The organism is Citrobacter sp. Cpo037 (assembly GCF_030332945.1).
GTDB classification, from domain to species: domain Bacteria; phylum Pseudomonadota; class Gammaproteobacteria; order Enterobacterales; family Enterobacteriaceae; genus Citrobacter; species Citrobacter portucalensis.
This window is the reverse complement of the sequence record NZ_JAOWGW010000021.1, coordinates 1-57,671: the sequence shown is the minus strand read 5'-3', so window position 1 is coordinate 57,671 and position 57,671 is coordinate 1. Positions and strand designations below refer to the sequence as shown.

General features: G+C 52.6%; 48 protein-coding genes, 1 pseudogene and 1 riboswitch (1 of these 50 running past the window's edge). Of the genes and pseudogenes, 25 read left to right on the top strand and 24 right to left on the bottom strand.

Features of this window, described 5'->3' with window-relative positions; translation table 11 throughout:
- From fieF to OGX94_RS01275, 6 genes are all read left to right on the top strand, one after another.
- Positions 1-584, top strand: the 3' portion of a protein-coding gene (gene fieF / locus OGX94_RS01300; RefSeq protein ID WP_003825216.1) for a CDF family cation-efflux transporter FieF. Its footprint begins 319 nt before the window's first position; the window shows 584 of its 903 coding nt (coding positions 320-903); its start codon lies beyond the left edge, outside the window; the stop codon is at positions 582-584.
- A 185-nt stretch (positions 585-769) separates the two neighbouring features.
- The gene (gene pfkA, locus OGX94_RS01295) at positions 770-1,732 is read left to right on the top strand and encodes a 6-phosphofructokinase (protein WP_003825214.1); all 963 of its coding nucleotides are present in this window, start codon (positions 770-772) and stop codon (positions 1,730-1,732) included.
- Between the two features lie 200 nt (positions 1,733-1,932).
- Complete coding sequence (gene sbp, locus OGX94_RS01290) at positions 1,933-2,922, top strand: sulfate/thiosulfate ABC transporter substrate-binding protein Sbp (RefSeq protein ID WP_063941738.1); 990 nt, start codon at positions 1,933-1,935, stop codon at positions 2,920-2,922.
- Between the two features lie 104 nt (positions 2,923-3,026).
- Positions 3,027-3,776, top strand: a complete 750-nt coding sequence (locus tag OGX94_RS01285; RefSeq protein WP_257662351.1) for a CDP-diacylglycerol diphosphatase — start codon at positions 3,027-3,029, stop codon at positions 3,774-3,776.
- A gap of 73 nt (positions 3,777-3,849) precedes the next feature.
- The gene (locus OGX94_RS01280; protein WP_126957433.1) at positions 3,850-5,154 is read left to right on the top strand and encodes an SLC13 family permease; all 1,305 of its coding nucleotides are present in this window, start codon (positions 3,850-3,852) and stop codon (positions 5,152-5,154) included.
- A 113-nt stretch (positions 5,155-5,267) separates the two neighbouring features.
- Complete coding sequence (locus tag OGX94_RS01275) at positions 5,268-6,740, top strand: DASS family sodium-coupled anion symporter (RefSeq protein ID WP_003825206.1); 1,473 nt, start codon at positions 5,268-5,270, stop codon at positions 6,738-6,740.
- A gap of 39 nt (positions 6,741-6,779) precedes the next feature.
- On the opposite strand, the gene tpiA is transcribed toward OGX94_RS01275, so the two are convergent.
- On the bottom strand, positions 6,780-7,547 hold the full coding sequence (gene tpiA / locus OGX94_RS01270) for a triose-phosphate isomerase (RefSeq protein ID WP_003028783.1): 768 nt from the start codon (positions 7,545-7,547) through the stop codon (positions 6,780-6,782).
- A 108-nt stretch (positions 7,548-7,655) separates the two neighbouring features.
- On the bottom strand, positions 7,656-8,255 hold the full coding sequence (locus OGX94_RS01265; protein WP_257662350.1) for a YiiQ family protein: 600 nt from the start codon (positions 8,253-8,255) through the stop codon (positions 7,656-7,658).
- Positions 8,256-8,355: 100 nt separating this feature from the next.
- Here OGX94_RS01265 and OGX94_RS01260 point away from each other — a divergent pair, with 100 nt between their 5' ends.
- On the top strand, positions 8,356-8,784 hold the full coding sequence (locus tag OGX94_RS01260) for a DUF805 domain-containing protein (protein ID WP_003825201.1): 429 nt from the start codon (positions 8,356-8,358) through the stop codon (positions 8,782-8,784).
- Positions 8,785-8,847: 63 nt separating this feature from the next.
- On the opposite strand, the gene fpr is transcribed toward OGX94_RS01260, so the two are convergent.
- From fpr to OGX94_RS01240, 4 genes are all read right to left on the bottom strand, one after another.
- The gene (gene fpr / locus OGX94_RS01255; RefSeq protein WP_063941742.1) at positions 8,848-9,594 is read right to left on the bottom strand and encodes a ferredoxin--NADP(+) reductase; all 747 of its coding nucleotides are present in this window, start codon (positions 9,592-9,594) and stop codon (positions 8,848-8,850) included.
- 95 nt (positions 9,595-9,689) lie between these two features.
- On the bottom strand, positions 9,690-10,700 hold the full coding sequence (gene glpX, locus OGX94_RS01250) for a class II fructose-bisphosphatase (protein WP_206160258.1): 1,011 nt from the start codon (positions 10,698-10,700) through the stop codon (positions 9,690-9,692).
- 135 nt (positions 10,701-10,835) lie between these two features.
- Entirely contained in the window at positions 10,836-12,344 is a 1,509-nt protein-coding gene (gene glpK / locus OGX94_RS01245) for a glycerol kinase GlpK (protein ID WP_003028792.1), read from the bottom strand.
- A gap of 22 nt (positions 12,345-12,366) precedes the next feature.
- Positions 12,367-13,212, bottom strand: coding sequence for an MIP/aquaporin family protein (locus tag OGX94_RS01240; RefSeq protein ID WP_003825195.1), 846 nt, complete (start codon positions 13,210-13,212; stop codon positions 12,367-12,369).
- 428 nt (positions 13,213-13,640) lie between these two features.
- On the opposite strand from OGX94_RS01240, the gene zapB reads away from it, so the two are divergent.
- Positions 13,641-13,886 carry a septal ring assembly protein ZapB gene (gene zapB, locus OGX94_RS01235; RefSeq protein ID WP_095533156.1) on the top strand — a complete coding sequence of 82 codons (246 nt, stop codon included), beginning with the start codon at positions 13,641-13,643 and terminating at the stop codon, positions 13,884-13,886.
- Between the two features lie 219 nt (positions 13,887-14,105).
- On the opposite strand, the gene rraA is transcribed toward zapB, so the two are convergent.
- The 7 genes from rraA to priA form a co-directional block, all read right to left on the bottom strand.
- The gene (gene rraA / locus OGX94_RS01230) at positions 14,106-14,591 is read right to left on the bottom strand and encodes a ribonuclease E activity regulator RraA (protein ID WP_003825188.1); all 486 of its coding nucleotides are present in this window, start codon (positions 14,589-14,591) and stop codon (positions 14,106-14,108) included.
- Positions 14,592-14,683: 92 nt separating this feature from the next.
- Positions 14,684-15,613, bottom strand: a complete 930-nt coding sequence (gene menA, locus OGX94_RS01225; RefSeq protein ID WP_003825185.1) for a 1,4-dihydroxy-2-naphthoate polyprenyltransferase — start codon at positions 15,611-15,613, stop codon at positions 14,684-14,686.
- 67 nt (positions 15,614-15,680) lie between these two features.
- On the bottom strand, positions 15,681-17,012 hold the full coding sequence (gene hslU, locus OGX94_RS01220; protein WP_003028803.1) for an ATP-dependent protease ATPase subunit HslU: 1,332 nt from the start codon (positions 17,010-17,012) through the stop codon (positions 15,681-15,683).
- Between the two features lie 9 nt (positions 17,013-17,021).
- A complete protein-coding gene (gene hslV, locus OGX94_RS01215; protein WP_003028805.1) occupies positions 17,022-17,552 on the bottom strand; it encodes an ATP-dependent protease subunit HslV in 531 nt (176 codons plus the stop codon).
- Positions 17,553-17,643: 91 nt separating this feature from the next.
- Positions 17,644-18,618 (bottom strand): cell division protein FtsN, encoded by a 975-nt coding sequence (gene ftsN, locus OGX94_RS01210; RefSeq protein ID WP_072025521.1) that lies wholly within the window; start codon positions 18,616-18,618, stop codon positions 17,644-17,646.
- Positions 18,619-18,711: 93 nt separating this feature from the next.
- Positions 18,712-19,737, bottom strand: a complete 1,026-nt coding sequence (cytR, locus tag OGX94_RS01205) for a DNA-binding transcriptional regulator CytR (protein WP_003825179.1) — start codon at positions 19,735-19,737, stop codon at positions 18,712-18,714.
- A gap of 156 nt (positions 19,738-19,893) precedes the next feature.
- A complete protein-coding gene (priA, locus tag OGX94_RS01200; RefSeq protein ID WP_048215183.1) occupies positions 19,894-22,092 on the bottom strand; it encodes a primosomal protein N' in 2,199 nt (732 codons plus the stop codon).
- Positions 22,093-22,296: 204 nt separating this feature from the next.
- Between priA and rpmE the strand changes: the two genes are divergently transcribed.
- The 3 genes from rpmE (at position 22,297) to OGX94_RS01185 (ending at position 25,032) form a co-directional block, all read left to right on the top strand.
- Positions 22,297-22,509 (top strand): 50S ribosomal protein L31, encoded by a 213-nt coding sequence (rpmE, locus tag OGX94_RS01195; protein WP_008787040.1) that lies wholly within the window; start codon positions 22,297-22,299, stop codon positions 22,507-22,509.
- A 339-nt stretch (positions 22,510-22,848) separates the two neighbouring features.
- Positions 22,849-23,529, top strand: coding sequence for an oligogalacturonate-specific porin KdgM family protein (locus OGX94_RS01190; RefSeq protein WP_003825173.1), 681 nt, complete (start codon positions 22,849-22,851; stop codon positions 23,527-23,529).
- A 78-nt stretch (positions 23,530-23,607) separates the two neighbouring features.
- A complete protein-coding gene (locus tag OGX94_RS01185) occupies positions 23,608-25,032 on the top strand; it encodes an MFS transporter (protein WP_003825170.1) in 1,425 nt (474 codons plus the stop codon).
- Positions 25,033-25,090: 58 nt separating this feature from the next.
- Here OGX94_RS01185 and metJ read toward each other — a convergent pair whose 3' ends face one another.
- A complete protein-coding gene (gene metJ / locus OGX94_RS01180) occupies positions 25,091-25,408 on the bottom strand; it encodes a met regulon transcriptional regulator MetJ (RefSeq protein WP_191221965.1) in 318 nt (105 codons plus the stop codon).
- Between the two features lie 265 nt (positions 25,409-25,673).
- On the opposite strand from metJ, the gene metB reads away from it, so the two are divergent.
- Complete coding sequence (metB, locus tag OGX94_RS01175; protein WP_003028818.1) at positions 25,674-26,834, top strand: cystathionine gamma-synthase; 1,161 nt, start codon at positions 25,674-25,676, stop codon at positions 26,832-26,834.
- 2 nt (positions 26,835-26,836) lie between these two features.
- Positions 26,837-29,269 (top strand): bifunctional aspartate kinase/homoserine dehydrogenase II, encoded by a 2,433-nt coding sequence (locus tag OGX94_RS01170; RefSeq protein ID WP_257662349.1) that lies wholly within the window; start codon positions 26,837-26,839, stop codon positions 29,267-29,269.
- A 35-nt stretch (positions 29,270-29,304) separates the two neighbouring features.
- On the opposite strand, the gene OGX94_RS01165 is transcribed toward OGX94_RS01170, so the two are convergent.
- Positions 29,305-30,480: a cytoplasmic protein gene (locus OGX94_RS01165; RefSeq protein ID WP_257662348.1), complete on the bottom strand. Its 1,176-nt coding sequence runs from the start codon at positions 30,478-30,480 to the stop codon at positions 29,305-29,307.
- Positions 30,481-30,613: 133 nt separating this feature from the next.
- On the opposite strand from OGX94_RS01165, the pseudogene OGX94_RS01160 reads away from it, so the two are divergent.
- A pseudogene (locus OGX94_RS01160) lies at positions 30,614-32,171 on the top strand (bifunctional metallophosphatase/5'-nucleotidase).
- 38 nt (positions 32,172-32,209) lie between these two features.
- On the opposite strand, the gene OGX94_RS01155 reads toward OGX94_RS01160, so the two are convergent.
- Positions 32,210-32,587: a carboxymuconolactone decarboxylase family protein gene (locus OGX94_RS01155; protein ID WP_257662362.1), complete on the bottom strand. Its 378-nt coding sequence runs from the start codon at positions 32,585-32,587 to the stop codon at positions 32,210-32,212.
- An 89-nt stretch (positions 32,588-32,676) separates the two neighbouring features.
- Here OGX94_RS01155 and OGX94_RS01150 point away from each other — a divergent pair, with 89 nt between their 5' ends.
- The 3 genes from OGX94_RS01150 (at position 32,677) to katG (ending at position 36,979) form a co-directional block, all read left to right on the top strand.
- Positions 32,677-33,585 carry a LysR family transcriptional regulator gene (locus OGX94_RS01150; RefSeq protein ID WP_257662347.1) on the top strand — a complete coding sequence of 303 codons (909 nt, stop codon included), beginning with the start codon at positions 32,677-32,679 and terminating at the stop codon, positions 33,583-33,585.
- 157 nt (positions 33,586-33,742) lie between these two features.
- Positions 33,743-34,630 carry a methylenetetrahydrofolate reductase gene (metF, locus tag OGX94_RS01145; protein WP_003825161.1) on the top strand — a complete coding sequence of 296 codons (888 nt, stop codon included), beginning with the start codon at positions 33,743-33,745 and terminating at the stop codon, positions 34,628-34,630.
- A gap of 168 nt (positions 34,631-34,798) precedes the next feature.
- Entirely contained in the window at positions 34,799-36,979 is a 2,181-nt protein-coding gene (gene katG, locus OGX94_RS01140; protein WP_257662346.1) for a catalase/peroxidase HPI, read from the top strand.
- Between the two features lie 86 nt (positions 36,980-37,065).
- Here katG and gldA read toward each other — a convergent pair whose 3' ends face one another.
- The 6 genes from gldA to argE form a co-directional block, all read right to left on the bottom strand.
- The gene (gldA, locus tag OGX94_RS01135) at positions 37,066-38,169 is read right to left on the bottom strand and encodes a bifunctional L-1,2-propanediol dehydrogenase/glycerol dehydrogenase (RefSeq protein ID WP_060683063.1); all 1,104 of its coding nucleotides are present in this window, start codon (positions 38,167-38,169) and stop codon (positions 37,066-37,068) included.
- Between the two features lie 12 nt (positions 38,170-38,181).
- Entirely contained in the window at positions 38,182-38,844 is a 663-nt protein-coding gene (gene fsa / locus OGX94_RS01130; RefSeq protein ID WP_257662345.1) for a fructose-6-phosphate aldolase, read from the bottom strand.
- A 245-nt stretch (positions 38,845-39,089) separates the two neighbouring features.
- A complete protein-coding gene (locus OGX94_RS01125) occupies positions 39,090-39,950 on the bottom strand; it encodes a helix-turn-helix transcriptional regulator (RefSeq protein ID WP_063941749.1) in 861 nt (286 codons plus the stop codon).
- 151 nt (positions 39,951-40,101) lie between these two features.
- Complete coding sequence (locus tag OGX94_RS01120; protein WP_126957417.1) at positions 40,102-41,835, bottom strand: phosphoethanolamine transferase CptA; 1,734 nt, start codon at positions 41,833-41,835, stop codon at positions 40,102-40,104.
- Positions 41,836-42,045: 210 nt separating this feature from the next.
- The gene (gene ppc / locus OGX94_RS01115) at positions 42,046-44,697 is read right to left on the bottom strand and encodes a phosphoenolpyruvate carboxylase (RefSeq protein ID WP_003825139.1); all 2,652 of its coding nucleotides are present in this window, start codon (positions 44,695-44,697) and stop codon (positions 42,046-42,048) included.
- A 269-nt stretch (positions 44,698-44,966) separates the two neighbouring features.
- A complete protein-coding gene (gene argE / locus OGX94_RS01110; RefSeq protein ID WP_003028848.1) occupies positions 44,967-46,118 on the bottom strand; it encodes an acetylornithine deacetylase in 1,152 nt (383 codons plus the stop codon).
- 155 nt (positions 46,119-46,273) lie between these two features.
- On the opposite strand from argE, the gene argC reads away from it, so the two are divergent.
- The 4 genes from argC to oxyR all read left to right on the top strand — a co-directional run bounded on the left by argC (position 46,274) and on the right by oxyR (position 50,791).
- Positions 46,274-47,278, top strand: coding sequence for an N-acetyl-gamma-glutamyl-phosphate reductase (gene argC / locus OGX94_RS01105; protein ID WP_003825135.1), 1,005 nt, complete (start codon positions 46,274-46,276; stop codon positions 47,276-47,278).
- Positions 47,279-47,288: 10 nt separating this feature from the next.
- Complete coding sequence (gene argB, locus OGX94_RS01100) at positions 47,289-48,062, top strand: acetylglutamate kinase (protein WP_003028854.1); 774 nt, start codon at positions 47,289-47,291, stop codon at positions 48,060-48,062.
- 108 nt (positions 48,063-48,170) lie between these two features.
- A complete protein-coding gene (argH, locus tag OGX94_RS01095) occupies positions 48,171-49,541 on the top strand; it encodes an argininosuccinate lyase (protein ID WP_003825132.1) in 1,371 nt (456 codons plus the stop codon).
- A gap of 332 nt (positions 49,542-49,873) precedes the next feature.
- A complete protein-coding gene (gene oxyR / locus OGX94_RS01090) occupies positions 49,874-50,791 on the top strand; it encodes a DNA-binding transcriptional regulator OxyR (protein ID WP_003028858.1) in 918 nt (305 codons plus the stop codon).
- On the opposite strand, the gene sthA is transcribed toward oxyR, so the two are convergent.
- Positions 50,774-52,174 (bottom strand): Si-specific NAD(P)(+) transhydrogenase, encoded by a 1,401-nt coding sequence (gene sthA / locus OGX94_RS01085; protein ID WP_003028860.1) that lies wholly within the window; start codon positions 52,172-52,174, stop codon positions 50,774-50,776. The two genes, oxyR and sthA, sit on opposite strands and share 18 nt — an antisense overlap.
- Positions 52,175-52,365: 191 nt before the next feature.
- Between sthA and fabR the strand changes: the two genes are divergently transcribed.
- Both fabR and OGX94_RS01075 read left to right on the top strand, forming a co-directional pair.
- Positions 52,366-53,001 carry an HTH-type transcriptional repressor FabR gene (gene fabR, locus OGX94_RS01080; protein WP_003028862.1) on the top strand — a complete coding sequence of 212 codons (636 nt, stop codon included), beginning with the start codon at positions 52,366-52,368 and terminating at the stop codon, positions 52,999-53,001.
- A 15-nt stretch (positions 53,002-53,016) separates the two neighbouring features.
- Positions 53,017-53,376: a YijD family membrane protein gene (locus OGX94_RS01075; protein WP_003825114.1), complete on the top strand. Its 360-nt coding sequence runs from the start codon at positions 53,017-53,019 to the stop codon at positions 53,374-53,376.
- An 82-nt stretch (positions 53,377-53,458) separates the two neighbouring features.
- Here OGX94_RS01075 and trmA read toward each other — a convergent pair whose 3' ends face one another.
- Positions 53,459-54,559, bottom strand: coding sequence for a tRNA (uridine(54)-C5)-methyltransferase TrmA (trmA, locus tag OGX94_RS01070; protein WP_191221959.1), 1,101 nt, complete (start codon positions 54,557-54,559; stop codon positions 53,459-53,461).
- A 115-nt stretch (positions 54,560-54,674) separates the two neighbouring features.
- A riboswitch (cobalamin riboswitch) is annotated at positions 54,675-54,861 on the top strand.
- A 65-nt stretch (positions 54,862-54,926) separates the two neighbouring features.
- On the opposite strand from trmA, the gene btuB reads away from it, so the two are divergent.
- Both btuB and murI read left to right on the top strand, forming a co-directional pair.
- Positions 54,927-56,783 carry a TonB-dependent vitamin B12 receptor BtuB gene (gene btuB, locus OGX94_RS01065; RefSeq protein WP_003825100.1) on the top strand — a complete coding sequence of 619 codons (1,857 nt, stop codon included), beginning with the start codon at positions 54,927-54,929 and terminating at the stop codon, positions 56,781-56,783.
- A complete protein-coding gene (gene murI / locus OGX94_RS01060; protein WP_003847829.1) occupies positions 56,728-57,579 on the top strand; it encodes a glutamate racemase in 852 nt (283 codons plus the stop codon). Before btuB ends, murI begins: the two co-directional genes overlap by 56 nt.
- The last annotated feature ends 92 nt before the right edge of the window (positions 57,580-57,671 follow it).

The window sequence follows — 57,671 nt, the reverse complement described above, 5'->3', positions numbered from 1 at the left end:
AACCCACGCCGATGAAAGATCCCGGCGTTGGGGTGGTTGTCACCATTATTGCGTTAGTGTGTACAATCATTCTGGTCTCGTTTCAGCGCTGGGTAGTGAAGCGTACGCAAAGTCAGGCCGTTCGGGCAGATATGCTTCATTATCAGTCTGATGTTATGATGAACGGTGCGATTCTCATTGCGCTCGGGCTGGCATGGTACGGCTGGCATCGTGCGGATGCCTTGTTTGCGCTCGGGATTGGCATCTATATTTTATATAGCGCATTACGCATGGGGTATGAGGCAGTGCAATCTTTGCTGGATCGCGCTTTACCCGATGAGGAACGTCAGGAAATTATTGATATCGTGACGTCATGGCCTGGAGTCAGCGGCGCTCACGATCTTCGCACGCGGCAGTCAGGGCCGACCCGCTTTATTCAGATTCATTTGGAAATGGAAGATAATCTGCCGCTCGTTCAGGCGCATTTAGTGGCTGAACAGGTTGAGCAGGCAATTTTACGGCGTTTCCCGGGATCGGATGTCATCATTCATCAGGATCCCTGTTCAGTCGTACCCAAGGAAGGCAAGATGTTTGAGCTTTCATAATTCGTTGTAAAAAAAGTGAACCGGGCCAGCATTTTGTGTATAAATTACCACCATTTGGCCTGACCTGAATCAATTCAGCAGGAAGTGATTGTTATACTATCTGCATATTCGTTGGATCGTTTCGATATGCGGAATCGACTTCCGGCAGCAGATTTCATTTTGCATTCCAAAGTTCAGAGGTAGTCATGATTAAGAAAATCGGTGTGTTGACAAGCGGCGGTGATGCGCCGGGCATGAACGCAGCAATCCGTGGTGTTGTACGTGCAGCGTTGACGGAAGGGCTGGAAGTCATGGGGATCCATGATGGCTACCTGGGTTTGTATGAAGACCGTATGGTCCAGCTTGACCGCTACAGCGTGTCCGACATGATCAACCGTGGCGGTACTTTCCTCGGTTCTGCTCGCTTCCCGGAATTCCGTGATGAAAACGTACGTGCGGTGGCGATCGAAAACCTGAAGAAGCGTGGCATCGACGCCCTGGTTGTTATCGGGGGTGACGGTTCTTACATGGGTGCAAAACGCCTGACTGAAATGGGCTTCCCGTGCATCGGTCTGCCGGGCACTATCGACAACGATATCAAGGGCACTGACTACACCATCGGCTACTTCACCGCGCTGGGTACTGTCGTTGAAGCGATTGACCGCCTGCGTGATACCTCTTCTTCTCACCAGCGTATTTCTATCGTTGAAGTGATGGGCCGCTACTGTGGTGACCTGACCCTGGCAGCAGCGATTGCCGGTGGCTGTGAGTTCGTGGTGGTTCCGGAAGTGGAATTCAGCCGTGACGATTTGGTTACTGAAATCAAAGCAGGTATCGCGAAAGGTAAAAAACACGCAATCGTAGCGATCACTGAACACATGTGTGACGTTGACGAATTGGCGCATTACATTGAGAAAGAAACGGGTCGTGAAACGCGTGCAACCGTACTGGGTCACATCCAGCGTGGTGGTTCCCCGGTTCCTTACGACCGTATTCTGGCATCCCGTATGGGCGCCTATGCCATTGAACTTCTGCTGGAAGGTCACGGCGGTCGCTGCGTAGGTATTCAGAACGAGCAGCTGGTTCACCATGACATCATCGACGCTATCGAAAACATGAAGCGTCCGTTCAAAGGTGACTGGCTGGACTGCGCGAAGAAACTGTATTAATTGCAATTGCCGGATGGCGGCTTGCGCCTTATCCGGCCTACATGATGCAAATCGTAGGCCTGATAAGCGTAGCGCCATCAGGCAAAAACTCGACTCCATATATTCCCCCAAGTTATAGCAAATCTTTTTTTATTCTTTAATGTTTGGATGCCTTTCTGGCACGCTTTGCTCATCACAACACTACCTAAGAGAGCTGGGCGATGAACAAATGGGGCGTAGGGTTAACATTATTGCTGGCATCGACCAGCGTTCTGGCAAAGGATATTCAGTTACTTAACGTATCGTACGATCCAACGCGTGAACTGTACGAGCAGTACAATAAGGCCTTCAGCGCGCACTGGAAGCAGGAAACGGGCGACAACGTCGTGATTCGCCAGTCGCATGGTGGTTCGGGTAAACAGGCGACCTCCGTCATCAACGGCATTGAAGCCGATGTCGTGACGCTGGCACTGGCTTACGACGTGGATGCCATTGCTGAACGTGGCCGTATCGATAAAAACTGGATTAAACGCCTGCCGGATAACTCTGCGCCTTACACCTCCACCATCGTATTCCTGGTCCGCAAAGGCAATCCCAAACAAATTCATGACTGGAACGATTTAATCAAACCGGGCGTATCGGTCATTACGCCAAACCCGAAAAGCTCCGGCGGAGCTCGCTGGAACTATCTGGCGGCATGGGGCTATGCCCTGCACCACAACAACAACGATCAGGCCAAGGCACAAGACTTTGTGAAGGCCCTGTATAAAAACGTTGAGGTACTCGATTCTGGTGCACGTGGTTCAACCAATACCTTCGTTGAACGTGGTATCGGTGATGTGCTGATTGCCTGGGAAAACGAAGCGCTGTTGGCAACGAACGAGCTGGGCAAAGATAAATTCGAGATAGTGACCCCGAGTGAATCTATCCTCGCGGAGCCGACCGTGTCCGTGGTTGATAAAGTGGTGGAAAAGAAAGACACCAAAGCGGTGGCGGAAGCTTACCTGAAGTATCTCTACTCTCCGGAAGGTCAGGAAATTGCGGCGAAAAACTACTATCGTCCACGTGATGCAGACGTTGCGAAGAAATACGAAAACGCATTTCCGAAGCTGAAGCTGTTCACTATCGACGAAGAGTTTGGCGGCTGGACGAAAGCGCAGAAAGAGCACTTCTCTAACGGCGGTACGTTCGACCAAATCAGTAAACGATAAATAAGTCTCTGATTTACCGACCCGGTGGCCTAACGCGACCGGGTTTTTTATTTGTCATGGTTTTGCGTTACTCTTGCCCTTCAATGGGATACAGGAAACGCGTAATGAAAAAAGCAGGCTATCTTTTACTGGCGGTGATTGTGGTCGCCGCCGCTGCAGGTATCGGGTACTGGAAATTCACCGGCAACCCGGACGCATTACGCCAGATCGTTCTTCAGCAATGCCTGCCGCACCAGTTGCAGCAGCAGGACCCCGCACCATGCGCTGAAGTAAAGCCGGATGCTGGATATGTGGTGTTCAAAGACCGTAACGGCCCACTGCAATATCTGTTGATGCCTACCTGGCGGATCAACGGTACGGAAAGTCCGCTGTTGTTGAAATCAGGCACACCGAACTTTTTCTGGCTGGCCTGGCAGGCGCGTAGCTTTCTGAGCCAAAAATACGGCCAGGAAATCCCTGACAAAGCAGTCTCTCTGACCATTAACTCACGTAGCGGGCGTACGCAAAATCACCTGCATATTCATATCTCCTGCCTGCGAACCGATGTCAGAAAGCAGCTGGATGACAACCTGGCGAAAATCAGCACCCGCTGGCTACCATTACCGGGTGGGCTGCGCGGTCATGAATATCTGGCACGTCGCGTCACGGAAAATGAACTGGCACAACGCAGCCCGTTTATGATGCTGGCGGAAGAGGTGCCGGATGCGCGTGAGCATATGGGCAGCTATGCGTTGGCGATGGTGCGCCAGAGCGACGAATCCTTTGTCCTGCTGGCTACTCAGCGCAATCTGCTGGCACTGAATCTCGCCTCCGCTGAGGAAATTCAGGATCATCAATGTGATATTCTGCGTTAACCCCACCTAATCTGGCGTTTACTCCGCATGCCTGTCCCCGTATTCTTGTTGAAAAAAACAACAGGAGACAGGCATGTCGCTCTGGCTTACACACCCTCTGTTTATCCCCTCTCTGGTGGTTGGTATCACCATTCTGCTCTGGGCTACGTCGCTGCTGCCGGAGTTTATAACGGCGCTGCTGTTCTTTGCCGTGGCGATGGTCGCCAAAATCGCGCCACCGGATGTGATTTTTGGCGGCTTTGCGTCCTCCGCATTCTGGCTGGTGTTTAGCGGCTTTGTACTGGGTATTGCGATTCGTAAAACGGGGCTGGCGGACAGGGCGGCGAGGGCGCTGTCATCGAGGTTGACTGATTCCTGGCCGTTAATGGTGGCGAGCGTAGTGCTGCTGAGTTACGCGCTGGCATTTGTAATGCCATCCAACATGGGCCGCATTGCGCTGCTGATGCCGATTGTCGCGGCGATGGCGAAACGAGCCGGAATTAACGAAGGCACGCGCGCCTGGTATGGTCTGGCACTGGCCGTCGGGTTTGGGACGTTCCAGCTTTCTGCGACGATTTTACCCGCTAACGTACCGAATCTGGTGATGAGCGGCGCGGCGGAAGGCTCTTACGGCATCCACCTCAATTATCTTCCCTATTTGCTGCTGCATACGCCGGTTCTGGGTTGGCTTAAAGGCGCGGTGCTCATTGTGCTTATCTGCTGGTTGTTCCCTGGCAAGCCGCATGCGCCGCGCGATCTCACGCCGCCGGAGCCGATGAGCCGGGATGAAAAACGTCTGGCCTGGATGTTAGCGGTGGTGCTGTTCTTGTGGGTAAGCGAAAGCTGGCACGGTATTGGCCCCGCGTGGACCGGGCTGGCGGCGGCAGTTATCACATTGCTACCACGGGTTGGCTTTATCAATGGCGACGAGTTTTCCGCTGGGGTCAACATTCGTACCTGTATTTATGTGGCGGGTATTCTGGGGCTGGCGATCACCGTCACGCAGACCGGTATTGGTAGCGCCGTTGGCGAAGCGCTGTTACAGGTGATGCCGCTGGATGCGGAAAAGCCGTTTACCAGTTTCCTCGCGCTGACCGGTATTACCACTGCGCTTAATTTTATTATGACGGCGAACGGTGTTCCGGCGCTGTATACCACGTTGGCGCAAAGCTTTGCCGATGCGACGGGATTCCCACTGCTGTCGGTGATTATGATCCAGGTGCTGGGTTATTCCACACCACTGTTGCCGTATCAGGCTTCACCGATCGTGGTGGCGATGGCGCTCGGGAAAGTACCTGCAAGGGCGGGGATGCTGCTGTGTATCGCACTGGCGGCGGCAACATATCTGATTCTTCTGCCGCTGGATTACGCTTGGTTTACGGTGTTGGGAAAACTGTAGCTGTATCAAAATGTTAATTTTTTGTTTTGTGAGTGAGTGAATTGTATTATGCGCGGCAATATTGGTTAATGCCTGAGCGCAGATTTGCGCACTGGAAATTCAAGGATTGATTCATGGACAGTTTAACCCCCATCCGCTGTTGGCCTGCCATCATCTCGCTCGTGATTACGCTGACCATCTGGTTTGTTATCCCGTGTCCACCTGACGTAACCCCGCAAGCGTGGCACCTGCTGGCACTGTTTATTGGTACGATCGCTGCGATTATCGGTAAAGCCATGCCGATTGGCGCAATTGCGATTGTGGCGATTATGCTGGTGGCGATGACTGGCGTTACTAACCCCGGCAAACCCTCCGCGGCGTTGAACGATGCGTTGAGTGGTTTTTCTAACCAGCTAATCTGGCTGATCGGTTTATCCATTATGCTGTCGCAAAGTCTGTTAAAGACTGGCCTGGGAGCGCGTATTGGCTACGGGTTTATTGCGCTATTTGGTAAAAGAACGCTGGGCATTGCGTGGGCATTAACCCTTGCGGAAACGCTAATTGCACCCGTAACGCCAAGCAATACCGCGCGTGGCGGCGGCATTATCCACCCGGTAATGCGGGCGATTGCGGAGAGCCTCGGCTCGCAGCCAGGCCATGCCGAGAATGGCTCAACGGGCCGTTATCTCGCGCTGGTGAACTACAACATTAACCCGATCAGCTCGGCAATGTTCATCACTGCGACCGCACCTAACCCGTTAATCGTCAGCTTTTTGACGAAGGGGACGGATGGCGTGCTGAACATGACCTGGGGAATGTGGGCTATTGCGGCGCTTCTTCCTGCTCTGGTATCACTGGTTGTCATGCCGATTGTAATCTGGTGGCTCTATCCGCCAGCTATCACGCGCACGCCAAATGCGCCGCAGTTCGCGCGGCAAAAACTGGATGCGCTGGGTCCACTATCACTGGCAGAAAAAATCACCCTGGCAGTGTTCATTTTGCTGCTCTGCCTGTGGGCGGGTGTTCCAGCGATGCTGATGGGCAGTGCCTGGAGCGTAAACCCTACCAGCGCCGCGTTAATTGGATTGTCGATTCTATTGATGGCGGGCGTATTGAGCTGGGATGACATTCTTAAATGCCGCGGGGCATGGGATACGATAGTCTGGTTTGCCGCGCTGGTGATGATGGCAGATTTTCTCAGCAAACTGGGGTTGGTGGGATGGCTGGCAACCAGTGTTGGTAGTGCAATCGACCATCTTGGCGTGCACTGGAGTGTTGCAACGCTGCTGTTGATTCTGCTTTACGTCTACTCGCACTACTTTTTCGCCAGCACAACTGCGCATATTACGGCTATGTTCGCTGCGTTCTTCGCCGCAGGATTAGGCCTCGGCGCGCCACCAGCATTGCTTGGTTTAATGCTCGGTTTCTCCTCCTCTTTGATGATGTCGCTCACGCACTATGGCACGGGTACTGCGCCGATCATCTTTGGTTCGGGCTATGTCACGCTGGCGGAGTGGTGGAAAACGGGCCTGGTGATGAGTGTGGTCAACCTGACCATTTGGGGGGTGACCGGCGCCTTCTGGTGGCACTGGTTGGGATACTGGTAGTTAATACAGCGGGAGGAGTGTTCCTCCCGCCTTAACAACTTAAGCCTGTTTAGCGGCTTCTGCTGCTTTAACGATGACTGCGAAGGCGTCTGCTTTCAGAGAAGCACCACCAACCAGCGCACCGTCGATGTCCGGCTGAGCAAACAGTTCTGCCGCGTTAGCTGCGTTTACAGAACCGCCGTACTGGATGATAACTTGTTCAGCGATTTTCGCGTCCGCTTTAGCAATGTGGTCACGAATAAATTTGTGAACAGCCTGAGCCTGAGCAGGAGTTGCAGACTTACCGGTACCGATAGCCCATACTGGTTCGTAAGCGATAACGACGCCTTCGAATGCTGCTGCGCCCTGAGTTTTCAGAACCGCGTCGATCTGACGTGCGCAAACTTCTTCAGTTTTGCCTGCTTCGTTTTCTGCTTCGGTTTCACCGATGCACAGAACCGGAGTCAGACCTTGCTCTTTCAGCACAGCGAATTTTTTAGCGATCAGCTCGTCAGATTCTTTGTGGTAAGTACGACGCTCAGAGTGACCGATAATGATGTACTGCGCGCCGATATCTTTCAGCATTTCAGCACTTGTTTCACCGGTGAATGCGCCAGACAGGTTCAGATCAACGTTCTGCGCGCCCAGAATGATGTGGCTACCGGCAGCGGCGTGTTTCGCCAGGTCGATATACATTTCCGGCGGAGCAATTGCTACTGCACAGCCAGCAACGCCAGCCAGTTCTTTACGCAGATTAGCAACCAGTTCGTTTACCATGTGGCGGCTGCCGTTCAGTTTCCAGTTACCCATCACTAAAGGATGTCGCATTTCATTTCTCCACGCTTGTCAGCGAATTAAGGAATATGGCCGCCCCTCAGGGCAGCATGGTCTGTGAAACAGTATAGAGATTGATCATCCCGAAGGCTTTGCTTTTTGTCATTTATTCGACCCTTCGAGGTTTTCAGATAGTGCCAGCTTAATCGGTTCAACAGCGAAGGTCAGCCCCTTTTCACCGTTATCTGCCACGACATAGCGAATTGCGCCTTCTGTTTCGGCGTAATAGTGCTTACCTTTGCCTGCGGCGAGCAGTTTTTGCAGCTTTTTCTGGCTCTGTTCCTTCGTCAGTAGTGGTGCGACAGCGCGGATGACGGCGGTCATGTATTCCAGCGCTTTCGCTTTAGCTGCCTTTTGCTCTGGTCCTTGAATTGGTAACCAGGTTATCTGCATGCTTTTGATTTTCAGGGTGCCGCGCTCAAGGGCGGAAGACGCATACAGGTTTTCATTGATTTTACTGGCCGCGCGGGTGAGATTTGCCCGATCGCGACTGCTGTCGATAGCGCGGAACTCATTCAGGATCAGCTTCGGATTCTGTGTATTAAAGTTTTCGCGAAACTGGCTAATCGACAGGTCAAAGGTCGGCGCGCCCGCCAGTAAATAGGGGGCTGTGGTTGCCGTCGATGGCTCTTTCGCCAGTGCCGCAGTGCTCGCGGCTAAGGCTGAAAACAATAATAAAAACAGTGTAAATCCGTGCTTCATCAATCGTACCTTTCATTCTCACTGCTCACGATTAAAACGGTAACCGTCGAGCTTGTCAAAAGGGTAAACTGTTCTGGAAGGTAATAATAAAGGAACTTACATGACCATACAGCAGTGGTTATTCTCATTTAAAGGGCGCATCGGGCGCCGTGATTTCTGGATTTGGATTGGCCTATGGATCGTCGGCATGCTGGTTCTGTTTTCGCTGGCGAGCAAACAATTACTCGATATTCAGACCGCGGCTTTTTGTCTGGTGTGTCTGCTATGGCCAACGGCGGCAGTGACGGTAAAACGTCTGCATGACCGGGGGCGTTCCGGAGCGTGGGCGCTGTTGATGATTCTGGCGTGGATGCTGCTGGCCGGAAATTGGGCGATGTTACCCGGCGTCTGGCAATGGGCGGTAGGCCGCTTTGTTCCAACGTTGATTCTGGTCGGTATGCTTATCGATCTGGGTGCGTTCATTGGCACCCAGGACGCAAATAAATATGGTAAGGATACGCAGGACGTAAAGTACAGAGCTGGCTCGTAGGCCGGATAAGCGCAAGCGCCATCCGGCAAAATGCCCGGGTGTTTACCGGGCAGTAAAACGTTCTTACCAGTAGTGCTCTGCAGTCATATGGCCCGGTCGGCGGCGCAGGTGTTTGGTCATCTGCCGGGTCTCTTTCAGCAACTGCTGCGTGTCGCGTACCATCTGCGGGTTCCCACACAGCATCACATGGCAGGTTTCTTTATCCAATGGCAGCCCGACTGCTTTTTCCAGCTCACCGCTTTCAATCAGCGCCGGTACACGCCCGGTCAGCGAATCTGCCACGGTTTCACGGCTGACAACCGTCTGGATACGTAATTTACCTTCGTAGCGCTTTTCCAGCGCCTGCATCAACGGTAGATAGCTCAAATCGGCGGCATAACGCGCGGCGTGGACCAGCACCAGGTTTTTGAAGCGATCCAGGTCCTTGCCTAACTGCAGAATCGACAAATATGGGCCGATAGCCGTGCCGGTTGCCAGCATCCACAGCGTGTCGCAATCGGGGACTTCATCCAGCACGAAGAAACCAGCCGCTTCACTCACCACCTGGACTTCATCGCCAGGCTTCAGTGCTGCCAGACGAGGGCTGAGTTTGCCGTCGGGAACCGTCACCAGATAAAACTCTAAATCGGAGTTATCAGGGGCATTGACGTAAGAATAGGCACGCTGGACGCGTTCGCCGTCGATCTCAAGGCCAAGCTTGGTGAATTGACCTGCAGTGAAAGGAAGAACCGGAGCTCGCACGGTCAAACTAAACAGGGCATCGGTCCAGTTCTGTACCTTCGTGACTTTGCCTGTTACCCAATCTGCCATGGTTTTCTCCTGTCTGCTTTGATTGCCTTATCTTCGTTCGTTGGACGAAAGATTTCCAGCCCATATGGGCTGGAAGGCTCTATTGATCAAATCAATTACAGGATGTGCGCCTGCACATCGGGATCTTTACGATCGAGGTAGTGAATCGACTGAATGCGGCGGATCGTACGTGATTTGCCGCGGATCAGCAGCGTTTCGGTGGTCGCGATATTACCTTTACGGCTAATCCCTTCCAGCAAATCGCCTTTGGTGATGCCGGTGGCGGAGAAAATGACGTTGTCGCTGCGCGCCATTTCATCGAGGCGCAGCGCTTTGCCCGCTTCAATGCCCATGGCGGCGCAACGAGCCAGTTCTTGTTCGCCAATATGACGGTTCTCTTCGCTGTCGCCTTTGACGTCATGACGTGCCAGCAAACGGCCTTGCATGTCGCCGTCCAGCGCGCGGATGACGGCGGCAGAAACCACGCCTTCCGGTGCGCCGCCAATGCCGTACAGCACGTCAACTTCACTGTCTGGCATGCAGGTCAGAATGGAGGCTGCAACGTCACCGTCTGGAATAGCAAAGACGCGCACGCCCAGTTTTTGCATTTCGGCGATCGTTTCATCATGGCGTGGCTTGGCCAGAATGGTGACGGTCAGTTCACTCAGCGGCTTATTGAGTGCAGCGGCAACGTTATGCAGGTTGGCTTCCAGCGACAGGTTCAGGTCGATAGACCCTTTTGCGCCTGGGCCGACAATCAGCTTCTCCATGTACATGTCTGGTGCGTTCAGGAAGCAACCTTTATCGCCAACAGCCAGTACGGCCAGCGCGTTTGCCTGACCCATTGCCGTCATGCGTGTGCCTTCGATAGGATCGACGGCGATGTCGACCGCATCACCAAGACCGGTCCCGACTTTCTCACCGATAAACAGCATCGGCGCTTCATCGATCTCGCCCTCGCCAATCACGATGGTGCCGTCAATGTTGACCTGGTTGAGCATAATACGCATGGCGTTTACCGCCGCGCCGTCAGCGGTATTTTTATCGCCGCGGCCCAGCCATTTATAGCCAGCCAGCGCGGCCGCTTCGGTCACGCGTGAAAATTCAATGGCAAGTTCTCGTCTCATTGCAAACTCGTAGCTGAAAGGAATGGCGCGAAGTGTAGCACAGGGGAGGGGGCGAGATTATTGATGTGTGTGCGGGGTTGCCCCCGCACGAAGATATTGCCGGATAAGGCACAGTTGCCATCCGGCTATGACGTATTACTCGTCGTGATCTTCCCACGCCATGGCGCGTTTGACCGCTTTTTTCCAGCCGCTGTAACGGAAGTTACGTTCGGTGGTTTCGATGCCTGGGCGGAATTCACGCTCGATGACTGCTTTTTCCTGCAGCTCATCCAGATTCTGCCAGAAGCCTACTGCCAGACCAGCCAGGTATGCCGCACCCAATGCGGTGACTTCGCGGACTTCCGGGCGCTCAACGCGCGTGCCGAGAATGTCGGACTGGAACTGCATCAGGAAGTTGTTGGCGACCGCACCGCCATCAACACGCAGGGCGTGCAGGCGAATACCGGAGTCAGCCTGCATCGCTTCCAGAACATCACGAGTCTGGTAAGCGATAGACTCAAGCGTGGCGCGGATGATGTGGTTGGAGTTTACCCCACGGGTCAGACCAAAGATGGCGCCGCGAGCATACGGGTCCCAGTACGGTGCGCCCAGGCCAGTAAATGCCGGAACGACGTACACACCGTTGGTATCTTTCACTTTGGTGGCGAAATATTCGGAGTCGAATGCATCGCTGATGAGTTTCATTTCATCACGCAGCCACTGGATGGAGGCGCCAGCCATAAATACCGCACCTTCCAGCGCGTAGTTCACTTCCCCGGTCGGTCCGCAGGCGATGGTGGTTAGCAGTCCGTTTTCGGACTTAACGGCTTTCTCGCCGGTGTTCATCAGCATGAAGCAGCCGGTACCGTAAGTATTTTTCGCCATCCCCTCCTTCACGCACAGCTGGCCAAACAGCGCCGCCTGCTGATCACCGGCGATACCGGAGATAGGAATACGAATACCGCCTTTACCACCGATGTTGGTCTGGCCGTACACTTCAGAAGAGCGACGCACTTCAGGCAGCATTGCACGCGGAATATCCAGCGCATCCAGCATCGTGTCATCCCAGTCCAGGGAGTGGATGTTGAACAGCATGGTACGCGAGGCGTTGGTGTAATCTGTGACGTGTACGCGCCCCTGCGTCATTTTCCAGATAAGCCAGGTGTCTACGGTACCAAACAGCAGTTCGCCGCGACGAGCGCGCTCACGCGAGCCTTCTACGTGGTCGAGGATCCACTTCACCTTGGTACCGGAGAAGTACGGGTCAATAACCAGACCGGTGTTGTTACGGATGTACTCTTCCATGCCGTCACGTTTGAGCTTTTCGCAGATATCCGCAGTACGACGGCACTGCCACACAATGGCGTTATAGATTGGTTTACCGGTTTCGCGTTCCCAGACGATGGTGGTTTCACGCTGGTTGGTAATACCGATCGCTGCAATTTCATCGGAACTGATATCGGCTTTCGCCAGAACTTCTACCAGCGTGGAGCTTTGGGTCGCCCAAATTTCCATTGGGTCATGTTCTACCCAACCGGCTTTCGGGTAGATTTGTTCGAATTCGCGCTGTGAAACGGCAACGATATTCGCATCGTGGTCCATTACGACCGCGCGGGAGCTGGTGGTGCCCTGGTCGAGCGCAACGATATATTTTTTTTCAGTCATAATTTTTTGTCCCGTAGTCACATTACTGCGAAGCTTTTTGTTGAGTGTTGGCCGCAACGTCTTTTTCTTCAATCGCGCAGACATCGCACGGTAAATGACGACCAATCAGTTTGCGATATGCCCATGCGCCCAAAATCGCGCCGGTAATCGGGCCAAACACCGGAACCAGGAAGTAAGGGATATCGCGACCACCCGTGAAGGCAATCTCACCCCATCCGGCCATCCAGGCGAAGAGTTTCGGTCCGAAGTCACGTGCCGGGTTCATCGCAAAACCTGTCAGCGGACCCATGGAAGCACCAATAACGGCAATCAACAAGCCGATCAGCAGTGGTGCCAGCGGACCACGAGGTACACCGTTACCATCGTCGGTCAGAGCCAGAATCAGCCCCATTAGAATAGCGGTAATGACCATTTCAACCGCGAAGGCCTGCACAAAATTGATATGCGGGTTCGGATAGGTGGAGAAAGTACCTGCCAGACCCAGGCTCTCGGTACTGCCGCGTACGATATGGTTAGTTTGTTCGAAATCGAGGAAAAGATTGTAATAAAGCCCGTAAACCAGTGCCGCTGCGCAAAAGGCGCCGGCAATTTGCGAAATAATAAAAGGAACAACTTTGCGTTTATCAAAACAGGCGAACAGCCAGAGTGCGATGGTTACCGCGGGATTCAGGTGTGCACCAGAAACGCCTGCGGTCAGATAGATAGCCATCGCTACCCCCAGACCCCAGATGATACTGATTTCCCACTGACCAAAAGTAGCCCCAGCCACTTTAAGTGCAGCGACACAGCCCACACCGAAGAAAATCAACAACCCGGTACCGAGGAATTCAGCAATGCACTGGCCTTTTAAGGTTGATGTTTGACTCATAATCGGATCCTGAAGAGAGTTTAATGTTTATTGTGTGCGAGAAGGTCACTGACATCCCCGGAGCCGGTAGGCACACTGTTAATTTATCGTTAACGCTCAAAAACGAGAAATATCGAAATTAAAATGTGTGTACTGCATCAACAAAATGAGCGTTTTCGCGCCATTGTGAGGTATTTGTTATACAAAAATAGTGTGAGCTGAATCATTTCACTGATCAATCTGTTAACACTTAAGAGTTATGACAGTAATGTCACCAGGAGAAAGACTAAAAGTGTTGCAAACCGCAATCTGCGCGGGATGCCGCTGGACAGGGATGACGCGGCTTCATACAATCGGTGTTAAGTAGAGTGCGCTCGTTTTTATTAAGGCGTCGCCGGTTATCGGGACGAGGATTTTTATCCATCAACGCCTTGCAATTCAGGAGAGGTATGACGATGTCATTAGAAGTGTTTGAGAAACTGGAAGCAAAAGTACAGCAGGCGATTGATACCATCACGCTGTTGCAGATGGAAATCGAAGAGCTGAAAGAAAAGAACAACTCACTGTCGCAGGAAGTTCAGACTGCACAGCAGCAGCGTGAAGAGCTGGAGCGTGAGAACAACAGCCTGAAAGAACAGCAGAGCGGCTGGCAGGATCGTCTGCATGCCCTGCTGGGTCGTATGGAAGAAGTCTAATCCTCGTCATATTTCACGTTATGGCGGCGTTGGCTGTGTGCATTCACCCCAGTCACATAGTGACCTATGCTCCTGGGGATTCACTTACTTGCCGCCTTGCCCTGACGTGAAATCTTTAGAGGATTTAGAGTGCGAGTTTGTAGGCCGGACAAGGCGCAAGCCGCCATCCGGCAATCAGCGACAACGCATAAAAAAGGCACCTTACGGTGCCTTTTTCGCTTACTCGATATCGAGTGGGTCTTCGGAGAGGATTATCCCGGTGTTGTCGGCGTACAGGTGGTCGCCGGAGAAGAACGTCACGCCGCCAAAGTTGACGCGCACATCGCTTTCCCCGATACCTTCTCCTGAAGCACCTACCGGAATAGCGGCAATCGCCTGAATGCCGATGTCCAGCTCTCCCAGATCGTCTACCTGGCGGACTGAGCCGTAGATGACCAGACCTTCCCATTCATTCTGTACGGCCAGCCGTGCCAGTTCGGCATCGACCAGCGCACGACGGACAGAACCGCCGCCATCGACCAGCAGAATGCGACCACGGCCGTTTTGTTCGAGCAGATCGTACAGCAACCCGTTGTCCTCGAAACATTTTACCGTGATGATTTGTCCGCCAAACGACGACCGTCCTCCAAAGTTAGAGAACAGCGGTTCCACGACGTTGACATCTTCCTGATAGATGTCACAAAGCTCGGATGTATCGTATTTCATAGGCTTAACGTTCAGTTGCTGCGAGAATTTTTAGTATATCGCGCTATGTGTACTGTTGGCAAAATCATCAATTGTTAATTGATATTTGTCAGTTAAAGAGACCACTGACTTAAGAAAATTCCAACGACAAACAGCAGGTTAGTTAACAATGCCGCTTTTACGGTGCGTTCCAGCATCGGACGCATTGCTGCCGGGTCCATCTCGCGCATTACATAGCGAGCCTGTTTGATCAGCAGCGGAGCGGCGAGGATAAACAGCCATCCCCACAGGCTTTGCAGTGAGAACAGGTTGAACAGTGCCAGACAGACCAGCGTGCCCATCAGCAGACAGGCGTGGTAGCGGCGGGCATTGACGGCGCCTAAACGCACGACCAGCGTGTTCTTGCCGTTCTCTCTGTCGCTGTTGATATCGCGCAGGTTGTTGACGTTGAGCACGGCGGTTGCCAGCAGGCCGCAGGCGGTGGCAGGCAGAATCAGCGCCGGAATCAACGTATGAGCCTGCAGATACCAGCTTCCCATCACACTGAGCCAGCCGAAAAATACCAGCACAGAAATATCGCCCAGGCCGATATATCCGTAAGGGCGATTACCCACGGTGTAGGTGATCGCGGCGATAATCGACAGGCCGCCGAGCACCAGGAAACCGACAAAATCCGCCAGCGTGTGACAGGCTACAGCTACCAAGGCCAGCCCGGACAGACAGATCAGCACCACAGTGACGATCAGCGCGCGCTTCATCTGCTGTTGGGTGATAACCCCTTTTTGCATACCGCGCAGCGGTCCAATGCGGTCGGGCTTGTCGCTGCCTTTGACGGCATCGCCATAGTCGTTAGCGAGATTGGACAGAATTTGCAGCAGTCCCGCCGTAATCAATGCCAGCAGAGCAACCAGCGGATCGAAGTATCCTTGCCACCATGCTAATGCCGTACCGACGATGATCGCCGCGAAGGCGAGCGGTAAGGTCTTAGGTCGTAAACTTTCCAGCCAGGCTTGTGAGCGGCTAATTTGTTGTTGTTCAGTCATATTTAGCGCCAATAAAAATGGGGCTTTATCAGCCCCATCAACAGTGATGAAAATGCATTGAACGCGATTATAGGATAAAACGGCTCAGATCTTCATCTGCGACCAGCGCATCCAGATGTTTGCTCACATATTCGGCATCAATTGTGATGCTTTGGCCGTTCAAATCGCTCGCATCATAGGAAATATCTTCCATCAGACGTTCCAGAACGGTATGCAGACGACGTGCACCGATGTTTTCGGTGGTTTCGTTAACCTGCCAGGCCGCTTCGGCAATGCGTTTAATACCGGATTCAGTGAAGTTGATGTCCACACCTTCAGTCGCCATCAGCGCTTTGTACTGGACGGTGATGGAGGCATTCGGTTCGGTAAGGATACGCTCAAAATCGCTGGTGGTCAGCGCCTGCAGCTCGACACGAATCGGCAGACGACCCTGCAGTTCTGGGATCAGGTCGGACGGTTTGGCTACCTGGAATGCACCAGAAGCGATAAACAGAATGTGATCTGTTTTCACCATGCCGTGCTTGGTGGAGACAGTGCAGCCTTCAACCAGCGGCAGCAGGTCGCGCTGTACGCCTTCACGGGACACGTCCGGGCCGGAAGATTCGCCGCGCTTACAGATTTTGTCGATTTCGTCGATAAACACGATCCCGTGCTGTTCAACGGCGTCGATAGCTTCCTGTTTCAGCTCTTCCGGGTTCACCAGTTTGGCCGCTTCTTCTTCAATCAGCAGCTTCATCGCGTCTTTGATTTTCAGCTTACGCGGTTTTTGTTTCTGACCGCCCAGGTTCTGGAACATGGACTGCAGCTGGCTGGTCATCTCTTCCATTCCCGGAGGCGCCATAATTTCAACGCCCATCGGTGCGGCCGCGAGATCGATTTCGATCTCTTTATCATCCAGCTGGCCTTCACGCAGTTTTTTACGGAATGCCTGACGTGCTGCAGAAGGTTCCTGCGGCTGCTCTGATTGTCCCCAGTTATTTTTAGCCGGTGGGATCAGCACGTCGAGAATGCGCTCTTCCGCCATCTCTTCGGCACGGAAGCGGTTTTTCTCGATTGCCTGCACGCGGACCATTTTAATGGCAGCATCGGTCAGATCGCGGATGATGGAGTCAACTTCTTTACCAACATAGCCGACTTCGGTGAATTTTGTTGCTTCGACTTTGATGAACGGCGCGTTGGCCAGTTTTGCCAGACGACGGGCAATTTCGGTTTTACCGACGCCGGTCGGGCCAATCATTAGAATGTTTTTCGGCGTGACTTCATGGCGCAACTCTTCGTTGAGCTGCATACGACGCCAGCGGTTACGCAGGGCGATCGCCACGGAACGCTTCGCGTTATCCTGGCCGATGATGTGTTTGTTCAGTTCGCTGACAATTTCGCGTGGGGTCATTTCAGACATGGGGGATCCTTACGCTTTGGAGTTCAATTCTTCGATGGTATGGAAGTGGTTGGTATAAATGCAGATATCCCCTGCAATATCCAACGCTTTTTCAGCAATCTCGCGTGCGCCAAGCTCGGTGTTTTCAAGCAGAGCGCGTGCAGCAGCCTGGGCGTAGGGACCGCCGGAGCCGATAGCAATCAGATCGTTTTCTGGCTGGATGACATCGCCGTTACCGGTGATGATGAGCGATGCAGTTTCATCTGCGACGGCCAGCAGCGCTTCGAGTTTGCGCAGCATACGGTCGGTACGCCAGTCTTTTGCCAGTTCAACGGCAGCTTTCACCAGGTGACCCTGGTGCATTTCCAGCTTGCGTTCAAACAGTTCAAACAGCGTGAATGCATCCGCAGTACCGCCCGCAAAGCCCGCGATGACTTTATCGTTGTACAGACGGCGGACTTTCTTCACGTTGCCTTTCATTACGGTGTTACCCAGTGTGGCCTGACCATCACCGGCGATTACCACATGGCCGTTACGGCGTACGCTTACTATTGTTGTCACGAGCAGACCCCTTGGTTACAAATGCAATGTACAGGCCCCGCACAGTGTACGGGGCGTAATGCAAGTATAGATGGGGGAGATTTTGGGGGTTTCAACCCCCAGTGGAGAGTCGAATGCAGTTTGTGTGACCAGCAACCTTCAGGCGGCTGATGGTGTTGTCGGCATTCTCTTTGCCTTTGACCGGACCAATGACCACACGATTCCAGCCGTTATTGGTGGTTATACGGGAGTTAAAGCCTTCAAAGGCCAGCTGTGCACGCACAGTTTCTGCCTGCTCAGCGCCTTTAAATGATCCGCACTGAACCATCCAGCGGCGTTCATCTTTTTTCTCAGCCGTCTGTTTTGGCGGCTGCGTTTCATTGGTTATTGGCGCGGCCGGCTGCGGTTTTGGCTGAGCAGCGGTGGTATGCGCTGGCGTTTGCAGCAGATCCTGATACGGCTGTTGCGCCGCCGGTTTTGGCTGCGCTTTCGGCTGCTGTACCGGCGCGGCTTGTGCTGTACGCGTTTGCTGCTGCTGATACGGCTGTTCTGTTGCCCGTGGACGCGGCTGCTGAGCCTGCTGCTGGGCATTGTTCCACTGCTGCTGTTGCACCTGACGCTGACGCTGCAGCGTTTGCTGGCGCTGTTCAGCCGTTTGCTCGTTCCACGGTACTTCGTTGAGCTGTGTCGGCTGTTGACGCATATCAGCCTGCATTTGCGCCAATAGCTGACGCTGCTCATTGGTTAGCTGATCGGCATTCAGCACCTCGCCGCCCGCAGACGGTTCGGTAGGCGCACGTACGCCAGGCTGACGGCTCTCCAGCTCTTTGATGTATCGCCAGCGCTCTTCCGGTTTTGGCGGAATGCCATTACCGGTGACTTTCTGGTTTTGCAGCGTTTCGGACTCTTCTTTCTTGTGATGCGTAATGAAGTACAGACCACCGATAAAGGTCACGAGTACGGCTGCAGCAATAGCAACCATTGCGGGCGATACCGCAGGCGTATTGCGTTGTTTTTTCCGTGATGTGCTCTTCTTGCGCCGCGAAGGTGCCGGTTGGCCGCGACGTACATAATCTCGTTGTGCCACTATCGTTTCGCTGTATTTATTCGTTCGTCAGCCCGCCATGTTACTTAAGCGGCGGGCCTTTGACCAGACAGGGGAGTCCGAAAGCACTTTACTTTACGTCAGTGCCCGGGTAGTACCCCGAATAATAAGCTCGCAGTCCAGTAAACGTGAGCCACTGCTGACGCTCTGCCCTTGTAATTGATCGAGCAGTAACAGCATAGCTTCACGTCCGATATCGAAACGCGGCTGTGCGACGGTTGTCAGGGGTGGATCACAAAATTCCGTGAGCGAAATGTTATCAAAGCCAATAATGGATAAATCATCAGGGACTTTCAGACCCTGGCGTTTGGCGTAAGAGAGTGCGCCCAGCGCCATGACGTCGCTGTGACAAAAGACCGCGGTAGGCGGCTGCGGTAGTTCAAGGAGCTGCTTCAGCGCATTGGCTCCCGCTTCATAGGTAAAGTCACCGCGCGCGATAAAATGCGGATCGACCGTAATTCCGCTGCGGCGTAATGCCTGAACGTAGCCTTGCAGACGGTAATGGCACAGCGGCATATCTTCGGGGCCGGCGATACAGCCAATGCGTTTATGCCCCAGTTCCAGCAGATAATTCATCGCGTTAAAGGCGGCGGTGAGGTTATCAATGTGTACGGTAGGGAGTTCCAGCTCTGGCGCGAACTCGTTCGACATGACCATCGGCGGTAAATTGCGCTGCTCTTCCACGCTGGCATCAAACGGCAGGCGCGAGCTGAGCAGTACCATGCCATCGATCTGCTTGGTGATAATGAGGTTAAGAAACGTCTTTTCCTGTTGGTTCTGGTGCGCGCAGTCGCCAATAAGCACCAGGTATCCCTGTTCTGCGGCAGTCACTTCAATGCCACGAATCACTTCGCTAAAAAACGGATCGCAGATATCCGGCACAATCACCAGAATGGTACGCGACTCATTACGCTTAACGTTACGTCCCATTGATTGGGGTAGATATCCCACTTCCAGCGCTGCCTGCTCAACCTTGTTACGGGTTGACTGCGAGACTTTGTCTGGGTTCATTAATGCGCGGGATACGGTTGCCGTTGAGACTTTCGCCTTCAGAGCAACATCTTTCATCGTAGCGGCGGCAACCTGCTTATTCGGTTTCACTCTTTCTCCTCGCCAGAGAGCTGCTGGCACAGACTCGTCCCTGGATAACCTTCATCTGAAACATTTTTATCAGATAGTGAATGGAAGCGGTTACAGAATTTTCATAAAAAGTGTGATGGATCTTTAATTTTACGATCCGCCTCGCATCGTGAGGGGTTATCCCTCGATGGGATCGACATCCAGCACCCATTTAACCTTGCGTGCATCGGGTAGCGTATTGATCAGTGCCAGCGTGCCGCTGACGATATGTTGCAGGCGAATTCGTGATGGATGTTGCAACAATATTTGCCAACGATAACGACCACCGCGTTTGGGCGCCAGTGCGGGAACCGGGCCGAGCACCCAGAGTTTGTCATCGGCCAACGGGCTGGCTTGAATGAGATTCCGTAGTTGCTGCAAGAACATTGGTGCATGCTGGTTGTTATGATCTTCTGCCCGCACGATCACATGGCTGGTCCACGGTGGAAGCTGGAGCGTTTGTCGCTCGGCCAGCGCCTGTTCGGCAAACGCGTCATAGCCTTTATACAGCAAGGTTTGCAGCAGCGGATGTTCAGGATGGTGCGTTTGCAGCACCACTTCGCCTTGCTTCCCGGCGCGTCCGGCACGGCCAGAGACCTGCGTATAGAGCTGGGCGAAGCGTTCTGCTGACCGGAAATCTGCGGAGAATAGCGCGCCGTCAACGTCCAGCAGCGCCACCAGAGTGACGTCCGGGAAGTGGTGGCCTTTGGCCAGCATTTGCGTGCCTATAAGTATTCGTGCGCCGCCGCGATGCACTTCCGCCAGATGCTGCTCCAGCGACCCTTTACGGCTGGTGGTGTCGCGATCTATACGTGAAATTGGCACACCGGGGAAAAAAGGTGCCAGAGCCTGCTCAAGCTGTTCGGTGCCGAGTCCTACCGGAACCATATGCGTCGAACCGCAGGAAGGGCACTGACGCGGTATTGGGCGCTGGCTGTCGCAGTGGTGGCAACGCAGGTGGTGCTGCGCCTGATGTAGCGTGTAGTAATGATCGCAACGCGGACATTCGGCAATCCAACCACAGTCGTGGCACAGCAGCGCAGGCGCAAAACCACGACGGTTCAAAAACAGGATCACCTGGTTATCCGCCTGCAGGTGCTGACGCATACGGGCGATCAGCGCAGGGGCTAGACCGGCCTGCACCTGCTGACCTTTGAGATCCAGCACGTGCTGAGTGGCTGGGCGCGCATTTCCGGCGCGGCGCGTCAGGCGCAGCATGCGGTATTTGTTCTGCCGCACGTTACACAGCGTTTCCAGTGCCGGAGTGGCTGAGCCGAGAATAATCGGGATTTGCTCGCTATGGGCGCGGTAAACCGCGAGGTCGCGCGCATGATAGCGCCAGCCTTCCTGCTGTTTATAAGAGCTGTCGTGCTCTTCGTCGATGACAATCACGCCGAGATTTTTAAACGGCGTAAACAGCGAAGAACGCGTGCCGATAACAATCGCCGCCTCGCCATTTTTTGCTTTCAGCCAGGCTGAAAGACGTTCACTGTCGTTTAAACCGGAGTGCAGGACTTCGACCGGCGCATTAAAACGTTCGCGAAAACGGGCAATAGTTTGCGGCGTCAGGCCAATCTCCGGCACCATCACCAGCGCCTGCTTGCCCTGGGCAAGGACGTTTTCCAGAACGCTGAGATAGACTTCTGTTTTGCCTGATCCCGTTACGCCCGCTAATAGCCAGGCGCTAAAACTGTCTGAGGCGCTGTGAATCGCCCCGACGGCGGTGGCCTGCTCGGTGTTCAGCCGCAGACGCTCACCGGAAACCGCGTAGTGCGTACGCCAGTCGCTAAAGCCTGGTGTTTCGCTCGCCAGATCGCACAGCCCTTTTTTCCGCAGTGCCTGTAATGCGGCATCATTAAATTCCAGTTCAGCCACCTGGTCGCGCCAGATTTTCCCCTGGCGTAGCGCAGCTAGCGCCTGTTGCTGCTTGGGAGAACGCTTTAGGCTGTTGAGGTCAATAACCTGGCCTTCTTCAGTGGCAAACCAGTACCACATGGGCGCGTTTGTCGCCGGGCGTCCCTGGCGCAGTAAAATTGGCAGAGCGTGAAACAGTACGTCACCGATGGGATGATGATAATAATCAGCCGCCCACAACAGCAGACGCCAGACAGAGGTCGAGTAGACCGGTTCGCTGTCCAGCACTTCTAGAACGGCTTTCAATTCGCTCCGCGGCAGTTCACTGTGCTCGCTGACGGAAAGGACGATACCCACGCGCTCCTGCTGCTTGCCAAAGGGCACGCGTACACGACACCCGGCTTTGGCACTCAAGCCTTCCGGCAGGAGGTAGTCAAAGGTGCGAGGTAGCGGAACAGGTAAGGCAACGTGCGCAACGGGCATTGAATCATCCTGACTTGAAATCTGGCGGGTTAGTATACACATTAGTGGAGGGTAGAATGCGGATCAGTTTGCATGAGCAGGTTAATTTCTGTATGATTCGCCGCCTTTGATGCAAATTTGTATCACTGACCTATACTATTAACATCGCGTGGTGTCTGGCGTTAGGGCTGGAAGAGCGACGCGGCCTTAAACCGAGGTTTTCCCATGAAAAAAGATATTCACCCGAAATACGAAGAAATTACTGCAAACTGCTCTTGCGGTAACGTCATGAAAATCCGCTCTACCGTCGGTCACGATCTGAACCTGGACGTGTGCGGTCAGTGCCACCCGTTCTATACTGGCAAGCAGCGTGATGTTGCTACCGGTGGCCGTGTTGATCGCTTCAACAAGCGTTTCAGCATCCCAGGCAGCAAGTAAGTTTCAGCTGTCAGAAAAAAGCGCCTTATGGCGCTTTTTTTGTTTCTGCGTTTCAGAACTGAAATATATATTGATGCATTGAATAGTCTATTTAATTTAATAAGTAAAACGCTGTTTTATTTTTTCGGTAAAATATTGAGACTGGTGATCTGCATCCTTTTTATCTTCTGTCTTTTGCCACTTTTACTAGTTCCTGGCAAAATGCCAAAGGTTTCTGCTTTCTTTCTAAAATACACTTTTGTGGAAATATAAAATTAATCTAAAAGCCTTTTTGTTTTCCCATTTTATGGACAAAACGAGATGGATAATTTCCGTTATTGAGTGTGAAGAGGGATTGTCATGAAATTTAAATCTGCGTTATTACTGATTCCATTATTCTCTGCGGCCGCACAAGCGGGTTATGTTGATTACCGGCATGAATATTATGACGATGGACGTAATTACGATCGTGTTTATATGTCTCACCGTTTTGCCACGGGTTTTGGTGTCGCAGTCGAAGCCATTTCTCGTTCCGAAAACACGCAGTCAAATGATGCGTGGAATAATATGGAAAGTAACGGTAACGAGTATACCGCAAGCTACCAGTTCACATGGCAGGGTCTTGTCTGGCAGCCCGGCATTGCGATAGAAACGGGCGATAATATCGCGATTTATAAGCCTTATATCCGCGTGCAGTACAACATCAACGACAACTGGTGGACCGCGTTCCGCTATCGTCAGGAGTACATGCGCAGAAACACTGACGGCAAAGATGACCGCATGGTCTATCGTCCGGAAGCCTGGCTTGGTTATAACGTCAATGACTGGATGTTTGAGCTAAATGGTATTTATAAAATTGCCGATAGCGAAGATTTATATAACAACCGGAAAGATGATTATGAATATAACTTCCGCGTGGCGTATAAACTAGGCTCATGGGTTCCATTTGTTGAAGTTGGCAACGTTTCCTCGGGTTATAACACTACCACCACAGACGATCGTCAGACCCGTTATCGTGTCGGTCTTGGTTATAACTTCTAATCGGTAATAGTTTTCGTATTGGCTGATTACGTCGATAAGCATAGTTTGTGTGAATAATATGTCTAAGGAGTTGACATCATGTCTAATGATGGAACTATTATCGGAAATAATGAAACCACTGCCGTCAGGCCTTTCGGAATTAGAGATAAAATCGGTTATTTATGTGGTGACCTCGGAACCTGTTTTATTCTTGGCTTAGTTAATAGTTTTTTAATGATTTATTACACTAACGTCCTCGGTATTTCCGGCGTTATTGTTGGCTCACTCTATTTTGTGACCAAACTCTTTGATGCGTTCGTTGATGTTGGTGTAGGGCGCTTATGCGATACCTCTAAACTGACGGTACATGGACGTTTCAACCCGTGGGTGCGTCGCATGAAGTATCCATTTTGCATCATTGCGGTTGTCCTGTTCCTGCCGTTTGTGAATGATTTTTCTTATACGGCGAAAATCATCTACATCTGTTGCTCCTATTTCATTTACGGTTCGCTGTTATCGACCGTGAGTATTCCGTACGGTGCTATGTCTGCGGCGATTAGCTCGAATCCGGATGATCGTGTATCGCTTTCAACCTGGCGTAGCGTTGGGTCAGCAATTGGCGGTGGGGCAACTGGCTTTTTCATTCCGATCCTGATGTACACCACCCTGGTGGACGGAAGCCAGGTGATTTCCGGGCAACACTTCTTCTGGATTTCCATTGGTTGCGCAGTGCTGGGCTTGATCTTTTTATCCTTGACCTGTCATTTAACGACGGAGCGCGTGCGCGTGGAGAGAAAAGAGAGCATGCCCGTTTCGGTGTTGCTGAAGGGACTGGCACGCAATAAGGCGCTGATTGTTTTAGTGGTTGTGGATTTGCTGATTGTAATTAATCAGGGGTTGTCCGGTACCAACATGACTTACCTGTTTAATGACTATTTCCACAATAAAGAGGCGATGTCAGTCGCGTTGCTGTTTACCTTTGGTTCCCTGGTTTTGCTGGCGCCATCGGCATCCTGGCTCACGAAGCGGTTTGGTAAAAAAGAAGCCAGCGTAGGCGCGTTGCTTTTTGCCGTGGTCATGTATGTGATTATGTACTTTGTCCACATTACGGATGCAAAGGTCTATCTGGTTTTCTTGTTCCTGGCGACGCTGGGTGCAGGGTTATTCAACCTGATGATTTGGGCGTTTATGACTGATGTTTGTGACTACCATCAGTATGTCACTGGCGATCGCGAGGATGGCACGGTTTATGGTGTGAACTTCTTTGCGCGCAAGGTTGGTCAGGCATGCGCAGGGGCGATTGGTGGCTTTATGTTGGCTATCATTGGCTATCAATCATCGTCAACAGGTGGTGCAGTGCAAACCAGCATTGTGCAGGAAAATATTTATACGATGGCGAATCTCTTGCCGGCGCTATGCCTGTTTTTGGCGGCGGTCATTCTGATTTATTTCTATCCATTGAACCGTACGGAAACGCTCAAAATGGAAGAAACATTGAATAAACTCAATGGTATTAGTAAGTAACACAGTGAGAAAAGGCGGGAGCATTCCCGCCTCTACACGCCCATTGCTGTTCTAACTATCAGTATTCCCACGTTTCCGGGTTGATACCCAGTTCACGCATGATTATCTTTGCTTCTTCCGGGATTTCATCACTGCGTTCTTTACGCAGGTCGTCATCGTTGGGTAAGGGTTGCCCAGTAAAAGCATGCAGAAACGCTTCACACAGCAGTTCACTGTTGGTGGCGTGGCGCAGGTTGTTCACCTGACGACGCGTGCGTTCATCGGTAAGGATTTTTAACACCTTCAGAGGAATGGAAACCGTAATTTTTTTGACTTGCTCACTCTTCTTACCGTGCTCAGCGTATGGGCTGATATATTCGCCGCTCCATTCAGCCATGAGATACCTAATCCTCTTCGTCATTAATATTGAGGCCAGAACCTGAGCCCGGACCATAATTGCGCGTAGTTTATCGTAGTGGCGTGGCCCTGACACGAAGTAAGCCGACGCAGATGTACGCTAATGCATATAATTTTAACGGCTATTTCCAGTTTGCTCAATCTATACGCAAAGAAGTTTAGATGTCCAGATGTATTGACGGCTATCGTAACTATGATTACTCTGGTGTCTGACTTTTCACCGACTCAGCCAGGATCTCCTCAATATGACGCGTAAACAGGCCACCATCGCAGTGCGTAGCGGGTTAAATGACGACGAACAGTACGGTTGCGTTGTCCCGCCGATTCACCTCTCCAGCACCTATAACTTTACCGGATTTAATGAACCTCGCGCCCATGACTATTCGCGTCGCGGCAACCCAACGCGCGATGTTGTTCAGCGTGCGCTGGCGGAACTGGAAGGCGGTGCTGGTGCTGTGCTGACCAATACTGGCATGTCGGCGATTCATCTGGTGACCACGGTCTTCCTCAAGCCAGGCGATCTGCTGGTCGCACCGCATGACTGCTACGGCGGGAGCTATCGACTGTTTGACAGTCTGGCAAAACGTGGCTGTTACCGCGTCCTGTTTGTCGATCAAGGAGATGAGCAGGCATTGCAGGCCGCATTGGCGGAAAAACCGAAGCTGGTGCTGGTAGAAAGCCCAAGCAACCCGCTGCTGCGCGTGGTGGATATTGCGAAAATCTGTCAGCTGGCGCGTGAAGCTGGCGCGGTCAGCGTGGTCGACAACACTTTTTTAAGCCCGGCACTGCAAAATCCACTGGCATTGGGCGCCGATCTGGTGTTGCATTCATGCACGAAATATTTAAACGGTCACTCAGACGTGGTGGCTGGTGTTGTGATAGCGAAAGATCCGGAAACGGTCACTGAACTGGCATGGTGGGCGAATAATATTGGTGTGACCGGCGGCGCGTTTGATAGTTATCTGCTGTTGCGCGGCCTGCGTACTCTGTCTCCTCGAATGGAGGTGGCGCAACGTAATGCTCAGGCGATAGTCGATTATCTGCAAACTCAGCCGCTGGTGAAAAAATTGTATCACCCGTCATTGCCGGATAATCAGGGCCATGAGATTGCTGCGCGTCAGCAAAAAGGCTTTGGCGCGATGTTAAGTTTTGAACTGGATGGCGATGAGCAAACGCTGCGCCGTTTCCTCGGCGGGTTGTCATTGTTTACGCTGGCGGAATCGTTAGGGGGCGTTGAAAGTCTGATCTCCCACGCCGCAACCATGACACACGCGGGCATGGCACCAGAAGCGCGTGCTGCTGCCGGGATTTCCGAAACGCTGCTGCGTATCTCCACCGGTATTGAAGATGGCGAAGATTTAATTGCCGACCTGGAAAATGGCTTCCGGGCTGCAAACAAGGGGTAAACATGAGTGTTATTGCGCAGGCAGGGGCGAAGGGTCGTCAACTGCACAAATTTGGTGGTAGTAGTCTGGCAGACGTGAAATGTTATCTGCGTGTCGCAGGCATTATGGCGGATTACTCGCAGCCTGATGACATGATGGTTGTTTCAGCCGCAGGCAGTACCACTAACCAGTTGATTAGCTGGCTGAAATTAAGCCAGACCGATCGCCTTTCTGCGCATCAGGTTCAACAGGCGTTACGTCGCTATCAAAGTGAGCTTATCAGCGGTTTGTTACCTCCTGAGGTAGCGGATGGACTGATTGGCGCGTTTATTCACGATCTGGAGCGTCTGGCCGGATTACTCGACAGCGGTGTGAACGATGCCGTCTATGCTGAGGTTGTTGGGCATGGTGAGGTATGGTCCGCGCGTTTGATGTCTGCGGTCCTTAACCAACAGGGGCTGGAGTCAGCCTGGCTGGATGCGCGCGATTTTTTACGTGCTGAACGCGGTGCCCAGCCGCAGGTAGATGAAGGTCTTTCTTACCCGCTGCTACAGCAACTGCTGGCGCAGCATCCGGGTAAACGGCTGGTGGTTACCGGCTTTATTAGCCGCAGCAATTCCGGTGAAACGGTCCTGCTGGGGCGTAACGGCTCCGACTACTCGGCGACGCAGGTTGGCGCGCTGGCGGGCGTTTCTCGCGTAACTATCTGGAGCGATGTCGCCGGGGTTTACAGCGCGGATCCGCGTAAAGTAAAAGACGCCTGTTTGCTGCCGCTGCTGCGTCTGGATGAAGCCAGCGAACTGGCGCGTCTGGCGGCACCGGTTCTCCATGCCCGTACCTTACAGCCGGTTTCCGGTAGCGATATCGATCTCCAGCTGCGTTGTAGCTATACGCCGGAGCAGGGTTCAACGCGCATTGAACGCGTACTAGCCTCCGGTACCGGGGCGCGTATTGTGACCAGTCATGATGACGTCTGCCTGATTGAGTTTTTGGTTCCGACTGGCCAAGACTTTAAGCTGGCTTATAAAGAGATTGATCAGGTTTTAAAACGTACCCAGGTGCGTCCGCTGGCAGTGGGTGTGCATCCTGACCGCCAACTGCTGCAATTTTGCTATACCTCCGAAGTCGCTGACGGCGCACTGAAAATTCTTGATGAAGCTGGTCTGCCAGGCGAGCTGCGTCTGCGCCAGGGGCTGGCGCTGGTGGCGATGGTCGGGGCGGGCGTCACCCGTAATCCGCTGCATTGCCACCGTTTCTGGCAACAGTTGAAAGGTCAGCCGGTTGAATTCACCTGGCAATCGGAAGAGGGTATCAGCCTGGTCGCGGTACTGCGTACTGGGCCAACAGAGAGCCTGATTCAGGGTCTGCATCAGTCAATTTTCCGTGCGGAAAAACGCATTGGTCTGGTGTTGTTCGGCAAAGGCAACATTGGTTCGCGCTGGCTGGAGCTGTTCGCTCGCGAGCAGAGCACGCTCTCGGCGCGCACCGGATTAGAGTTTGTGCTGGCGGGTGTGGTTGATAGCCGTCGTAGTCTGCTGAATTACGAAGGGCTGGATGCCAGCCGCGCGTTAGCTTTCTTTGATGACGAGGCAGTAGAGCAGGATGAAGAGTCTCTATTCCTGTGGATGCGTGCTCACCCGTATGATGATTTAGTGGTGCTGGACGTTACTGCCAGCGAGCAACTGGCGGATCAGTATCTGGATTTTGCCAGCCATGGTTTCCACGTTATCAGCGCCAACAAACTGGCGGGGGCGAGCAGCAGTCATAATTATCGCCAAATTCATGACGCTTTTGAAAAAACCGGTCGCCACTGGTTGTATAACGCCACCGTGGGTGCAGGCTTGCCGATCAACCATACCGTGCGCGATCTGATTGATAGCGGAGATACCATTCTGTCGATCAGCGGGATCTTCTCAGGCACGTTGTCGTGGTTGTTCCTGCAATTTGATGGCACGGTCCCGTTCACCGAACTGGTGGATCAGGCGTGGCAACAGGGTCTGACTGAACCCGATCCGCGCGTAGATCTTTCCGGCAAAGATGTGATGCGCAAGCTAGTGATTCTGGCGCGTGAAGCAGGTTACGACATCGAACCGGACCAGGTTCGCGTGGAATCGCTGGTGCCTGCGCACTGTGAAGAAGGCTCTATTGACCATTTCTTTGAGAATGGCGATGAACTGAACGAGCAGATGGTGCAGCGTCTGGAAGCGGCGCGTGAAATGGGGCTGGTGCTACGCTATGTGGCGCGTTTTGATGCTAACGGTAAAGCGCGCGTTGGTGTTGAAGCGGTTCGTCCTGAACACCCGCTGGCGGCGCTGTTGCCGTGCGATAACGTATTTGCCATTGAAAGCCGCTGGTATCGCGATAACCCGCTGGTGATCCGTGGACCGGGCGCAGGTCGTGACGTCACCGCCGGCGCTATTCAGTCAGACATCAACCGTCTGGCGCAACTGCTGTAGTTTTTGTTGCCGGATGGCGCTTACGCTTATCCGGCCTACATATGACATGAACCGTAGGCCCGGTAAGCGGCAGCGCCACCGGGCAAATCGCGCTGGGCGATCAGGATGTTGTATTGCTCCGTCAGCGTCCTTATCGTCTGAAACACTGAATGGGCAGAGTAACGGGTACTTTGCTGAAATTCCGTCTGTTGCTGCAACCAGGCGAGAAAATGATGGCTTGCCGCCAGAGTTATTGACGTGCCTTCTTCAACCCGCCCCTGCGTTAACAAACACACCATTTTACGCGTATCGCCTCGTTGCCAGATTTGCCACTGATTCTGCCACCATCCCTGATACGTTTTACCCAGCAATTGCCAGGGCAGCGTGCGCTTATCGTTATTCATTTCTTCATCAATAAACCACAGCGAGGCGCGATGATGGCGAAACTGTTCCGCCCATGCAGTAATCGCTGCGCCGCGCAGGAAGCATTCGTGGGCAATAATATGGTTTTTTACCTCTGGCCACAGATGGCTCAGCAGGCGGAAATGCCCATGGGCAGTAATGACCGGGCGTAAAATCGCGCCGCTGGCGTTCCGTTTGAGTATGGCGCTGCCGTACTGAATTTCGTCAAACTGGCTGCGGCGTAAAAACTGGGTTTCCCGCTGGCTAACTCGCTCAACAATATCATCATGCGTTGCAGTTGCTTCACTGATGCCGCGCCAGCGGTAACGTAATGAGTCTCCAATGGGATGGGGCGTGAAATTACTGGAAACATGCAACACATCACCGCGAATAGCGTCAAAACTGAGCAATACATAGAGTTTTTGGTCGGTGCTGGATCCCTGAAAAGGTACGATTAAGGGAACCGTCGCTATTTGTTCTGGCGGAAGGGGAGAAGTGGCCTGCGGGTGCTTTGGTGTCCAGACCTTTTTGCAGCTCCGGCACTGAACGCGTTGGCTGCCCTGGGGATTGTGCCCATAGCGGATGGTTTTCCGCTGATAACAACGTGGGCAAAAATGACCGCTTTGGGCTGCAAAATCCGTTAAATATGCCGACAACCAGCTATAGAACTGTTCCTCATTAAACAGCGGGGGATAGCTGCCGCATGCCCGACAATGCAGTGCGGCATAACCCAGCCGATAATCTGGCCAATGGTAATCAACTGAATGATCCTGTCCCAAATTTTGACAGCCGAAGGACTTGCAGCAATTGATAGTGAACAGAGGCATCATCGGATTACCAACGATTTTTAAGGGTCGTTGATTTTGACCCGCGACTATCCCTGACGGATGTGATTTTTCTCACATAAAAAAACCTTTCAGAACGTAACGTAGCGATTCTTTATATGACTGAAAGGGATTGATTATGAAGTTAAAAATGCTTGCTGTTGGTGTTCTGGTCTCTTTGCCGCTCTGGGCCAGTGCTAAAGATGTCACGATTATCTATACCAACGATCTCCATGCCCATGTCGAACCTTATAAAGTCCCATGGATTGCTAATGGCTCACGTGACATTGGCGGTTGGGCTAATATCACGACGATGGTGAAGCAGGAGAAAGCGAAAAATAGCGCCACCTGGTTTTTTGATGCCGGTGATTATTTTACCGGGGCCGTATATCAGCAGCCTGACCAAGGGTAAGGCGATTATCGATATCATGAACACCATGAATTTTGATGCTGTCACCATGGGTAATCATGAGTTCGATCACGGCTGGGATAACACGCTACTTCAGTTAAGCCAGGCGAATTTCCCTATTGTGCAGGGCAATATCTTTTATCAAAACAGCAGCAAAATGTTCTGGGATAAGCCTTACACCATTATTGAAAAAGACGGCGTGAAGATTGGCGTGATTGGTCTGCACGGCGTGTTTGCTTTTGATGATACGGTTTCCGCTGCGACACGTGTCGGGATCGAGGCGCGGGATGAAGTGAAGTGGTTGCAACGCTATATCGATGAGCTTAAAGGCAAAGTCGATCTCACTGTGGCACTCATCCACGAAGGCACGCCAGCGCGTCAGTCCAGTTTGGGGGGCACCGATGTGCGCCGTGCGCTGGATAAAGATATCCAGACCGCAGGCCAGGTGCAGGGGCTGGACATCCTGATCACCGGTCATGCGCATGTGGGCACGCCAGAGCCGATTAAAGTCGGTAACACCCTGATACTTTCTACCGACAGCGGTGGTATTGATGTGGGTAAACTGGTGCTGGATTACCAGCAGAAACCGCATCAATTTACCGTGAAGAACTTCGAGCTGAAGACCATTTTTGCTGATGAGTGGCAGCCTGACCCGCAGACGAAACAGGTCATTGATGGCTGGAATAAAAAGCTCGATAAAGTGGTGCAGCAGACGGTTGCCAACTCGCCGGTTGAGCTGACGCGTGCTTACGGTGAATCTTCTTCCCTGGGAAATCTGGCGGCAGATGCGTTGCTGGCCGCGGCGGGTAAAGATACCCAGTTAGCACTCACTAACTCGGGCGGCATCCGGAATGAAATCCCTGCTGGAGCCATCACCATGGGTGCAGTCATTAGCACCTTCCCGTTCCCGAATGAGCTGGCAACCATGGATCTTACCGGTAAGCAGTTGCGTAGCCTGATGGAGCATGGCGCGAGTTTAAGCAACGGTGTATTGCAGGTGTCCAAAGGACTGGAGATGAAGTATGACAGCAGTAAACCGGTTGGTCAGCGGGTCACCGTATTGACGTTAAACGGCAAACCCATTGAGGATGCCACGGTTTATCACATTGCCTCCAATAGCTTCCTGGCAGACGGCGGTGATGGTTTTACAACATTTACCGAAGGTAAAGCGCGTAACACATCCGGTGGTTACTATGTCTCTAATGCGGTCGTTGATTATTTCAAAGCAGGAAATACGCTGACGGATGAGCAACTCAAAGGCATGCGTGTGGTCGATGTGAAACTGTAGTGAGGTCAGGCCAGCAGATATTCCGCTGGCCTGTTGTTTTAGCCTTTGTGGGAGGCAAACACCTCTTTTGCGGCGAACAAGCCGTTGAGTGCCGCGGGGAAGCCAGCATATACGGCCATCTGCATAATCACTTCAACGATCTCATCCTGCGTTAAACCTACGTGTAATGCTGCGCCAATATGTACCTTCAACTGCGGTGCGGCGTTACCCAGCGCAGTTAATGCCGCGACGGTAGCGATTTCTCTACTGCGTAAATCCAGCCCCAGTCTTGAATAGATGTCGCCAAAAGGAAATTCAATCAGGTATTGGGCGAAATCTGGGGCAATATCTTGCAGACTTTTGACGACTGCATCACCCCCTTTACCATCCACTTTTTGCAACATCTTCTGACCGGTAATAAAGCGTTCTGAAGGCATCATTTCTTCCTCTTTAATGTGGTCTGTGGTGTGAGAATAGGGCGTGCGGGATGATTGGGATAATACCGTTTCCGTGATACCTTTTCGGTATGACAACATCGTCTTTGCACTCTCTGGACATTCGCCTGCTGCGTTACTTTTCCGTAGTAGCGGAAGAGAACAATATGAGCCGGGCGGCGCAGCGTTTGTTTATGTCGCAGCCGCCGCTGAGTCGCCACATTCGCCAGCTTGAAGAACGCCTGGGAGTGACGCTTTTTGTCCGTCATACTCGTGGGCTTACGCTGACGGAGGACGGCCAGCGCGTACTTGAAATCGTACGCCCGCTATTGGCGCTACAGGATAAAACCTGGGCGGCGCTGGGTCAGTTAGCGAAAATGGGGGAGCAATCTCTGCGCTTAGGGCTAAGTACGGCGTTTGAGCAGGGCGTTTTCGCTGCACTTGAGTCGCAGCTTATTACGCGAGTACAGAAGCTGCATGTTGTCCGTCATAGTTCGCCTGAACTGGCGCGCCAGGTGCGTCGGGGAAAACTGGATGCCGCGGTGGTTGCGCTACCGCTTGAGGCCTCGGGCCTTAGCGTCACGCCGCTTGGCTGGCAAGAATCGATGATTGCCGCCTTACCCGCGCAGTGGGCAGAAGCGGCACTGTCGTCACTCTCATTAACCGCACTGAGCCACCGACCGCTGTTCTGGTTCAAACGCGAACGTAACCCTGCCTTCTTTGATTACACCCGACACATTTTTCGTCGTGCCGGTTACTCACCTGCCTGTATTGAAGAACCGCTGGAACATGACGTGCTGCTGGCGCGGATCGCGCAGGGTGACGGCCTGAGCCTGATTCCTGCCTCTTTTTCGGCTATCCAGCGTCAGGGCGTGACCTTCCTTCCGCTTACTGATACTGAATTGCGTATTAGTACGGGGTTGCTGATGCTGCCTGAGAACGTAACAAAATTAGCGTGGCTGCAGACGGCCATGACGCAATCCCCCATCATTTCAGGCTGATGTGAATTTTTTTCACGTTGGCTGAGTATTCCTCACCTTTAACGATGATTTTTGTGTTGACGCCAGCGTGCTTTTCCGTCATTTTTACATCTAGACGTCTAAACGTATAGCAGTTCACAACACAACATATAACGACAAAAGATTGATGAGGTAAGGTATGAGCTTTTTTCACGCCAACCAGCGGGAAGCCCTGAATCAGAGCCTGGCGGAAGTGCAGGGTCAGATTAACGTTTCGTTTGAGTTTTTCCCGCCGCGCACCAGTGAAATGGAGCAAACCCTGTGGAACTCCATTGATCGCCTGAGCAGCCTGAAGCCGAAGTTTGTTTCAGTCACCTACGGTGCAAACTCTGGTGAGCGCGACCGCACGCACAGCATTATTAAAGGTATTAAGGATCGCACGGGTCTTGAAGCGGCTCCGCACCTGACCTGTATTGATGCAACCCGCGATGAGCTGCGGACCATTGCTCAGGACTACTGGAATAACGGTATTCGTCATATTGTTGCTCTGCGCGGTGACTTGCCGCCGGGAAGCGGTAAACCGGATATGTATGCCTCTGACCTGGTGACTCTGCTGAAAGACGTTGCGGATTTTGATATCTCCGTTGCGGCTTATCCGGAAGTACACCCAGAAGCGAAGAGCGCTCAGGCCGATTTGCTGAACCTGAAACGCAAGGTTGATGCCGGTGCAAACCGCGCGATTACCCAGTTTTTCTTCGATGTAGAAAGCTATCTGCGTTTTCGCGATCGCTGCGTGTCTGCGGGTATCGATGTGGAAATTATTCCGGGCATCTTGCCGGTATCTAACTTTAAACAGGCGAAAAAATTTGCCGATATGACCAATGTTCGTATCCCTTCCTGGATGTCGACCATGTTTGATGGTCTGGATGATGATGCCGAAACCCGTAAGCTGGTGGGTGCAAACATCGCCATGGACATGGTGAAGATCCTCAGTCGCGAAGGGGTGAAAGATTTTCACTTCTATACGCTCAACCGCGCCGAGATGAGCTACGCAATTTGTCACACACTGGGTGTAAGACCGAATTAAACAGATGCCCCAGCCCTCTACGGAGGGCTTTTTTTTGATCATTTTGATCTACATCTCTGTAACTTAAAATATAAAAGGAATTAGCTATCGAATCTGTGGGTTATTTCGACTATATCTTATCTCTGGTGGTGTATATCGTAGTCAGAACACTGTAAAGGGAGCATATAGATGAGCATGTCCGACGATAGCCAGAACGCATCAACTGCCGGTAAGTGTCCTTTTCATCAGGGCGGTCACGATCAGAGCGCGGGAGCAGGAACGAATAACCGCGACTGGTGGCCAAATCAACTCCGCGTTGATCTTTTAAACCAACATTCTAATCGTTCGAACCCGCTGGGTGAGGACTTCGACTACCGTAAAGAGTTTAGCAAACTCGACTATTCTGCCCTGAAAGGGGATCTCAGAGCCCTTCTGTCCGAATCTCAACCGTGGTGGCCCGCTGACTGGGGAACCTATGCCGGATTATTTATCCGCATGGCATGGCACGGTGCAGGGACCTATCGCTCCATCGATGGACGCGGTGGCGCGGGTCGCGGACAGCAGCGTTTTGCTCCACTGAACTCCTGGCCAGATAACGTCAGCCTGGATAAAGCGCGTCGCCTGCTGTGGCCTATCAAGCAGAAATATGGTCAGAAAATATCCTGGGCCGACCTGTTTATCCTCGCGGGCAACGTGGCGCTGGAAAACTCCGGCTTCCGCACCTTCGGCTTTGGTGCTGGTCGTGAAGATGTCTGGGAACCGGATCTCGACGTAAACTGGGGTGATGAAAAAGCCTGGCTGACCCACCGTCACCCGGAAGAGCTGGCGAAAGCGCCTTTGGGCGCGACCGAAATGGGTCTTATCTATGTAAACCCAGAAGGGCCGGACCATAGCGGCGAACCGCTCTCAGCGGCAGCGGCGATTCGTGCGACCTTCGGTAACATGGGCATGAACGACGAAGAAACCGTGGCGCTGATTGGCGGCGGTCATACGTTGGGCAAAACCCACGGCGCAGCACCGGCTTCGCACGTTGGGGCCGATCCAGAATCCGCGCCGATTGAAGCGCAGGGCCTGGGCTGGGCCAGCAGCTACGGCAGCGGCGCGGGTGCAGACGCAATTACTTCCGGTCTGGAAGTTGTGTGGACGCAGACGCCGACTCAATGGAGCAACTATTTCTTCGAGAACCTGTTCAAATACGAGTGGGTACAAACTCGCAGTCCGGCAGGCGCGATTCAGTTTGAAGCCGTTGACGCACCAGAAATTATTCCCGATCCGTTTGATCCATCGAAAAAACGTAAGCCGACGATGCTGGTTACCGACCTGACGCTGCGTTTTGATCCTGAGTTCGAAAAGATCTCCCGCCGTTTCCTGAACGATCCGCAGGCGTTTAACGAAGCGTTTGCCCGTGCATGGTTTAAGCTGACGCACCGTGATATGGGGCCAAAATCGCGCTACATCGGACCGGAAGTACCAAAAGAAGATCTGATTTGGCAAGACCCGCTGCCGCATGCGTTCTTCAACCCAAGCGAAGAAGATATTCTGAAGCTGAAGGCGACCATCGCCGCTTCCGGGTTGTCCGTGGGCGAACTGGTATCGGTAGCGTGGGCTTCCGCATCAACTTTCCGCGGTGGGGATAAACGTGGCGGCGCTAACGGTGCGCGTCTGGCGCTGGACCCACAGCGTGGCTGGGATGTGAATGCTACCGCGGCACGCGTACTGCCTGTGCTGGAAGGCATTTATAAGTCAGCCCATACCGCTTCGTTAGCCGATATTATCGTGCTGGCCGGGGTTGTTGGTATAGAGCAGGCGGCTAGCGCTGCGGGTGTCAGCATCAAAGTACCTTTTGCGCCGGGCCGCGTGGATGCGCGCCAGGATCAAACGGATATTGAGATGTTTGAACTGCTCGAGCCGATTGCCGATGGTTTCCGTAACTACCGCTCTCGTCCTGACGTGTCGACCACCGAGTCGCTGCTGATCGATAAAGCACAGCAGCTGACGCTGACCGCACCGGAAATGACTGTGCTGGTGGGCGGTATGCGCGTACTGGGTGCCAACTTCGACGGCAGCCAGCATGGCGTCTTTACCGATCGTCCTGGTGTGCTCAGCACTGACTTCTTCGTCAATCTGTTGGATATGCGTCATGAGTGGAAGGCGGTTGATGAGTCAAAAGAGCTGTTCGAAGGTCGTGACCGTCTGAGCGGTGAAGTAAAATACACGGCAACCCGCGCCGATCTGGTGTTCGGTTCTAACTCCGTACTGCGCGCAGTGGCTGAAGTTTATGCCTGCAGCGATGCTCACGAGAAGTTCGTGAGAGATTTCGTTGCCGCATGGGTGAAAGTAATGAACCTGGATCGTTTCGATCTGCTGTAACAGCTAATGCCGGATGTCGCTTGCGCGGATCCGGCATGGTATGAATAAAAAAATCCCCGCGATTGCGGGGATTTTCTGTTTGCAGGTTATTCCCACTCTTGCAGGTAACGTTGACCGTACTGATCAGCCACCAGCAGGGCGGCATACACCTGGTCCGGCGTCGCGCCGCCAGGCATGTTGTGGATGGTTTCGCCTTCGGCACAGGCTGCCTCAGCCACAATGCGCATTTTCGCCTGAATATCCTGCTTGATGTCCAGTTGCGCCAGGGTAATCGGCAGGCCAACGGAATGGCACAGCGCGGCAACGGTTTCAATTTCATCAACCGGCGCGTTTTCCAGCACCAGCTGCGTTAGCGTACCGAAAGCCACTTTCTCGCCGTGGTAGTAATGATGCGCATCCGGGATTGCGGTCAGACCGTTATGAATGGCGTGAGCCGCTGCCAGACCACCGCTTTCAAAACCGACGCCACTCAGATAGGTGTTGGCTTCAATAACACGTTCCAGTGCTGGTGTCACCACGTGCTGCTCGGCTGCCAGCATCGCTTTTTCGCCTTCTTCGATCAGCGTATTAAAGCACAGCTCTGCCAGCGCCAGCGCCGCCTGAGTACACTGACCGCCCGCCATGGTGGTTGCGCCGCTGCGTGAACAGGCACGCGCTTCGAACCAGGTTGCCAGCGCATCGCCAATACCCGCAGCTAACAGACGCGCCGGTGCGCCCGCGACAATTTTGGTATCCACAATGACCCTGTCCGGGTTGTTGGGCAGCAGCAGATAGCGATCGAATTCACCGGCATCGGTGTAAATGACGGACAGCGCGCTGCACGGCGCATCGGTAGAGGCGATGGTTGGGGCAATGGCGACAGGCACGCCCATAAAGTGCGCCAGCGCTTTGGCGGTATCCAGCGTTTTACCGCCGCCAATACCAAGTACTGCGCCACACTGCGCTTTTTCCGCTACGCCGCGCAGACGGTCGATTTCGTTTTGTGAACATTCGCCGCCAAACGGTGCAATTTCCAGCGCCAGTCCGGCATCCTGGAAGCTTTTTTCCAGTGCGCCCTGGGCAAAGCCTAAGACAAACTTGTCCCCAACGACCAGCCAGCGTTCTGCCAGTGGTTTGAGGTAGCTGCCAAGACGGGTAATAACATCGGCACCCTGGATGTACTTACCAGGTGATTGAATAATGCGATCCATACTTTATTTCCCTCACAGGTTGATGTGACCAAATGCGTTGTTCCAGTCCTGCTCAAACTTCTCTATTGCTGACTCTACCGCAGGGGTATTGAGCATTTGTTGCGCTACGTCTAATGGCAGGGTGATAGCTTCACATCCTGCCAGTAAGCAATCCAGCGCCTGACGCGGGGTTTTAAAGCTGGCTGCCAGTACCATGCTGTTTGGCGCATGCAGTTCCAGTAACGTTTGCAGTTCCTGTACAGTGCGAATTCCGTCGCCGCCCTGCGCGTCGATACGGTTAACGTAAGGTGCGATATATTTAGCTCCCGCCAGCGCAGCCAGTAGCCCCTGAGAAGCACTGTAAACCGCGGTTCCTAGCGTGGTGATGCCCTCTTTTTTCAGCATCTTAATCGCGGCCAGACCTTCGGATGTCACCGGGATTTTCACTACCAGACCGGGCACCGCGTTGCTCAGGCGTTTGGCCTCTTCCACCATGCCCTGTGCGTCTCGGCTCATGGTTTGGGCAAACAAAATACCCTCTTCGCCGATGGCGTTTTGCAGGCGTGGCAGTACTTCCCAGATGGATTCTTTGCTTGCCGCTACAATGCTTGGGTTGGTGGTGACACCCGCGATAGGGAAGATGCGTGCCAGACGTTCAACTTCCGCGACGTTGGCGGTATCAAGGTAAAGTTCCATATAAAACACCCTCTTTGTTTTCTATTAGCAGCCCGTTGCCGGGATGCTTTGCTGTAAACAGGATAAGAGTGTTTGGTTAAGCTCCGCTATCTGACAAATTTGCCAAAAGCTGGATAAATGTAATGTATAAATAAAAATGAGAGATACTTCACATATCAGTTTTAGGTGAGTTTATTCTGGTAATGTGGGGAATAGATTTCTATTTGTATATTACAAAAATCCAGTGAATGTTGTTTTTGTCTTCTTTATTGCTGGCGGATATCTTTCTCCGTCAATTGGCTGTGGTACTGCCGACGGTATTCTGATGGCGAACGTTCGGTATTTTTGCGAAACAGGCGGCAGAAGTAGTTGCTGTCAACAAACCCACAAATGTGCGCCACCTCTTTAATCTTCAATTCGTAACCCTTCAACAGCGTTTTTGCGTGTTCCAGTCGCGTGTGGTTCAGGTATTCGTTAAAACCGATAGCGCCCGTTTTTTGAAAAAGGTGGGAAAGATAATTGGGTGAGATGTAGAACGCCTGCGCGACGGATTCTCGGGTGAGCGGTGAAGCGTAGCGTTCGTCAATATAGTTGCGAATGGCTTCGAAAAGCGCCTGACTGCGTGATGCGGTTTGGATCTGGCTGCCGAGCAAATCGCGGCAGTGGCTCAGCAAGCTCGCAACGATTAGCCTGGCGGTTTGCTGCTCCTGCGGCTGCATCTGCATTTCATTGAGCGTTTGCAGCAGAAATGAGCCAATACGCGGTCCACGCCGCGCGACGTGCTGACGGGTAAGGTTTTGATATTGCTTACCGTCCCACTGCACGATGCTAAAACCCAGTTGCTGTTTGCCAAATAAGATACTGAGCGTGGTCACCGGTGTGAGCCACTGTGGAAAGTTCCAGCCACCAGCCGGAACGAACAAGGCATCGTAAGGCTGTAACGTCGCGGATGCGCCAGCAACACCGTTATCGGTGAATTCACCTTCCAGCACAATCTCCAGTCGGGGAAAATCGACCTGATACGCCAGTTCCGGCGTTGAGCTACTGGTGCTGGCAAAGTAAATCTGGCGCAGCGGCGTGGGGCCGTTGATCAGGCGAGAGAGCAGGTGGCTGATGTCGTGATACATGTTAATCCCTTGCAGGCAGCAGACAGGGAAACAGTAACGTTGAAAACAATCGCCCTCAAGTGATTATTGCCGGATGGCGGCTAATGCCTTATCCGGCCTACAAGTCTTTGCGAGCTGTAGGCCGGATAAGCGTAGCGCATCCGGCAGACTGTTACTGATTACCGATTTGATCGCCGTAAGGCAGGGTATCGTAATCAATCAGGGCATTCTTTTTATACGGGTTGCCAATCCAGCGGGTCGTCTCTTTGAACTGCGGGCTGGTAATGGCACGAGTTGGATCGAAACCATCATAGGTGAAGCCCGCTAAATCAGACCAGGTGTGGATAAGCTCTGAGCTGCTGTATTTACGATTCACATCCTGTGAGAAGTCACGCGGGTGTGCAGCCTGCCATTTTTCCGAGGTCCACAGCAGGAACGGCACCGTATACATATGACGCGTTGGGTTGTCTTCATTACGACCCTGCGTTTTATGCGGCGGCGTATCGTATACCTCTTCTCCATGATCGGAGAAGTACAGCAGGAAGCCGTTCGGATCGGTCGCTTTATAGTCTTTGATCAGACTGGCAATGATATGGTCATTGTAAACATTCGCGCTGTCGTAATCGTTGTAAGCTTCCAGCTCATCGTCACTCAGGCCAGCGGGCACATTGTCGATATTATTGTCGAACTTACCCTGACCATCCGGATAGCGGAATTTGTACTTAATATGCGTTCCCAGCAGGTGCACGATGATGAACTTTTTCGGTGCAGGGTCAGCCAGTACTTCTTTAAACGGTGCCAGCACGTTGCTGTCATATTCGCGTGCACTTTGTGTACGCTGCTGGTTCATATAGAACTGTTTATCCGTCTGCTTAGAGAACACTGTCAGCATGGTGTTGCGGGCAGTCATCGTCTGCTGATTGGTGATCCAGAAGGTTTTATAACCTGCCTGTTTCATCATGTTCATCAGGGACGGCTGAGTCAGATACAGATCCGGGTTCTTCTCGTTAGCGAAGGTCAGCGCCTGCTGCAGGATTTCAATGGTGTACGGACGGGAGGTCACGACATTATTGAACACGGTGAAGTTAGGATCGGATTTATGCAGCGCATCCAGTTCCGGCGTTGTTTCGCGTGGGTAACCGTACAGGCTCATGCGGCCACGTTGCGTTGATTCGCCAATCACCAGTACCAGTGTACGCGGTGCATCACCTGAGCTGTCTTTAAAGTTGGCCAACGGCGGTAGGGCATTGTTCTCATTCAGCAGGCTGTTCAGCGCGGTCAACTGCTGACGATACTGATAATAACCGGAGATGAATTGCCATGGCGCAGCTGGTTCCATGCGTGAGGCGAGACCATTCAACGTTTTTTCAAATGGTTTATGTTTGATAAACGTGTTCACCGTCATCGGATGCAGAATCAAACCGTATAACAGTGCAAACGACACCAGATAGCGCCAGGGTGATGGAATATGCACAGGACGCAGACGTGTCCATAGCAGAATTGCCACAGCTGTATAGGCAAGCGCAATTAAGACAATCTTCAGACTGAAATATTGGCTCAGATATTCGCTGGCTTCGTTCGCATTGGTTTCAAACATTACGTACAGAACGCTTTGCGAGAACTCTTGTCCGTAAATGACGTAATAGCTTAGAGCAGCCAGCGAGGCCGCCCATAGCATTACGCCAATGACGGCAGCAATAACGCGGATACGGTTTGGAAATAAGAATACCGGAATCAACCACAGCGAACTGAACAGTAAGGAGTCGCGTAAACCATTAGTTCCGCTATAGCCGGATAAGAGAATAACGACCTGGAGTAAACTGGAAAAAAAACAAAAATAGAGGAGCGCCCAACCCAGGGCTTTCCAGCTAAATTTAGGTTTAGACTGGGGGTGTAAGGATTGCATAATGTAAGCCTGTCTTTAATTGTAGCGCCAAGAGTAGCACTTAAACATTAAGAGGAACTGAAGCATCACGATCTTAGGATCGTGTTTTGCCATCTATATATTCATTTAGTGAATATATTCGAGGGGGAATATATTGAAAATGAAGTGGTTGTAACAGCGGTTTTTGCCGTCGCCTCCGAATAATAGCACGAAGGCGACGGGGGAGGGATGTTAGCCTGTATTACGCATACCAGCGGCGACACCAGCGATTGTGACCATCAATGCTTGTTCCACGCGAGGGTCCGGTGCATTGCCTTGCTCTTCCGCCAGGCGTGAGCGGTGTAACAGCTCTGCCTGTAATACGTTCAGCGGGTCAGTATAAATATTTCTTAACTGAATGGACTCGGCAATCCACGGCAGGTCGGCCATCAAATGTGAGTCGTTGGCAATCGCCAGTACGACATCGATATCTGCTGCCAGGCGTTGGCGTAGCTCTGCACCCAACGGCCACAGATCTTTTTTGACCAGGCGCTGATCGTAATACTCTGCCAGCCACAGGTCTGCTTTCGCGAAAACCATTTCCAGCATGCCAAGGCGTGTGGAGAAGAATGGCCAGTCGCGGCACATGGCTTCAAGTTCGCTTTGCTTGCCGTCTTCAACCACTTTTTGCAGCGCGGTACCTGCACCCAGCCAGGCCGGGAGCATCAGGCGGTTCTGCGTCCAGGCGAAGATCCACGGAATTGCGCGTAGAGACTCTACCCCGCCGGTCGGACGGCGTTTTGCCGGACGTGAACCGAGCGGGAGTTTACCCAGTTCCTGCTCCGGTGTAGCTGAGCGGAAATAAGGGACGAAGTCTTTGTTTTCACGCACATATCCACGATAGAGCTCGCAGGAAATATCGGAAAGTTCATCCATGATATGACGCCAGCTATCTTTCGGTTCTGGCGGTGGCAACAGGTTGGCCTCCAGAATGGCTCCGGTATACAGCGACAGGCTGCTGATGGTCACTTCCGGCAGGCCGTACTTAAAGCGGATCATCTCCCCTTGTTCTGTCACGCGCAGACCACCTTTCAGGCTGCCCGGCGGTTGAGAGAGTAGCGCTGCATGGGCAGGCGCGCCGCCGCGACCAATGGAACCACCGCGACCGTGGAACAGCGTCAGTTCGATACCGGCTTTTTCGCAGGTTTTGATTAGCGCGTCCTGAGCCTGGTATTGCGCCCAGGAGGCCGCCATCACGCCCGCGTCTTTTGCGGAATCAGAGTAGCCAATCATGACCATCTGTTTGCCCTGAATAAATCCGCGGTACCAGTCGATATTCAACAGTTGCGACATGACGTCATCGGCATTGTTGAGGTCGTCCAGCGTTTCAAATAGCGGAGCGACCGGCATAGCAAAACCAATTCCGGCTTCTTTCAGCAGCAGATGCACGGCCAGCACATCCGACGGAGTTTTCGCCATCGAGATAACATAGGCGGCAATGGAGCCATATGGGGCTTCGGCAATGACCCGACAGGTGTCGAGCACTTCGCGGGTGTCGTTGCTCGGTTCCCAGTTACGCGGCAGGAGCGGACGCTTGGAATTCAGTTCGCGGATCAGGAAAGCCTGTTTATCCGCTTCCGACCAGTTTTCGTAGTCGCCAATGCCCAGATAACGGGTCAGTTCGCCCAGGGCTTCAGTATGACGGGTGCTTTCCTGACGAATATCAATACGCACCAGCGGTACACCGAAACACTTCACGCGCCTAAGGGTGTCGAGCAATTCGCCATTGGCGATAATGCCCATGCCACAGGCCTGTAGAGACTGGTAGCACGCGTATAGCGGGTCCCAGAGCTGTTCGTTTTGGGTGAGAAGTCCCGCAGGTTTCGGCAATTTCTCGCCTTTCAGACGGGCTTCAAGCCAGGCCTGGGTTGCCATCAGACGAGAACGCAGGGTTTTCATCAGATAGCGATAAGGTTCAGCTGCACCTTCTTCGCCTACCAGCGCCATCAGCTCCGGCGTGGCATCCACCATCGACAGCTCAGAAATCAGAAACTGGATGTCTTTCAGGAACAGGTCTGTCGCTTTCCAGCGGCTAAGCAGCAGCACGTGACGGGTGATATCTGCCGTTACGTTCGGGTTACCATCACGGTCACCTCCCATCCAGGAAGTAAATCGAACCGGGACAAAATCAACCGGCAGCTTATAACCCAGATGCTCTTCCAGTTGTTCATTCAGCTCGCGCAGGTAGTTCGGCACACCTTCCCACAGGCTGTTTTCAACTACCGCGAAACCCCATTTGGCTTCATCAACCGGGCTTGGGCGCAGCTTGCGGATCTCATCCGTATGCCAGGACTGAGCAATGAGCTGACGCAGACGGCGCATCAGTTGGTTGCGTTCATAATCGACGAGGTCTTTGTTATCAAGCTGCTTGAGGCAGGCGTTCACTTCACCCATTTTATGGATCAGCGTACGACGAGTGATCTCGGTCGGGTGGGCGGTGAGTACCAGCTCCAGAGAGAGTGATTCTACGGCTTTCTTGATGGTGGCGTCATTGAGGTTGGGCTGCTCTTTCAGTTTACGCAGAGTGCGAGCAATCACTTCCGGGTTGCTGGCTGCTTCGCCTTTTGGCGAAATGCTGTGGTATTGCTCGGCGGTGTTGGCCAGGTTCAGGAACTGGCTAAATGCGCGGGCAACCGGCAGCAGCTCGTCGTTAGACAGATTTTGCAGTGTGGTGAGCAATTCCTGGCGATTAACTTCATTGCCAGCGCGAGATGATTTGGACAGCTTACGAATTGTTTCTACGCGATCAAGAATGTTCTCTCCCAGCGCATCCTTGATGGTCTCTCCCAGCACTTTGCCGAGCATACTGACATTACTACGCAACGCGGAATATTGTTCGTTCATATTAACCCAGACACCCCATCTATTTTGAATATGTCCTGTATCTTTCGCGCCTGACTATCACGCGAAATCTTGCGGACTTAACTTTTTAGCCGTCTTTTATAAAGCCACGTAAAACACGTGACGTCAATTGCTGCGAAATCGGTTCAGCAAACGAATAAATGCCGTGAATTTACGTTATTTAATTCACATCCAATCAAATAAGCGTTGCTTATGGAAATGTTAAAAAATCACCCCGCTTACCACTTAAGGATTAGCGGGGTGACAAGTAGTTAATGCCAGCAAAAATGATGCACAACCTGGGTGATTAATTCGCGAGTTGGCTTAATAAAGCGTGTTTCCAGATATTCATCCGGCTGATGCGCCTGATTAATAGAACCTGGACCCAATACCAGCGTCGGGCAAAGCGTCTGGATAAATGGCGCTTCGGTGCAGTAGTTCACCACTTCAGTCTGTGCGCCCAGCAGTTTCTCAACCACCTCCACCAGTTGATGGTCAGGCGGACACTCATAGCCTGGAATCGGCGGATGCAGTTCCGATACGGTCAGGCGACCCGGCCAGCGTTCGCTGACAGGGGCCAGCGCTTCGTTAAGTAACCCATTGAGATCGTTTAGCGTCATACCCGGTAGCGGTCGAATATCCATATGCAGTTCGCAGCAGGCGCAGATTCTGTTGGCGGCGTCGCCGCCGTGGATGTGGCCCAAATTTAACGTTGGATACGGAACGGTAAAGGCATCATGGTGATAGCGCGCTTTCAGGTCATCGCGCAGATGCATGATATGGCCGATGGCATCATGCATCAGTTCAATCGCATTAACGCCACGTGCCGGATCGCTTGAATGACCCGATTGTCCCAGAATGCGTATCGCATTAGAGATATGACCTTTGTGTGCACGAACCGGTTGCAGTGAAGTGGGTTCGCCAATAATCGCGCAGTCTGGGCGCAGAGCAGTGGTTTCAGAAAAGTAGCGAGCTCCCGCCATGCTGGTCTCTTCGTCAGCAGTGGCCAGAATGTAGAGGGGCTTTTTCAGCTTTGTGACGTCGACATCACGCAACGCGTCGAGGATAAAGGCGAAGAAGCCTTTCATGTCCGCCGTACCCAAACCATAGAGCTTATTGTCATGTTCGGTCAGGGTGAACGGATCGCGCGTCCAGCGTCCATCGTCAAAGGGTACGGTATCGGTATGACCCGCCAACAACAGACCACCAGCGCCCTGTCCAATGCTCGCCAGCATATTGAATTTATTTCGTGTATCGGGAACCGGTTGGACCTCCACATTGAAGCCTAAATCTTTAAACCAGCCCGCCAACAGAGTGATTAAACCTGCATTGCTTTGATCGAGCGCTTCTTCGGTAGCGCTAATCGATGGCGTGGCAATCAGAGCGCGGTAAATCTCGATAAATGGCGGTAAATTGTTTTTCATTGTTGACACACCTCGGGTCATGATAGTATCAATATTCATGCAGTATTTGTGAATAAAAATACATTAACGTTGAGCGTAATAAAACCCACCAAGTGTAAGGTGAGGTGATAAAGGCTTATACCTGGCAACAGAATCTAAGAAGGTGAGCAGCCCCGATGTTGAATACGCTGATTGTGGGCGCCAGTGGCTATGCCGGCGCAGAGCTTGTGACCTATGTAAATCGCCATCCTGATATGACCATAACCGCTTTGACCGTCTCAGCGCAAAGCAATGATGCAGGAAAATTAATCTCCGATTTGCATCCGCAGTTGAAAGGCATTGTCGATTTACCGTTGCAGCCAATGTCAGATATCAGCGAGTTTAGCTCAGGGGTGGATGTTGTGTTCCTCGCAACGGCTCATGAGGTAAGTCATGACCTGGCGCCGCAGTTTTTGCAGGCCGGTTGCGTGGTGTTTGACCTCTCTGGCGCGTTTCGCGTAAATGACGGCGCGTTCTATGAGAAATATTATGGTTTTACCCATCAGCATCCCGACCTGCTGGAGCAGGCAGTTTACGGGCTGGCGGAGTGGAACGCGGACAAGCTGAAAGAAGCGAATCTGATTGCTGTGCCGGGTTGTTACCCGACGGCGGCGCAGCTTTCGCTGAAACCACTGATTGACGCCGGACTGTTGGATCTCAGCCAGTGGCCGGTAATTAATGCGACCAGCGGCGTGAGCGGCGCGGGCCGTAAAGCGGCTATCTCTAATAGTTTTTGCGAAGTAAGCCTGCAACCGTATGGCGTGTTTACCCATCGTCATCAGCCGGAAATCGCCACTCATCTGGGGGCTGAAGTGATTTTCACCCCACATCTGGGCAACTTCCCGCGCGGAATTCTGGAAACTATCACTTGCCGCCTTAACGCGGGTGTAACTCATGCTCAGGTAGCTCTGACGCTGCAACAGGCGTATGGCGATAAACCGCTGGTGCGTCTGTATGACAAAGGGGTTCCAGCGCTGAAGAATGTGGTTGGATTACCATTCTGTGATATAGGGTTTGCTGTGCAGGGTGAGCATTTGATCGTTGTGGCGACGGAAGACAACTTATTGAAAGGCGCGGCGGCACAGGCGATGCAGTGCGCAAATATTCGTTTTGGCTTTGCCCAAACGCAGTCTCTTATTTAAGGGTGCAACAATGAATCCATTAATTATCAAGCTGGGCGGCGTTTTACTGGATAGCGAAGAGGCGCTGGAGCGCTTGTTTACCGCACTGGTGAATTACCGTGAGTCGCACCAGCGTCCGCTGGTCATTGTGCACGGTGGCGGCTGCGTGGTCGACGAGCTGATGAAGCAGCTGAATCTGCCGGTGAAAAAGAAAAATGGTCTGCGCGTCACGCCTGCCGATCAAATTGACATTATTACCGGTGCCCTGGCGGGAACGGCGAATAAAACCTTGCTGGCCTGGGCGAAAAAGCATCACATCGCGTCTGTTGGTCTGTATCTTGGCGATGGCGACAGCGTAAAAGTGACGCCGCTCGATAAAGAACTGGGTCATGTTGGGCTGGCGCAGCCGGGTTCGCCTAAACTGATTAACACGCTGCTGGAAAGCGGTTTTCTGCCGGTAGTGAGCTCTATTGGTGTCACTGATGATGGTCTGCTGATGAACGTGAATGCCGATCAGGCTGCAACGGCGCTGGCGGCAACGCTGGGTGCGGATCTGATCCTGCTCTCTGATGTGAGCGGTATTCTGGATGGCAAAGGCCAGCGCATTGCCGAAATGACCGCAGCGAAAGCGGAACAGCTGATTGAACAGGGCATTATTACCGATGGCATGATCGTGAAGGTGAATGCGGCGCTGGATGCCGCGCGTACGCTGGGCCGTCCGGTGGATATCGCCTCCTGGCGTCATGCAGAGCAACTTCCGGCGCTGTTTAACGGCACGCCAATTGGTACGCGTATTCTGGCTTAACTATTAATGTGCCGGATGGCGGCTTCGCCTTATCCGGCCTACGTGGGTTTTGTAGGCTCGGTAAGCGCAGCGCCACCGGGCAAAAATATCATATTAAGGAAATTTGTTATGGCACTTTGGGGTGGGCGTTTTACACAGGCAGCAGATCAGCGGTTCAAACAGTTCAACGACTCGTTGCGTTTTGACTACCGCCTGGCAGAACAGGATATTGTTGGCTCTGTGGCCTGGTCCAAAGCGTTGGTAACAGTCGGTGTACTGACCGCAGATGAACAGCTGCAGTTGGAAGAGGCGCTGAATAACCTGCTGGAAGAGGTTCGTGCGAATCCTCAGCAGATTTTGCAAAGCGATGCCGAAGATATTCACAGTTGGGTGGAAGGTAAGCTGATTGATAAAGTCGGCCAGCTTGGTAAAAAACTGCATACCGGGCGTAGCCGTAATGACCAGGTCGCGACCGATCTCAAGCTGTGGTGCAAAGACACGGTTATCGAATTACTGTCGGCCAATCGTCAGTTGCAAACTGCGCTGGTGGTGACGGCGGAGAATAACCAGGACGCCGTCATGCCGGGTTACACCCACCTGCAACGTGCGCAGCCGGTGACGTTTGCTCACTGGTGTCTGGCCTATGTTGAAATGTTGGCGCGTGACGAGAGCCGTTTGCAGGATGCGCTCAAACGCCTGGACGTCAGTCCGTTAGGCTGCGGCGCGCTGGCGGGTACGGCGTATGAAATCGATCGCGAGCAGTTGGCGGGTTGGTTGGGCTTTGCCTCGGCAACGCGCAACAGCCTGGACAGCGTTTCTGACCGTGACCACGTGCTGGAGTTACTCTCCGACGCCTCTATCGGCATGGTACACCTGTCGCGTTTTGCTGAAGATCTGATTTTCTTTAACACCGGTGAAGCGGGCTTTGTTGAACTCTCCGACCGTGTGACTTCCGGTTCATCTCTGATGCCGCAGAAGAAAAACCCGGATGCGCTGGAGCTGATCCGTGGCAAATGCGGTCGCGTGCAGGGTGCGCTGACCGGCATGATGATGACTTTAAAAGGCCTCCCACTGGCATACAACAAAGATATGCAGGAAGACAAAGAAGGGCTATTCGACGCGCTCGACACCTGGCTGGACTGTCTGCATATGGCCGCGCTGGTGCTGGATGGCATCCAGGTGAAACGTCCGCGTTGTCAGGAAGCGGCGCAGCAGGGTTATGCTAACGCCACTGAGCTGGCGGATTATCTGGTGGCGAAAGGCGTCCCGTTCCGCGAAGCGCACCATATCGTGGGGGAAACGGTGGTCGAGGCGATTCGCCAGGGCAAACCGCTGGAAGCGCTGTCGCTTGCCGACTTACAAAAGTTCAGCCAGGTGATTGGCGATGACGTTTACCCGATCCTCTCGTTGCAATCGTGTCTGGATAAACGTGCAGCGAAAGGTGGCGTGTCGCCGCAGCAGGTTGCGCAGGCGATCGACTTCGCGAAGGCACGCCTGTAGGTCGGATAAGGCGAAGCCGCCATCCGGCACTGTGCGCCGTTCTGCCTGATGGCGCTACGCTTATCAGGCCTACCAAACCATAACCCGGCCGAGCTTTGCGACGCCGGGCTTTTTTATGCAAAAAAAATGCGGACTCAAGGTCCGCAAAAGTTCACGTTGGCTTTAGTTATTTCGAGTATGAGAGAAACTCTCAAACGGACAGTAGCTTCAAGGGTTAAAGGGGTACCGTTCCGTTTCTGTGGTGCATTATTAAACAGAAAGCTTGATAGGGATAATCGTTCGTTGCTATGCTACCTATCGCTACGAACTATCGTGGCGATGGAGGATGAATAATGAATATTCGTGATCTTGAATACCTGGTGGCACTAGCCGAACATCGTCACTTCCGACGAGCGGCAGACTCCTGTCACGTTAGCCAACCCACGCTGAGCGGGCAGATCCGCAAGCTGGAAGATGAGCTTGGCGTCATGTTGCTGGAGCGTACGAGTCGCAAGGTGCTGTTCACCCAGGCAGGTCTACTGCTGGTGGATCAGGCGCGCACCGTGCTGCGCGAGGTCAAAGTGCTCAAGGAGATGGCAAGCCAACAGGGTGAGACAATGTCTGGCCCGCTGCATATTGGTTTGATCCCAACGGTGGGGCCATACCTGCTGCCGCATATTATCCCTATGTTGCACCAGACCTTTCCAAAACTGGAAATGTATCTTCATGAGGCGCAGACGCATCAGCTGTTGGCGCAACTGGATAGCGGTAAGCTCGACTGCGTCATCCTGGCGCTGGTGAAAGAGAGTGAGGCGTTCATCGAAGTACCATTATTTGATGAGCCTATGCTGCTGGCGATCTATGAAGATCACCCATGGGCAAACCGCGACTGTGTGCCGATGTCCGATCTGGCGGGTGAGAAATTGCTAATGCTGGAGGATGGCCACTGTCTGCGCGATCAGGCGATGGGCTTCTGCTTTGAAGCGGGCGCTGATGAGGATACTCATTTCCGGGCAACCAGCCTGGAAACGCTGCGCAACATGGTGGCGGCAGGCAGCGGTATTACCTTACTGCCTGCGCTGGCCGTGCCGCCGGAGCGTAAGCGTGATGGCGTTGTCTATCTGCCCTGCATCAAGCCTGAACCGCGTCGCACGATTGGTCTGGTGTATCGTCCAGGCTCGCCGCTGCGCAGCCGTTATGAACAGCTTGCAGAGGCCATCCGTGGGTCAATGGATGGCCATTTCGACAGTGCGTTAAAACAGGCGGTTTAAGCCATTTAGCGCCGCTACCCGATAGGCTTCTGCCATGGTTGGGTAGTTAAAGGTGGTGTTAACGAAGTACTCGATAGTGTTACCACCACCTTTTTGCTCCATTATCGCTTGTCCGATGTGAATAATTTCGGCCGCGCGCTCCCCAAAGCAGTGGATCCCCAAAATCTCTTTGGTTTCGCGATGGAACAGGATCTTCAGCGTTCCGACACTCATACCCACGATTTGTGCACGTGCCAGATGCTTAAACTGGGCGCGGCCAACCTCGTATGGAACTTTCATTGCCGTGAGCTGCTGTTCTGTTTTACCAACGGAGCTGATTTCCGGAATGGTATAAATCCCGGTTGGGATATCTTCGATCAGATGCGCGGTTGCTTCGCCTTTTACCAGTGCCTGGGCGGCAATGCGTCCCTGGTCGTAGGCCGCTGATGCCAGGCTCGGATAACCGATCACATCCCCTACGGCATACACGTGCGGCAGCGCCGTCTGGTACATGCTGTTGACCTTCAACTGTCCGCGGCTGTCGGTTTTCAGACCAATATTTTCCAGCGCCAGCGAATCGGTATTACCGGTACGGCCATTGGCGTACAACAGGCAGTCAGCCTTCAGTTTCTTACCGGATTTCAGGTGCATGATGACGCCGTCATCGCAGCCTTCAATCTTCTCGTACTCTTCGTTGTGGCGAATGACCACACCGCTGTTCCAGAAGTGGTAAGAGAGCGAGTCGGACATCTCCTGATCGAGGAATGCCAGTAGACGATCGCGGGTGTTGATTAAATCAACTTTGACGTCCATTCCACGGAAGATCGACGCATATTCACAGCCAATGACCCCCGCGCCATAAATCAGCACATGACGGGGTTCGTGGTGCAGGCTCAGGATAGAGTCACTGTCGTAAACCCGGGGATGCGAAAAGTCGACATCAACAGGGCGATAAGGACGCGAACCGCAGGCAATAACAAACTTATCCGCAGTCAGCGTTTCCACCGTACCGTCGTGACATTCCAGGGCAATCGTGTGTTCATCAACAAAACGGGCATTTCCCTGCAAAATTTCGCAGTGGTTGCGTTCGTAAAATCCTTGCCGCATACGTGTTTGCTGATTAATAACGTTATCAGCGTGGTTGAGAATATCGGCGAAAGAAGAACGAAGGAGTCGGGAGTGGTCGCTGTACAGTGGGTTCTGATTGAATTCAATAATGCGGCTGACGGCGTGGCGGAGAGCTTTCGACGGGATGGTGCCCCAGTGGGTACAACCTCCGCCGACGTTATGATAGCGCTCAATTACCGCGACGCGCGCTCCTTGCTTAACCAGACCCATTGCCGCGCCTTCGCCGCCGGGACCGGAACCTATTACTATTGCATCGTAATCGTAAGAATGTGACATGGTCAGGCTTACCTGTTCTTATACATAAAAGCAACAGAATAGTAACATCGTTGTTGAGATAACCCAATTATCGTTGTGCTTTTTTGCGAACTCGAAGCACAAACTGCGCGTAAACAATCATTCACAAAGCCATGCCAACCGCCTAATCTCTGGTATAGTGCCAGCAAGGTATGTGGAAGGATTCAGACATCGTGATGGGCGTTAGAGCGCAACAAAAAGAAAAAACCCGGCGTTCGCTGGTAGAAGCCGCATTTAGTCAACTGAGCGCTGAGCGCAGTTTTGCCAGTCTCAGTTTACGCGAAGTTGCTCGTGAAGCGGGCATTGCGCCAACCTCGTTTTATCGCCATTTCCGCGATGTGGATGAACTCGGCCTGACGATGGTGGACGAAAGCGGTCTGATGCTGCGTCAGTTGATGCGCCAGGCGCGCCAGCGTATCGCGAAGGGCGGGAGTGTGATCCGCACCTCGGTCTCAACATTTATGGAGTTCATCGGCAACAATCCCAACGCCTTCCGTTTATTATTGCGCGAGCGTTCGGGGACATCCGCAGCGTTTCGTGCAGCGGTCGCTCGTGAAATTCAGCACTTCATTGCGGAACTTGCGGACTATCTGGAACTCGAAAACCATATGCCTCGTGCGTTTACTGAAGCGCAAGCCGAAGCCATGGTAACCATTGTGTTCAGCGCCGGGGCAGAAGCACTGGATGTTGGCGCTGAACAGCGCCGACAGCTGGAAGAGCGGCTGGTATTGCAACTACGCATGATCGCGAAAGGCGCATTTTATTGGTACCGCCGTGAACAAGAGAAGATGACGCACCACTCCGAGTAACGAGAAGGACAAGCAATGAAACAGTCAGGTCAAGATAAAGGTACGCTGCTGCTGGCGCTGGTTGCTGGCTTATCGATCAATGGTACATTTGCGGCGCTGTTTAGCTCCATTGTGCCATTCTCCGTATTCCCGATCATTTCGCTGGTGCTGACGGTGTATTGTCTGCATCAACGCTATCAGAACCGCACCATGCCTGTGGGATTGCCGGGCCTGGCTGCCGCCTGCTTTATCCTCGGCGTTCTGTTGTACAGCACCGTGGTACGCGCTGAATATCCGGATATTGGCTCTAACTTCTTCCCGGCGGTACTGTCTGTAATTCTGGTGTTCTGGATCGGCTTTAAAGTCCGTAACCGTAAACAGGAAATTGCGGAGTAACAGTTGTAGCGGTAGGCCGGATAAGGCAACGCCGCTATCCGGCAATCTGAACAGGTAGCGCTTATCCAGCCTACGTTCTGTCTTACTTCTTGGTTAACAGTACGCCGCACTCCATATGGTGCGTATACGGGAACTGATCGAATAGCGCCAGACGTGAAACATTGTGCGTCTGGCTTAACGTTTCCAGATTCTTACACAGCGTCTCCGGATTGCAGGAGATGTACAGAATGCGCGGATACGCCTGCACCATTTTCTCCGTTTCGCTGTCCAGACCGCTGCGCGGTGGGTCAACGAAGATAGTTTCACACTGGTAACTCTTCAGATCGATTCCCTGCAAACGGTTGAACTCGCGAACGCCGTTCATCGCCTGAGTAAATTCTTCGGCCGCCATGCGGATAATTTGTACGTTATCAATATGGTTAGCCGCAATGTTGTACTGTGCAGCAGCCACGGACGGCTTGGCGATTTCCGTCGCCAGTACGCGGTTGAAGTTTTGTGCCAGGGCTAACGAGAAATTGCCATTGCCGCAATACAGCTCCAGCAGGTCGCCTTTTGAGCATCTGGTGACATCAATCGCCCACTCCAACATCTGAATATTCATGGCGGCGTTCGGCTGGGTGAAGCTGTTCTCAACCTGGCGATAGATAATCTCTTTACCCGCAACCGGCAAGCGTTCGTCAATGTAGTCCTGATCCAGCTCGATTTTGGTTTTGGTTGCCCGGCCAATCAGATGTACGTTCAGGTTTTTCGCCCGCAGCGCATCCCGCAGCGCTTCAGCTTCCTGACGCCATTCATCATCCAGCTTTTTATGGTACAGCATCGATACCACCGCCTGATCGCTCAGGGTTGTGAGGTAATCAATCTGAAACAGTTTGTGACGCAGGACGTGGTTGTTGCGAACGCCTTCGATCATTGCCGTCATCAGCGTGTTGATAAGCTCACTGGCTGCCGGGAAGCTGTCGACACGGATACGGTTTTTGGTCTGGCTGTCGAACATGATGTGGTACAGATCATCACCTTCATGCCACAAACGGAATTCCGCGCGCATACGGTAGTGGCTGACCGGTGAGCGAAACACTTCCGGAGCCTGTGCATAAAATGGCGTCATTAAGCTCTGCAGACGCACCACTTTTTCAGCTAACTGTGCGTCGTACTGTTCTGTCGGAAGGTGTTCGGGGGTCATGATGCGTCCTGAAAAATAAAAGTACGCGGGGATTGTAGGGATTGCTCATCAGATGTCCAGTCATTGATGATTTCCGATATTGTGATACGCAGTCTGGACAGTGGGTTGTAACAAACTGTAGCATCCGTTTTCCGGTCCTGTGAGTTAAAAGGGAATCCAGTGTGAATCTGGAGCTGACGCGCAGCGGTAAGGAAGGTAGGGGATGAGCGCACCTGGTGCAGACACTGCGGCATGCCGTGGGAAGTTATCGTCTCTTTAAGTTGCCTCCAAGCCCGAAGACCTGCCGGCTAACGTCGCATCTGGCTTTCATCATCGCGTACTATCGGTGGGACCTGCGGCATCCTTCTTATATTGTGGATGCTTTACAATGATTAAAAAATCGTTGCTGTGCACGGCACTTTCCGTCACGGCATTTTCTGGTTGGGCACAGGATACTAGCCCAGATACTCTCGTCGTTACTGCCAACCGTTTTCAGCAGCCTGTTAATACCGTGCTGGCACCTACTGAAATTGTGACACGCGAAGATATCGATCGTTGGCAATCAAAAGATCTGACTGATGTGATGCGTCGTCTGCCTGGTGTGGATGTTGCGCAAAATGGGGGGATGGGACAATCCAGTAATATCTATATCCGTGGTGCAGAAGCGCGCCATACTTTAGTTTTAATTGATGGTATTCCTTTGGCAAAGTCGGGAATTACAGGTATTGCCGATTTTAGTCAAATCCCCCTCTCTTTGATTCAACGTATTGAAATGATTCGTGGCCCGCGCTCGGCAGTCTATGGTGCGGATGCAATTGGCGGTGTTATCAATATCATTACCCAGAATACGCAACCCGGCGGTAAAGTTCAGGTTGGGGTGGGTTCTAATCATTACCAGCAATACGATGCGAGTCTGCGTCAGGAGCTTGGCGAAGATACACTGGCGACGATTGCTGGCTCTTTCACTGATACAAAAGGCTACAACGTTCAACCCGATTCTTCATATTCGGGAGATAGTGACCGTGATGGCTTCCGTAATAAGACATTTTGGGCTGGAGTGACCCACAAATTTACTGACGAATTATCCGCTTTTGTTCGTGGTTATGGTTATAGCAACAATACGGACTATGATGCAGGCTATAAAGATGGGGGTGATGAGCACCAGGTTTACAACCACACCTATGAAACAGGACTTGCATGGAATAATGATTTTTACTCCACACAACTTACTGGTAGTTATCAGAAATATAAAGACTATAACTATTCCAGTACGCAAGGCTTGTATCAAGCAGGGACCACACTTGATGATATGACGCAGAAAAACGTCCAGTGGGGCAACAGCTTCATAGTAGGGAAAGGAACGGTTAGTGCGGGTATTGACTGGCAACAACAAAAACTGACATCAGTTGATACGTATAACTCTAATGATTATAAGCGTGATAACACCGGTTATTATCTGACTGCGCAACAAAAGGTGGATACGGTAACTCTTGAAGGCGCGCTACGTGGAGATGATAACGAACAATTTGGTTGGAATGGCACCTGGCAAACAGCAGTAGGCTGGGAATTTGTACCTGATTACCAAGTAACAATTTCCTATGGCACAGGATTCCAGGCGCCTACACTGGGACAAATGTATGGCCAAAGCCGTTTGTATATTACCCCTAACCCTAATTTGGAAGCCGAGAAATCAGGTCAATTTGAAGTCGGATTACAAGGGTTGACAGGACCGGTTAACTGGCGGCTTGCGGCATACCAGAACAAAATTAAAAATCTGATTGATTATTACTCCCCAGATAACGGTATGACAGGGGTGTACTACAATACCCAGTCAGCAACGATTAAAGGTGTAGAGTTAACAGGAGACTTTGATACTGGGCCAGTGACGCATCGTATTAGCATGGGTTATCTTGACCCGCGTCGGGATTCTGATAATGAAGTCTTGGCTCATCGTTCCCGTCAGCAATACAAATACCAACTGGATTGGACGATGCTCGGCTTTGATATGGATTTGTCCTATCAATATTATGGCAAGAGTTACAATAATAACTCGAATCAGTTTTCCAGCACACAGCGTCGTATGCCGTCGTATAGCCTGTTAGATATCTCTGCCTCATATCCAATCACCTCACAGCTGACAGTTCGTGGTAAAATCGCCAACCTGTTCGATAAAGATTACGAGACAGTTTATGGCTACGCAACTGCAGGACGGGAATACACCTTGTCTGGCAGCTACACCTTCTGATCCCCGTCCCACCGTGCTGGTGTTTGATTCCGGCGTCGGTGGGTTGTCGGTCTATGACGAGATCCGGCGTCTTCTGCCGGATCTCCACTATATCTACGCTTTCGACAACGTCGCCTTTCCTTATGGAGAGAAGAGCGAGGAGTTTATCGTCGAGCGTGTTGTTGAGATTGTGACTGCGGTCCAGCAGCGCTATCCCCTCTCTCTTGCGGTCATCGCGTGTAATACAGCAAGCACGGTGTCGCTCCCTGCGTTACGTGAGAAATTTGCTTTCCCGGTTGTGGGCGTGGTGCCTGCGATTAAACCGGCAGCGCGACTCACGGCGAACGGTGTTGTGGGGCTACTGGCTACACGTGCAACGGTGAAGCGCTCGTATACCCATGAGCTGATTGCGCGATTCGCTAACGAATGCCAAATTGCAATGTTGGGTTCTGCTGAGCTGGTGGAACTTGCGGAAGCGAAGCTACACGGTGAAACAGTTTCTCTGGAAGAGCTGCGGCGTATTCTGCGTCCGTGGCTGCGGATGTCTGAACCACCTGACACTGTAGTGCTCGGCTGCACTCATTTCCCTCTATTACAGGAAGAGCTTTTACAGGTCCTGCCCGAGGGGACGAGACTGGTGGATTCTGGTGCCGCGATAGCGCGCCGCACGGCCTGGTTGTTAGAGCATGAAGCACCAGATGCGAAATCAACCGATGAGAACGTCGCATTTTGTATGGCAATGACGACAGAAGCTGAACAATTATTGCCTGTGCTACAGCGCTATGGCTTTAAAACGCTCGAAAAACTGTCAGTTTAAGTGGTTTTGATGAAAAAATACGCACTCGGAAGATTATTTTAAATTTCCCCTTGTCAGCCTGAAATAACTCCCTATAATGCGCCTCCACTGAC

Excerpts from the sequence above, each read along its gene's own strand:
- metJ (WP_191221965.1), bottom strand. The coding sequence starts at position 25,408 with ATGGCTGAATGGAGCGGCGAATATATCAGCCCATACGCTGAGCACGGT.
- fsa (WP_257662345.1), bottom strand. The coding sequence starts at position 38,844 with ATGGAACTTTACCTTGATACCGCCAACGTCGCGGAAGTTGAACGTCTG.
- katG (WP_257662346.1), top strand. The coding sequence starts at position 34,799 with ATGAGCATGTCCGACGATAGCCAGAACGCATCAACTGCCGGTAAGTGT.
- argH (WP_003825132.1), top strand. The coding sequence starts at position 48,171 with ATGGCACTTTGGGGTGGGCGTTTTACACAGGCAGCAGATCAGCGGTTC.
- pfkA (WP_003825214.1), top strand. The coding sequence starts at position 770 with ATGATTAAGAAAATCGGTGTGTTGACAAGCGGCGGTGATGCGCCGGGC.
- OGX94_RS01260 (WP_003825201.1), top strand. The coding sequence starts at position 8,356 with ATGACCATACAGCAGTGGTTATTCTCATTTAAAGGGCGCATCGGGCGC.
- OGX94_RS01190 (WP_003825173.1), top strand. The coding sequence starts at position 22,849 with ATGAAATTTAAATCTGCGTTATTACTGATTCCATTATTCTCTGCGGCC.
- OGX94_RS01240 (WP_003825195.1), bottom strand. The coding sequence starts at position 13,212 with ATGAGTCAAACATCAACCTTAAAAGGCCAGTGCATTGCTGAATTCCTC.
- OGX94_RS01120 (WP_126957417.1), bottom strand. The coding sequence starts at position 41,835 with ATGCAATCCTTACACCCCCAGTCTAAACCTAAATTTAGCTGGAAAGCC.
- oxyR (WP_003028858.1), top strand. The coding sequence starts at position 49,874 with ATGAATATTCGTGATCTTGAATACCTGGTGGCACTAGCCGAACATCGT.
- metF (WP_003825161.1), top strand. The coding sequence starts at position 33,743 with ATGAGCTTTTTTCACGCCAACCAGCGGGAAGCCCTGAATCAGAGCCTG.
- rpmE (WP_008787040.1), top strand. The coding sequence starts at position 22,297 with ATGAAAAAAGATATTCACCCGAAATACGAAGAAATTACTGCAAACTGC.
- glpX (WP_206160258.1), bottom strand. The coding sequence starts at position 10,700 with ATGAGACGAGAACTTGCCATTGAATTTTCACGCGTGACCGAAGCGGCC.
- OGX94_RS01185 (WP_003825170.1), top strand. The coding sequence starts at position 23,608 with ATGTCTAATGATGGAACTATTATCGGAAATAATGAAACCACTGCCGTC.
- OGX94_RS01075 (WP_003825114.1), top strand. The coding sequence starts at position 53,017 with ATGAAACAGTCAGGTCAAGATAAAGGTACGCTGCTGCTGGCGCTGGTT.
- murI (WP_003847829.1), top strand. The coding sequence starts at position 56,728 with ATGGCTACGCAACTGCAGGACGGGAATACACCTTGTCTGGCAGCTACA.
- sthA (WP_003028860.1), bottom strand. The coding sequence starts at position 52,174 with ATGTCACATTCTTACGATTACGATGCAATAGTAATAGGTTCCGGTCCC.
- btuB (WP_003825100.1), top strand. The coding sequence starts at position 54,927 with ATGATTAAAAAATCGTTGCTGTGCACGGCACTTTCCGTCACGGCATTT.
- trmA (WP_191221959.1), bottom strand. The coding sequence starts at position 54,559 with ATGACCCCCGAACACCTTCCGACAGAACAGTACGACGCACAGTTAGCT.
- OGX94_RS01275 (WP_003825206.1), top strand. The coding sequence starts at position 5,268 with ATGGACAGTTTAACCCCCATCCGCTGTTGGCCTGCCATCATCTCGCTC.
- OGX94_RS01125 (WP_063941749.1), bottom strand. The coding sequence starts at position 39,950 with ATGTATCACGACATCAGCCACCTGCTCTCTCGCCTGATCAACGGCCCC.
- priA (WP_048215183.1), bottom strand. The coding sequence starts at position 22,092 with ATGCCCGTTGCGCACGTTGCCTTACCTGTTCCGCTACCTCGCACCTTT.
- argE (WP_003028848.1), bottom strand. The coding sequence starts at position 46,118 with ATGAAAAACAATTTACCGCCATTTATCGAGATTTACCGCGCTCTGATT.
- OGX94_RS01280 (WP_126957433.1), top strand. The coding sequence starts at position 3,850 with ATGTCGCTCTGGCTTACACACCCTCTGTTTATCCCCTCTCTGGTGGTT.
- hslU (WP_003028803.1), bottom strand. The coding sequence starts at position 17,012 with ATGTCTGAAATGACCCCACGCGAAATTGTCAGCGAACTGAACAAACAC.
- rraA (WP_003825188.1), bottom strand. The coding sequence starts at position 14,591 with ATGAAATACGATACATCCGAGCTTTGTGACATCTATCAGGAAGATGTC.
- OGX94_RS01170 (WP_257662349.1), top strand. The coding sequence starts at position 26,837 with ATGAGTGTTATTGCGCAGGCAGGGGCGAAGGGTCGTCAACTGCACAAA.
- argB (WP_003028854.1), top strand. The coding sequence starts at position 47,289 with ATGAATCCATTAATTATCAAGCTGGGCGGCGTTTTACTGGATAGCGAA.
- tpiA (WP_003028783.1), bottom strand. The coding sequence starts at position 7,547 with ATGCGACATCCTTTAGTGATGGGTAACTGGAAACTGAACGGCAGCCGC.
- glpK (WP_003028792.1), bottom strand. The coding sequence starts at position 12,344 with ATGACTGAAAAAAAATATATCGTTGCGCTCGACCAGGGCACCACCAGC.
- zapB (WP_095533156.1), top strand. The coding sequence starts at position 13,641 with ATGACGATGTCATTAGAAGTGTTTGAGAAACTGGAAGCAAAAGTACAG.
- metB (WP_003028818.1), top strand. The coding sequence starts at position 25,674 with ATGACGCGTAAACAGGCCACCATCGCAGTGCGTAGCGGGTTAAATGAC.
- ppc (WP_003825139.1), bottom strand. The coding sequence starts at position 44,697 with ATGAACGAACAATATTCCGCGTTGCGTAGTAATGTCAGTATGCTCGGC.
- gldA (WP_060683063.1), bottom strand. The coding sequence starts at position 38,169 with ATGGATCGCATTATTCAATCACCTGGTAAGTACATCCAGGGTGCCGAT.
- OGX94_RS01155 (WP_257662362.1), bottom strand. The coding sequence starts at position 32,587 with ATGCCTTCAGAACGCTTTATTACCGGTCAGAAGATGTTGCAAAAAGTG.
- OGX94_RS01150 (WP_257662347.1), top strand. The coding sequence starts at position 32,677 with ATGACAACATCGTCTTTGCACTCTCTGGACATTCGCCTGCTGCGTTAC.
- OGX94_RS01285 (WP_257662351.1), top strand. The coding sequence starts at position 3,027 with ATGAAAAAAGCAGGCTATCTTTTACTGGCGGTGATTGTGGTCGCCGCC.
- OGX94_RS01265 (WP_257662350.1), bottom strand. The coding sequence starts at position 8,255 with ATGAAGCACGGATTTACACTGTTTTTATTATTGTTTTCAGCCTTAGCC.
- sbp (WP_063941738.1), top strand. The coding sequence starts at position 1,933 with ATGAACAAATGGGGCGTAGGGTTAACATTATTGCTGGCATCGACCAGC.
- menA (WP_003825185.1), bottom strand. The coding sequence starts at position 15,613 with ATGACTGAACAACAACAAATTAGCCGCTCACAAGCCTGGCTGGAAAGT.
- fpr (WP_063941742.1), bottom strand. The coding sequence starts at position 9,594 with ATGGCAGATTGGGTAACAGGCAAAGTCACGAAGGTACAGAACTGGACC.
- argC (WP_003825135.1), top strand. The coding sequence starts at position 46,274 with ATGTTGAATACGCTGATTGTGGGCGCCAGTGGCTATGCCGGCGCAGAG.
- OGX94_RS01165 (WP_257662348.1), bottom strand. The coding sequence starts at position 30,480 with ATGATGCCTCTGTTCACTATCAATTGCTGCAAGTCCTTCGGCTGTCAA.